Annotated in this window: 49 protein-coding genes and 1 tRNA gene (1 of these 50 running past the window's edge); 22 read left to right on the top strand and 28 right to left on the bottom strand. The window is 68.7% G+C overall.

What is annotated here, in order from left to right; all coding sequences use genetic code 11:
* On the bottom strand, positions 1–673 hold the 5' portion of the coding sequence (locus tag VHD82_RS26225) for an Hsp70 family protein (RefSeq protein WP_325709404.1). Its footprint begins 461 nt before the window's first position; the window shows 673 of its 1134 coding nt (coding positions 1–673); its start codon is at positions 671–673; its stop codon lies off the left edge, out of view.
* A 213-nt stretch (positions 674–886) separates the two neighbouring features.
* Between VHD82_RS26225 and VHD82_RS26220 the strand changes: the two genes are divergently transcribed.
* The 3 genes from VHD82_RS26220 (at position 887) to VHD82_RS26210 (ending at position 5430) form a co-directional block, all read left to right on the top strand.
* The gene (locus VHD82_RS26220) at positions 887–2236 is read left to right on the top strand and encodes an IniB N-terminal domain-containing protein (RefSeq protein WP_325709401.1); all 1350 of its coding nucleotides are present in this window, start codon (positions 887–889) and stop codon (positions 2234–2236) included.
* 144 nt (positions 2237–2380) lie between these two features.
* Positions 2381–4177, top strand: a complete 1797-nt coding sequence (locus VHD82_RS26215; protein WP_325709397.1) for a dynamin family protein — start codon at positions 2381–2383, stop codon at positions 4175–4177.
* Entirely contained in the window at positions 4174–5430 is a 1257-nt protein-coding gene (locus VHD82_RS26210; RefSeq protein WP_325709393.1) for a hypothetical protein, read from the top strand. Before VHD82_RS26215 ends, VHD82_RS26210 begins: the two co-directional genes overlap by 4 nt.
* Positions 5431–5838: 408 nt before the next feature.
* Here VHD82_RS26210 and VHD82_RS26205 read toward each other — a convergent pair whose 3' ends face one another.
* Together VHD82_RS26205 and VHD82_RS26200 are read right to left on the bottom strand one after the other, a co-directional pair.
* A complete protein-coding gene (locus tag VHD82_RS26205; protein ID WP_325709390.1) occupies positions 5839–7116 on the bottom strand; it encodes an aKG-HExxH-type peptide beta-hydroxylase in 1278 nt (425 codons plus the stop codon).
* 71 nt (positions 7117–7187) lie between these two features.
* On the bottom strand, positions 7188–7346 hold the full coding sequence (locus VHD82_RS26200; protein ID WP_325709387.1) for a hypothetical protein: 159 nt from the start codon (positions 7344–7346) through the stop codon (positions 7188–7190).
* A 197-nt stretch (positions 7347–7543) separates the two neighbouring features.
* Between VHD82_RS26200 and VHD82_RS26195 the strand changes: the two genes are divergently transcribed.
* The 3 genes from VHD82_RS26195 (at position 7544) to VHD82_RS26185 (ending at position 10696) form a co-directional block, all read left to right on the top strand.
* Positions 7544–8323 (top strand): FadR/GntR family transcriptional regulator, encoded by a 780-nt coding sequence (locus VHD82_RS26195; protein WP_325709384.1) that lies wholly within the window; start codon positions 7544–7546, stop codon positions 8321–8323.
* Between the two features lie 178 nt (positions 8324–8501).
* Positions 8502–9587, top strand: a complete 1086-nt coding sequence (locus tag VHD82_RS26190) for a hypothetical protein (RefSeq protein WP_325709381.1) — start codon at positions 8502–8504, stop codon at positions 9585–9587.
* A 35-nt stretch (positions 9588–9622) separates the two neighbouring features.
* Positions 9623–10696, top strand: a complete 1074-nt coding sequence (locus VHD82_RS26185; RefSeq protein ID WP_325709378.1) for a hypothetical protein — start codon at positions 9623–9625, stop codon at positions 10694–10696.
* Positions 10697–10790: 94 nt separating this feature from the next.
* On the opposite strand, the gene VHD82_RS26180 is transcribed toward VHD82_RS26185, so the two are convergent.
* Entirely contained in the window at positions 10791–11057 is a 267-nt protein-coding gene (locus VHD82_RS26180) for a hypothetical protein (protein WP_325709374.1), read from the bottom strand.
* Positions 11058–11421: 364 nt separating this feature from the next.
* Between VHD82_RS26180 and VHD82_RS26175 the strand changes: the two genes are divergently transcribed.
* A complete protein-coding gene (locus VHD82_RS26175) occupies positions 11422–11898 on the top strand; it encodes a hypothetical protein (RefSeq protein WP_325709371.1) in 477 nt (158 codons plus the stop codon).
* 61 nt (positions 11899–11959) lie between these two features.
* Here the strand turns inward: VHD82_RS26175 and VHD82_RS26170 are convergent, their stop codons facing one another.
* From VHD82_RS26170 to VHD82_RS26160, 3 genes are all read right to left on the bottom strand, one after another.
* On the bottom strand, positions 11960–15256 hold the full coding sequence (locus VHD82_RS26170; protein WP_325709368.1) for a tetratricopeptide repeat protein: 3297 nt from the start codon (positions 15254–15256) through the stop codon (positions 11960–11962).
* A 173-nt stretch (positions 15257–15429) separates the two neighbouring features.
* Positions 15430–18213 carry an AfsR/SARP family transcriptional regulator gene (locus tag VHD82_RS26165; protein WP_325709365.1) on the bottom strand — a complete coding sequence of 928 codons (2784 nt, stop codon included), beginning with the start codon at positions 18211–18213 and terminating at the stop codon, positions 15430–15432.
* Positions 18214–18347: 134 nt separating this feature from the next.
* On the bottom strand, positions 18348–19220 hold the full coding sequence (locus tag VHD82_RS26160; protein WP_325709362.1) for a hypothetical protein: 873 nt from the start codon (positions 19218–19220) through the stop codon (positions 18348–18350).
* 36 nt (positions 19221–19256) lie between these two features.
* Between VHD82_RS26160 and VHD82_RS26155 the strand changes: the two genes are divergently transcribed.
* Positions 19257–20936: a right-handed parallel beta-helix repeat-containing protein gene (locus VHD82_RS26155; protein ID WP_325709359.1), complete on the top strand. Its 1680-nt coding sequence runs from the start codon at positions 19257–19259 to the stop codon at positions 20934–20936.
* A gap of 235 nt (positions 20937–21171) precedes the next feature.
* Here the strand turns inward: VHD82_RS26155 and eccB are convergent, their stop codons facing one another.
* Together eccB and eccD are read right to left on the bottom strand one after the other, a co-directional pair.
* The gene (gene eccB, locus VHD82_RS26150; RefSeq protein WP_325709356.1) at positions 21172–22569 is read right to left on the bottom strand and encodes a type VII secretion protein EccB; all 1398 of its coding nucleotides are present in this window, start codon (positions 22567–22569) and stop codon (positions 21172–21174) included.
* A gap of 10 nt (positions 22570–22579) precedes the next feature.
* Complete coding sequence (gene eccD, locus VHD82_RS26145) at positions 22580–23980, bottom strand: type VII secretion integral membrane protein EccD (RefSeq protein WP_325709354.1); 1401 nt, start codon at positions 23978–23980, stop codon at positions 22580–22582.
* A 122-nt stretch (positions 23981–24102) separates the two neighbouring features.
* On the opposite strand from eccD, the gene eccCa reads away from it, so the two are divergent.
* A complete protein-coding gene (gene eccCa, locus VHD82_RS26140) occupies positions 24103–28074 on the top strand; it encodes a type VII secretion protein EccCa (RefSeq protein WP_325709352.1) in 3972 nt (1323 codons plus the stop codon).
* Between the two features lie 84 nt (positions 28075–28158).
* On the top strand, positions 28159–28317 hold the full coding sequence (locus VHD82_RS26135; protein ID WP_325709350.1) for a hypothetical protein: 159 nt from the start codon (positions 28159–28161) through the stop codon (positions 28315–28317).
* Between the two features lie 33 nt (positions 28318–28350).
* On the opposite strand, the gene VHD82_RS26130 is transcribed toward VHD82_RS26135, so the two are convergent.
* Both VHD82_RS26130 and VHD82_RS26125 read right to left on the bottom strand, forming a co-directional pair.
* Positions 28351–29259 carry a hypothetical protein gene (locus VHD82_RS26130; RefSeq protein WP_325709347.1) on the bottom strand — a complete coding sequence of 303 codons (909 nt, stop codon included), beginning with the start codon at positions 29257–29259 and terminating at the stop codon, positions 28351–28353.
* Between the two features lie 155 nt (positions 29260–29414).
* Positions 29415–30560 (bottom strand): type VII secretion protein EccE, encoded by a 1146-nt coding sequence (locus VHD82_RS26125; RefSeq protein WP_325709344.1) that lies wholly within the window; start codon positions 30558–30560, stop codon positions 29415–29417.
* A 242-nt stretch (positions 30561–30802) separates the two neighbouring features.
* On the opposite strand from VHD82_RS26125, the gene VHD82_RS26120 reads away from it, so the two are divergent.
* The gene (locus VHD82_RS26120) at positions 30803–31750 is read left to right on the top strand and encodes a sigma-70 family RNA polymerase sigma factor (protein WP_325709341.1); all 948 of its coding nucleotides are present in this window, start codon (positions 30803–30805) and stop codon (positions 31748–31750) included.
* A gap of 17 nt (positions 31751–31767) precedes the next feature.
* Here VHD82_RS26120 and VHD82_RS26115 read toward each other — a convergent pair whose 3' ends face one another.
* Complete coding sequence (locus VHD82_RS26115) at positions 31768–32658, bottom strand: hypothetical protein (protein WP_325709338.1); 891 nt, start codon at positions 32656–32658, stop codon at positions 31768–31770.
* A 242-nt stretch (positions 32659–32900) separates the two neighbouring features.
* On the opposite strand from VHD82_RS26115, the gene VHD82_RS26110 reads away from it, so the two are divergent.
* Positions 32901–33167 carry a hypothetical protein gene (locus VHD82_RS26110; RefSeq protein ID WP_325709335.1) on the top strand — a complete coding sequence of 89 codons (267 nt, stop codon included), beginning with the start codon at positions 32901–32903 and terminating at the stop codon, positions 33165–33167.
* On the opposite strand, the gene VHD82_RS26105 is transcribed toward VHD82_RS26110, so the two are convergent.
* Positions 33157–33855 carry a GntR family transcriptional regulator gene (locus tag VHD82_RS26105; RefSeq protein WP_325709332.1) on the bottom strand — a complete coding sequence of 233 codons (699 nt, stop codon included), beginning with the start codon at positions 33853–33855 and terminating at the stop codon, positions 33157–33159. The genes VHD82_RS26110 and VHD82_RS26105 overlap by 11 nt on opposite strands.
* A gap of 125 nt (positions 33856–33980) precedes the next feature.
* Here VHD82_RS26105 and VHD82_RS26100 point away from each other — a divergent pair, with 125 nt between their 5' ends.
* Both VHD82_RS26100 and VHD82_RS26095 read left to right on the top strand, forming a co-directional pair.
* The gene (locus VHD82_RS26100) at positions 33981–34586 is read left to right on the top strand and encodes an allophanate hydrolase subunit 1 (protein WP_325709329.1); all 606 of its coding nucleotides are present in this window, start codon (positions 33981–33983) and stop codon (positions 34584–34586) included.
* Positions 34586–35458, top strand: coding sequence for a biotin-dependent carboxyltransferase family protein (locus VHD82_RS26095; protein WP_325709326.1), 873 nt, complete (start codon positions 34586–34588; stop codon positions 35456–35458). Before VHD82_RS26100 ends, VHD82_RS26095 begins: the two co-directional genes overlap by 1 nt.
* Before the next feature lie 4 nt (positions 35459–35462).
* Here the strand turns inward: VHD82_RS26095 and VHD82_RS26090 are convergent, their stop codons facing one another.
* The 3 genes from VHD82_RS26090 to VHD82_RS26080 form a co-directional block, all read right to left on the bottom strand.
* Positions 35463–36125 carry a hypothetical protein gene (locus tag VHD82_RS26090; RefSeq protein WP_325709323.1) on the bottom strand — a complete coding sequence of 221 codons (663 nt, stop codon included), beginning with the start codon at positions 36123–36125 and terminating at the stop codon, positions 35463–35465.
* On the bottom strand, positions 36122–36622 hold the full coding sequence (locus tag VHD82_RS26085) for a hypothetical protein (protein WP_325709320.1): 501 nt from the start codon (positions 36620–36622) through the stop codon (positions 36122–36124). Before VHD82_RS26085 ends, VHD82_RS26090 begins: the two co-directional genes overlap by 4 nt.
* A 68-nt stretch (positions 36623–36690) precedes the next feature.
* Entirely contained in the window at positions 36691–37614 is a 924-nt protein-coding gene (locus tag VHD82_RS26080) for a helix-turn-helix transcriptional regulator (RefSeq protein ID WP_325709317.1), read from the bottom strand.
* A gap of 45 nt (positions 37615–37659) precedes the next feature.
* Between VHD82_RS26080 and VHD82_RS26075 the strand changes: the two genes are divergently transcribed.
* The gene (locus VHD82_RS26075; protein ID WP_325709314.1) at positions 37660–38601 is read left to right on the top strand and encodes an NAD-dependent epimerase/dehydratase family protein; all 942 of its coding nucleotides are present in this window, start codon (positions 37660–37662) and stop codon (positions 38599–38601) included.
* A gap of 215 nt (positions 38602–38816) precedes the next feature.
* On the opposite strand, the gene VHD82_RS26070 is transcribed toward VHD82_RS26075, so the two are convergent.
* Positions 38817–38901 (bottom strand) — tRNA-Ser (locus VHD82_RS26070).
* Between the two features lie 20 nt (positions 38902–38921).
* Positions 38922–39380 carry a MarR family transcriptional regulator gene (locus VHD82_RS26065; protein WP_325709311.1) on the bottom strand — a complete coding sequence of 153 codons (459 nt, stop codon included), beginning with the start codon at positions 39378–39380 and terminating at the stop codon, positions 38922–38924.
* 476 nt (positions 39381–39856) lie between these two features.
* Between VHD82_RS26065 and ypfJ the strand changes: the two genes are divergently transcribed.
* Entirely contained in the window at positions 39857–40780 is a 924-nt protein-coding gene (gene ypfJ / locus VHD82_RS26060) for a KPN_02809 family neutral zinc metallopeptidase (protein WP_325709308.1), read from the top strand.
* On the opposite strand, the gene VHD82_RS26055 is transcribed toward ypfJ, so the two are convergent.
* Positions 40777–42252, bottom strand: a complete 1476-nt coding sequence (locus tag VHD82_RS26055) for a M28 family metallopeptidase (RefSeq protein WP_325709305.1) — start codon at positions 42250–42252, stop codon at positions 40777–40779. The two genes, ypfJ and VHD82_RS26055, sit on opposite strands and share 4 nt — an antisense overlap.
* A 75-nt stretch (positions 42253–42327) precedes the next feature.
* Between VHD82_RS26055 and VHD82_RS26050 the strand changes: the two genes are divergently transcribed.
* Positions 42328–43305 (top strand): NAD(P)H-quinone oxidoreductase, encoded by a 978-nt coding sequence (locus VHD82_RS26050; protein WP_325709302.1) that lies wholly within the window; start codon positions 42328–42330, stop codon positions 43303–43305.
* On the opposite strand, the gene VHD82_RS26045 is transcribed toward VHD82_RS26050, so the two are convergent.
* Complete coding sequence (locus VHD82_RS26045; RefSeq protein WP_325709299.1) at positions 43302–44501, bottom strand: cysteine desulfurase-like protein; 1200 nt, start codon at positions 44499–44501, stop codon at positions 43302–43304. The genes VHD82_RS26050 and VHD82_RS26045 overlap by 4 nt on opposite strands.
* A gap of 132 nt (positions 44502–44633) precedes the next feature.
* Between VHD82_RS26045 and VHD82_RS26040 the strand changes: the two genes are divergently transcribed.
* Positions 44634–45191, top strand: coding sequence for a bacterial proteasome activator family protein (locus VHD82_RS26040; RefSeq protein ID WP_325709296.1), 558 nt, complete (start codon positions 44634–44636; stop codon positions 45189–45191).
* Here VHD82_RS26040 and VHD82_RS26035 read toward each other — a convergent pair whose 3' ends face one another.
* The 6 genes from VHD82_RS26035 to VHD82_RS26010 form a co-directional block, all read right to left on the bottom strand.
* Positions 45192–46829, bottom strand: coding sequence for a hypothetical protein (locus VHD82_RS26035; protein WP_325709293.1), 1638 nt, complete (start codon positions 46827–46829; stop codon positions 45192–45194).
* Positions 46813–47244 carry a hypothetical protein gene (locus tag VHD82_RS26030; protein ID WP_325709290.1) on the bottom strand — a complete coding sequence of 144 codons (432 nt, stop codon included), beginning with the start codon at positions 47242–47244 and terminating at the stop codon, positions 46813–46815. The genes VHD82_RS26035 and VHD82_RS26030 overlap by 17 nt, the downstream gene beginning before the upstream one ends.
* Before the next feature lie 5 nt (positions 47245–47249).
* The gene (locus VHD82_RS26025; protein WP_325709431.1) at positions 47250–47924 is read right to left on the bottom strand and encodes a hypothetical protein; all 675 of its coding nucleotides are present in this window, start codon (positions 47922–47924) and stop codon (positions 47250–47252) included.
* 69 nt (positions 47925–47993) lie between these two features.
* The gene (locus VHD82_RS26020) at positions 47994–48863 is read right to left on the bottom strand and encodes an N-acetylneuraminate synthase family protein (protein ID WP_325709287.1); all 870 of its coding nucleotides are present in this window, start codon (positions 48861–48863) and stop codon (positions 47994–47996) included.
* The gene (locus tag VHD82_RS26015; protein WP_325709284.1) at positions 48860–50053 is read right to left on the bottom strand and encodes an acylneuraminate cytidylyltransferase; all 1194 of its coding nucleotides are present in this window, start codon (positions 50051–50053) and stop codon (positions 48860–48862) included. Before VHD82_RS26015 ends, VHD82_RS26020 begins: the two co-directional genes overlap by 4 nt.
* Before the next feature lie 36 nt (positions 50054–50089).
* Positions 50090–51952, bottom strand: a complete 1863-nt coding sequence (locus tag VHD82_RS26010; RefSeq protein WP_325709281.1) for a glycosyltransferase — start codon at positions 51950–51952, stop codon at positions 50090–50092.
* Between the two features lie 250 nt (positions 51953–52202).
* Here VHD82_RS26010 and VHD82_RS26005 point away from each other — a divergent pair, with 250 nt between their 5' ends.
* Genes VHD82_RS26005 through VHD82_RS25995 form a run of 3 tightly spaced genes read left to right on the top strand, consistent with a single transcriptional unit; the run spans position 52203 to position 54904 of the window.
* Entirely contained in the window at positions 52203–53165 is a 963-nt protein-coding gene (locus VHD82_RS26005) for an ABC transporter permease (protein WP_325709278.1), read from the top strand.
* A gap of 9 nt (positions 53166–53174) precedes the next feature.
* The gene (locus VHD82_RS26000; protein ID WP_325709275.1) at positions 53175–53990 is read left to right on the top strand and encodes an ABC transporter ATP-binding protein; all 816 of its coding nucleotides are present in this window, start codon (positions 53175–53177) and stop codon (positions 53988–53990) included.
* A 2-nt stretch (positions 53991–53992) separates the two neighbouring features.
* Positions 53993–54904, top strand: coding sequence for a glycosyltransferase family 2 protein (locus VHD82_RS25995; RefSeq protein WP_325709272.1), 912 nt, complete (start codon positions 53993–53995; stop codon positions 54902–54904).
* On the opposite strand, the gene VHD82_RS25990 is transcribed toward VHD82_RS25995, so the two are convergent.
* Positions 54901–55680 carry an ESX secretion-associated protein EspG gene (locus VHD82_RS25990; RefSeq protein ID WP_325709269.1) on the bottom strand — a complete coding sequence of 260 codons (780 nt, stop codon included), beginning with the start codon at positions 55678–55680 and terminating at the stop codon, positions 54901–54903. The two genes, VHD82_RS25995 and VHD82_RS25990, sit on opposite strands and share 4 nt — an antisense overlap.
* Positions 55681–55844: 164 nt before the next feature.
* On the opposite strand from VHD82_RS25990, the gene VHD82_RS25985 reads away from it, so the two are divergent.
* On the top strand, positions 55845–56087 hold the full coding sequence (locus tag VHD82_RS25985; protein ID WP_325709266.1) for a hypothetical protein: 243 nt from the start codon (positions 55845–55847) through the stop codon (positions 56085–56087).
* A gap of 26 nt (positions 56088–56113) precedes the next feature.
* On the opposite strand, the gene VHD82_RS25980 is transcribed toward VHD82_RS25985, so the two are convergent.
* Positions 56114–57622 carry a PPE domain-containing protein gene (locus VHD82_RS25980; protein WP_325709263.1) on the bottom strand — a complete coding sequence of 503 codons (1509 nt, stop codon included), beginning with the start codon at positions 57620–57622 and terminating at the stop codon, positions 56114–56116.
* Between the last annotated feature and the right edge of the window lie 49 nt (positions 57623–57671).

Raw genomic sequence — 57671 nt, 5'->3', positions numbered from 1 at the left:
GGCACACTGCGCGCAGTTGCGCGGGCTCCCCGGTGAACCGTTCGCGGAGATGTTCGGTGAGCACGTCGTCGATCGCGGGCGCGTGCTGTTCGTCGTGCGCGATGGTCTCGAAGGTCGTCGCACCACGACGCAACAGCGCGCTGTCCACGCATTCCCCGCCGAAGCGGGAAACGCCCAGCACAGTGCCCGGTTCGACGCGCTCGCGCATCAAATGGCTCTCGGCCGCCGCGACCGGCCCCGGCAGCAGCACCGCGCCGGGGAATCCCGCCGCTTTGAGCGCTTCGTGCAACAGGCCGCGCCGGTACGGGCCCCAGCCGGGCGGGTGCGTCACCGCGACGCGGTTGGCCTCACTGCCCTCGATGTCCGCGACCTGATCAGCCACCCAGCCGACGACGACAGCGGTCAGTGATTCCGGCCGATACAGCTCGTCACCGAGCAGGAAGGGCACGTCATCGCCGACGCGCCGGACGAAACCTCGAGCGAGGCGTTCCGGCTCGGCGACCGCGGCCCGGCGTGCTTCCGTGCCGACCAGGACCGTGGCGTCGGCCGCGACATGCAGGACAGATTCGGCCCGCAGCACCACTTCCGGGTCGGCCCAGGACTCCCCGGTACGACGGCACACCGCGGCCTTGACACGGGTGCCGCCGATGTCGACGCCGAGGACGTAACGCATTCGTGCCGCCTCCTAGGGGTTCGTCCTTTCGTACCAAAGCCCGCCGTTGGGGCCCAATCCCCTAACCCCCTAACGCCGTCCCCTCGATCCCCGGGGTTCGGACCCGGACCGATCCCCGATGGCAGAACCAGCGGCGAACTCTAACTTTGGTCGAGGCGCTCGGCTGTGAAGCTGGACGCTGCCATCCCATCCCCCGAGATTGCGGAGATTCCGTTGTCCCTCCCCGCCCAGAACCTGCACGACTTCGTGCTGAACCTGCTGACCGATGACGCTGCGCGGTCGGCGTTCGCGACGAACCCGACCGACGCGCTTGCCGGTGCCGGACTGAGCGACGTTACGCCGCAGGACATCCAGGAAGTCGCCCCGCTCGTCGCCGACTACGCGCCGGCCCCGGTCGCGGACGCGCTCGAGTCCGTCGTCGCCACGCTGCCGACGAACGGCACCGGCATCGAGGGCGCCATCGCCCAGCTGCAGGCCGTCGCCGACGCCGCGCACGCGCTTCCTGTTTCGCCCTCGTCGCTCCCGGTCTCCGTGCCGTCGCTGCCGGTCTCCGTGCCGTCGCTGCCGGTCTCTGCGCCGACCCTGACCGAGCCCGCCCGCGCCGACCTGCCCCTGGGCACGGACGCGCTGCCGGTGAACGCCTCGGACCTCCCGCTGAGCACCGACGCACTCCCCGTCTCGGCCGGTGACCTGCCGCTGGACACCCCGGGCCTCGACTCGGTCCCGTCGCTGGAGAACGCCGACTTCGGCGCCTTCCAGACATCCACCGCCGGTTCGGCCGACGGGTTCGCCGGCTCCATCGCCTACGCCCGTGACGAGGTCGCCGGTGCTGGCACCGCGGCCGTCAGCCCCGACGGTGCGACGCTCGCCAGCGCCTCCGACTCCGACCTGGGCACCTTCGCCGGCAGCGGCACCGCCTCGGCCGACGGCTTCGCCGGTGGCCTGCAGACCGCCTCGGCGCTGGGCACCTACGGCGTGAACACGACCGGCGTCCCGGCCCCCGTGCCGAGCCTCGACGCGGCCAACGACCTCGGCAACAGCCTCGACGCGGACGCGCTGGCCAAGAGCGACCCGGCCGCCGGCACCCTCGCCGGCTACGTATCGAACGGCGGCGAGCTGCTGGCCGGTCAGGTCGCGGGTGGTTCGGCCACCCTCGGCAACTACCTGGCCGGTGTGAACGGCGAGGCGGTCGGCAACGCCGTGGCCAGCGGGGGTCAGACCGCCGCCGACCACATTTCCCAGGGCACCGAGACGGTTTCCGCGCACATCGCCGACGCCCCAAGCGTCCCGGCGCTGCCCGCCGCCCCCACCCTGCCGGCCGAGGTGCCGTCGCACCTGCCGGTGCACGTCACCAGCGAACTGCCGCAGACCCTGCCGCACCTGCCGGTGGCGAACCCGCTGCCGCAGGCCGGCGACCTGGAGCACGCCATCACCCAGAACCCGGTGACCGACGCGGTCTCGCACAGCCCGCTTTCCGACGCCGCCGGTTCGCTCGACCACTCCGCGCTGCCGCAGACCGACGGTCTCGACAGCCTGCACCACGACCTGCCCCTCGGCCACTGACCGCGCCCAGTGAGCCGGGCGGCGTTCCCGGTGCCTCCCCAGGAAGCGAGAACGCCGTCTGAGGTCGTATAGCGGCGGGGGTCTGTCTCACGGACAGGCCCCCGCCGTTTCCTATCCGTGACCGAACAAGGCACACTGCTTCGGGTGATGGCACCGCCCTGGCTCGAAGTGCTGGACGACACCGTCCGGGCCTGCACCACCCACCGGCGCCCCGACCTGGTGGAACGGCTGCGGGAACGCAGAACCCGCCTGCTGGACCCGAAACTGCGCGTGGTCGTGGTCGGCGAGTCCGGCCAGGGCAAGAGCCAGTTGATCAACGCGTTGCTGAACGCCCCGGTCTGCGCGGTCGGCGACGACGGCACCACCGCCGTCCCCGCGGTCATCCAGCACGCCGAATCCCCCACGGCCGCGATGATCACCCGCGGGCAGACGGCGATCGAATCTCCTTCCCACGCCCCGGTGCCGGTCGAATCCGTGACCGCGGAAGCCAATCGCGAAGCTCGCTCCGGCGCGGCGATCGTGCGCGCCGAAATCGGCCTGCCACGCGCCCTGCTCGCCAACGGACTCGCGCTGGTGGACACTCCCGCGCCCGCCGCGATCGAGGCGGTGGATTCGATGGGGGCCGACGCGGTCGTAATGGCCAGCGACGCCACGAGCGAGCTCTCCCCGACCGAACTCCGGCTGCTCGAACAGATCGCGCGGCTGTGCCCGACGATCATCCTGGCGCTGACCAAGATCGACCTCGTGCCCGGCTGGCGCACGGTGGCCGAGCGCAACCGCGCCAAACTGCACGAATGCGGTTTCCTGGCAACGGTCATCCCGGTTTCGGCGACGCTGCGGCTGGCGGCGGCGCGCACCGGCGACAAATCGCTCAACGCGGAGTCCGGCTTCGGTGACCTGGTCCGTTTTCTCCACCACGATCTGCTCGGGCAGGCCGAACAGCTTGCCCGGCGCTCGGTCGCGGCCACCGCGACGCAGACTGTCGACGACCTGCTCGGTCCGTTGCAGCAGGAATTCGCGAGCACGCAAGAGCCCGACAATGGCGACGCGGTCACGCGCTGGCACGCCGAGGGTCAGCGTTTGGAAAGGTTGCAGCGCGACGCCGGGCGGTGGCAGACGCTCCTGTCCGACGAGGTTTCCGATCTGCTGTCCGATGTCGAATTCGATCTGCGCGATCGCACCCGGCGGATCCTGGTCGAGGTCGACGACTACTTCGACGTGGCCGATCCCCAGCGCACCTGGGACGAGTTCGAGGCCTGGCTGCGCGAAAACCTGACGGCCGTCGCGAAGACGAACTCCGAATGGCTGCTCGACCGGTACGAGTGGATCGCGCGCAAGATCGCGCGGCAGGTCGCGCCACACCGGTCCGATGCACTGCCGGATTCGCTGCCGCGCGAGGCGCCCGCCGAGGCCATCGGTGACATGCGGATGCCGAAGGTAGAGCGGTTCGGGGTCGGGCAGAAGCTGTTCGTCGGGCTGCGCGGGTCCTACAGCGGGGTGCTGATGTTCGGTCTGGCGACGTCGATCGCGGGGATGTACCTGATCAACCCCATCTCGCTCGGCGCGGGCGCGGCGTTCGGCGCGAAGAGCGTGCTGGAGGAACGCGGCAACCGGCTCAAGCGCAGGCAGGCGGCGGCGAAGACGGCCGCGCACCGCTATGTCGACGACTTCTTCCTCACCTATGGCAAGCACAGCAAGGACATCGCGCGGCAGATCCACCGCACGCTGCGGGACAGGCTGACCGCGGTCGCCGAGGAGCTACGCGGGGAGATCACCGCGTCGGCCAAGTCGATCAAGCGCGTGATCGACGAGGACACCGTGCGCCGCACCGCGCGGGCGAACCAGATCCGCCGCGATGTGGACGAGCTTTCGCTGTTGCGGCGCCGTGCGCAGGCGCTCGCGCCACGGCCCGAGCCGGCGCTCCGGAGGCTGCCGGCGTGAGTCTGGCGGCACGGACGCGCTCGCTGATCGAGCGGGCGCTGGAGGCGTACCGGGACAGCCCGCGGGCGGTGAACTGGCTGCGGCGGCATCTCGACCGGTTCGATGACCCGTTGCGGCTGGCCGTGGTCGGTCCCCGGAAGTCCGGCAAGTCGACGATGGTCAACGCGATCGGCGGCGAGGAATTCGCCCATGAGGGTGAGGGGCTGGCGTGGTTCCGGGCCGCGCCGAGTCGTTCGCAGGGTGAACTGACCCTGCTCGACACCCCGGCGATCGACGCGAGTTCGGCACCGAACACCGTGGAAGGCATCTGCATGGAGGCCGACGCCGTGCTGTTCCTGGTGCGGCATCCGCGCAACGCGGACCTCGGTTTCCTGCACACACTGCAGGACCATCCGATCGCACGGGCGGCGGCGATCAACTCGATCGTCGTGCTGTCGCGCGCCGACGAGCTCGGCGGCGGCCGGTTGGACGCACTGATTTCGGCGCGGCAGGTCGCGCGGCGCTACCGGCGCGAGCCCGAAGTGAGCGAGCTGGGCCAGGACGTCGTGCCCGTCGCCGGGTTGCTGGCCGCGGCCGGCCGGACGATGCGGGAGGACGAATTCGGCGCGCTGGCCGCGCTCGCCGCCCTCTCGCGCACGGAGCTGGAGCCACATCTGCTCTCAGCCGACCGTTTCCTCGCCACCGACACCGGCGTGCGGGCCGCGCTGCTGGAGCGGTTCGGGCTGTTCGGCGTGCGGCTCGCGGTGACGTTGATCCGGCGCGGGGCACACACCCTGCCCGCGCTGGCGGCGCAGCTGGTGCCCAGGAGCGGGCTGGCCGAGCTGCGGGACTCGATCGAGCAGAATTTCGTCGCGCGGCAAGGGATTTTGAAGGCTCGTTCGGCGCTGCTGGGCCTGGAGGTGGTGCTGCGGATGGAGCCGCACCCACACGCGGCAGGGCTCGCCGGTGAGCTCGAACGAACGCTGGCGACCGCGCACGATTTCCGGGAACTGCGGACGCTGGCGTCACTGCGGGCGGGACGGACTTCGCTGCCACCGGAACTGCATGCCGAGGCGATCCGGCTGGTGGGAGGGCAGGGCACCGGGCTCGCGGACCGCGTCGGCGCGGATGACGCGAGCCTGCAGCGCGCAATTTTCGATGCGCTGCGGCGATGGCGGAGTTACGCGGAGGATCCGGCGTGCGGCGTCGGAGAGCGCCGGGTGGCTGCCGTGGTGCTGCGCAGCTGCGAGGAAATGGCGGGCGGCGGGTTTTGAGCACGCGGCAACGCGGGTGTCCACGTTGCCGCCCACTCGCCGGAGATCAGTCCGTGGTCACCGGGGGTTTGAAGTAGACAGTCCCACCGCCGGCCGGCATCCGCCGGAAAAAGTCCACATGAGTAACCGGCCGACCATAATTCTGTCGGCCCGGCACTACATTTTCCGGAATTATGCCGACCGGGGTCCGCTGTGTTAGCGATTCACCGGCATGGGTGCCAGTTGTCCGGTGAAGGCCCCGCTGAGCTGCCATCGATGTCCTCTCAGGAATCACAAAGGGACGGCCCCGTCCGGAGTGAGTCCCGATGGCGGAGCCGTCAAAGATCGCCGAAGATCTTGGCTATCTTTGGGCTTCGGTCCTCCGGTGTCAAATCGAACCCCTACAGGTAACTCGCGGGCTACCCGCTGTCATCCGGGCGAAACAACGCGATGTACCAACGCCGACTCGACCAGGCTGGAAAGAATTCCCACCTCCTCCGGCCGCAGTTCGGACATCGCCAGCGGCCGGCCTGCCAACTGGTCCACAAGTTCGACCGCGGAGCCGTCGAGCCAGTGCAGGAGTGGCGGTTTGCCCGGTTTGGCAAGCAGCAGCCGTCCGGTTGTCTCAGTCCTGACTGTCTTCACAACCGGGTTCAATTGATAAAGACCATCCGGCATCGGGACCGCCGCCGAAGACGGTGCTTCGTCGGCGACCTCCTCGCCGAGCAGAGTTCGCAACAGCCAGCTGGCATCCGGGCCCAGCGCATCCTCCACGCCGAGCAGCCACCGGCCGATCTCCGACTGGCGGGCGCGCGCCGAGGGCAGAAGTGTGTGTGGCCCCAGGGAATCGTCGTCTTGCGCGCGTGTCATGTCTTCGGCGAACTGCCCCAGTAATGCATAAGCGTGGAAAGCCGCTATTGCCTGTTCGACCGGCCAGGCGGCGCCGGACCACGGCGGCCGGAAGATGCGGTCACGAGCGAGGTCGGCGCCGAGGAAATCGTGGGTGATCGCGAGGTCGAAGAATTTCTGGTGTGCCCCTTCATGCACCAGGGCTTCCGCGACGTCGTACGCACAGCTTGGCTGGTCGATGAGGATCAGCCCCGGCACCAGCCGCGAGGACGCCGATACCAGCCCGCCCGAGGTGCCCGGGTCGAGCACCGCGAGCAAAGCAGTGTGCGGCAACAGATCCGCCGCCAACCGCGGACTGACCGTGCACAGCGTGCGCAGCCCGGCTTCGACCAGTCCGAGGGCCTCCTGAAACGGCGGCCCGGCGGCCTCGGTGAGGAGCCTCGGTGGCTCGCCTGGAGCGCCGCCTTGCGCGTGCACAACGCTCAACACCGCGGCGAGCCGTACATTTGCATCGACGCCGGATGTGACACCGAGCCGTGCGCCGTCAACGTTCAGTTCGGTGACGATCCCCGCCAGCTCGTCCTGTTCCTCCGGATCGAAGGCCGTTCGACCGGCGAGCGCCTCGCCGATGCGGAACCGGAACAGCGGATTGTCGAGCTGCTGTTCGCTGAGTTCGGCCTGTCCGGACCCGCACATCTCAGCAGCGAAGCGGTACAGCACCCGGCGTTCGGCGACGACCGTGCCGACCGACCCGAACGCGGTATGCACGGCCGTGGCGTCCGGCCAGCCAGATTCGAGGTTCATCCACAGCTTCCGTGAGCAAGACACCCCCAGGGACTTGGTCAATTTAGCGGGCATCACCACCTTTGCCGAGGCGGGATCAGTTGTCCGACAACAGACTGACCACGCTTCTCAACCAGATCTTGAACTCAGGTAGCCGCACCGAGCAAAGAGACGATTTCGACCAGGCCCAGCACGGCGAGGGTAGCCCCGGCGGTCAAGGTCATCACAAGCATCGTTCGCCAGCCGATCATGGCGACCGCAAGCGCTACCAAAAAGATGACTATCAGCAGGTTCTGCGAACTCATCACGACGCCCCTTTCCGGAGGAAGCCGAGGCCGACGACGGATCCCGACATGCTCGCCCTCGGTGGAAATAGCATCCATCGGTTGTCCGTTGTCTGTCAAGTTACAACAAGTAGACAGACAACTTGCGTCTGCTGTCCGTCCTCTGTTAGCCTCACTGGGATGCTCGGGGCCCCCGATGAGCTTTTGAGAAGGCGATCATGGATGAGGAGAGCTGGTCGCTCTCGCCGGACACGCGCAAGCCACTGCCGGAGCTGATCGAGGACAAGCTCCGGCAACTGATCGAGAGCGGCCGGTTCAAGGCCGGCGATCGTCTTCCCACCGAACCCGAACTCGCTCAGCGGATGGCAGTCGCGCGCAGCTCGCTGCGTACGGCATTGCAACGTCTGCAGTTGCAGGGAATCGTCGAAGTGATGCGTGGCCGCGGCTGGTACGTGCGGTCGACGGACGTCGTCAACCGTGACGACGCACTGGTGCTGGACAACCGGGTCAGCGACTCCGATCTGATGGAAGTCCGAATCGCGCTGGAGGCAACCGCGGCGAGCCTGGCCGCGCTACGGGCGACCGACGGTGAAATCGACGAGATCGCGAAACGCGCCAAGGATCACCAGACAACGGCGCTGGAGGACAAGGACGAGCTGCTTCGCACCGACGAGGAGTTTCACGCTGCCCTGATCCGGGCCGGCCACAACGAACTACTCGAACAGCTCTACTGGTCACTGGTCCCGAAGCTGCGGGACTACCGCCGGAACAGCTACGGGAGTTCGGAAGTGCACAACCGATCGGCCACCGAGCACGACCAGGTCACCTGGTTCATCCGGCGCCGGGACGAAGGTGGCGCGCGCGTTTCGATGACCACACACCTGCTCGGCCTGTACAACGACGTGGCCGCCCACCGTGGCACGGCTCCGCACGAGCGGGCGACCCTCACGACGTACACCTACGACGCCGAAGACGAACCTCGCTGGCACAAGCGTTGAATTAAGCCGAACGGGCCTATCGATTCCCCCCTTTCTCCGCAGATCATGGTTTTGACGAGGCGGAGAGGCAGTGGACGCTGGGGAAACCAGGAGGCACGTCGGTGACGTGCGGCCTCCTGAACACAGCCGCCTGATTCGTCGCCTCTGTATCGGACTCCTCGCCTTCAGTTGTGCGGAATTGGCCGGCACCGTCGTCTGGACCCCGCAGCCGGGCTGGCCTGCCGCGTTGCACCGGCTCATGGAGCTGACCTTTCCGGTGCTGATGCTCGCGGCATTCGGACTTGGCGGGTACGAACTCCTGGTACGTCGATGGCTCGCGGCGGAGCTGACTCGGATCGCGGGCCCCAGAATCGTCGAAGCCCTGCTTCCCCAACAGGTCATGGAGACATTCCTCGAGTCGATCTACGGGGCGAACGAAGCCAATCGTGATGTCATCACGGGCGTGCTCGGCGGTGAGGGCCGGCGCCCGCTCGGTGGCGACCTGACGATCAGCACGCACACCGGAGTGCACATCGATCTCCGGGCGATCGACCACGACTTCTACCATTTCACGCTGGCTGTGACCTACAGCTTCAAAAAGAACGTCCAGGTCGATCGATTCATCATCTTCGCGACCTGCGACGCGCTCCTGCGGGACTCGATCAGCTCGGGATGCCAGCTGCCACTGTTCGAACTCTGGTTCGTGCCCGACAGCGCACTGTTCCAGGAGTCGGTCGAGGGGATGCTGCCCACCGTGAGGCTGGGCATCGAATACGTGGACGACAACGGCGACCACCACATCGCCGAGTCCAGCAAACTCCGGCTGACCGAGGTGAAGCTGCGCAACTGGGCCGACTACCTGTCGTTCTTCCGCGAAGACATGGGCGCCCTGCCGCGGCAGAGCACTCGTGATCATCTCTCCGATCTGCGCATCTTCGAATGTGACCTCAGTGCGATCGCGGATGACGGGCATTCGGTGAGCGCGATCGAACGGCTGTCGGTGCGGGCCAGCGCGCTGCAGCGCATCGATGACGGAATCTGTTACTGGCAGGCCCCGTACCCCTGCTACGTCGACCGGATAACTTTCGCGGTGAAGGAGCTGGACATCGACGGGGCCGACTCGTTCCAGTTCAACATCGCTCCGTTCACCTTCCGGTCCAACACTGCCACCACCCGTTGGCTCAGGCCCGAGGAGCTGCCGGACCTCAATGTGCAGTCCTGGCTGCTTCCGGGCCATGGCGTCGCGCTGTTGTGGCGGCCCCACCAACGGGAAATCGAAGCCTGATGCGGCGGGCCGCATTGGTCGCGGGAACCCTGTCCGTGCTGGCACTGGCGGGCGTCATCGGCTGGCAAGCCGATGACGATTCGGCCTGGCAGCGCGTGGCCTACAAATTGCTGTCCGAGCTGTGGATCCCGTTCGGCCTGGTTGCCCTCCTGCTGTTCTGCTACACGAACTATCTGCGCCCGCGCCTGGCCCGCGAGCTGACGAATATTTCCGGGCCGGCCATTGTCGGATCGATGCAGCCACAACAGCTGATGGAGTTGTTCCTCGGGTCCGTCTACGGAACGAACGAGGCCAACCGCGATGTCGTGACAGCGATGCTCGGCCGGGATCTGACCATCAGCACCGACACCAGTGTCGGGCTGCGGCTCAGCGCCGTCGACAGCGGCCTGTACCGACTGGGTGCGACGGCCACATACCGGTTTCACCACAACGTGCGGGCTGATCGGTTCGTTTACTTCGCGACCTGCGACCCCAGACTGCGGGACTCGATCGTACAGGCATGCGAGTTTCCGCTGTTCGACTTGTGGTTCACTTTGGACAGATCACTGTTCACGCAGTCGACCGACAACTTCATGGCGACGACCGAGATCAGCATCGACTATCTCGGTAGCGACGACCGGCAACATTCGGCTTCGTTTCGCGATCTGCGGACAACCGAGGTCAAGTACCAGGACTGGCCGCGTTATCTGCCATTGTTCCGCGGACCCATCGGATCGTTGCAACAGCAGCACGCGCGCGACTACCTGAGTAGTCTGCGCATCTTCGACTGTTCCTTCACCTTACCGAACGGTGACTCACCGGCAGTCCGTTCCGTCGAGCGACTGAGCGTGCGCCAGTCCGGCCTCGAGCAGATCGACGACGGGTTCTGCTACTGGCAAGCTCCTTATCCGTGCTACATCGATCACATCGAAGTCGACACCCGGGACTTCGATGTCGACGGCACGAGAATCTGGGAGTTCAATGCCATGCCGTTCAGTTTCCGCGCCAGCAACGCGGCCACGTCATGGCTCCCGCCGGAGCAGCTGAGTTCCATAGATCTCCACTCCTGGCTGCTACCGGGCCACGGCGTCGCGCTGTTGTGGCGCGACGTCCGTGGCAGAGAGCTCTGATCAGCACGTCCACTGTGGACTGACTACGCGAAGGTGACGTTCATTTTCGACTCCTTCCCGGTGCTTTCGGCTACTCGAAAGAGAACTGAGTGGTCTACCGGCCGCGGACGAGGCCGGCTTCGACGCGGCCGAGTGGGGTGAGCTCGGCGGGGACCTTGGCTCCGCGCGGGCCCGACTGTCCACTGCGGACGAAGCCACCGTGCACGAGCGCACGGGCGGCGAACGGGTCGCACCAGGAAAGGCCGTCGACGAAGATTTCGGGCTCGTGGCCGCAGGTCAGCTCGACCCGGCCGGCCGCGACGGCCTTCAGGAAGACGCGGTCACGGTAGGAAAGCGTGCGAGGCAGATCGGTGACGGTCACTGTCGGATCCTTTCGGGTTGCCCGGACCGAACAGATCCGACCGTAGCATTTGTTGAACAATCCGGCAATGCATTGCCTTATTGTTGAACGAACTGTAGGTTGGAGGGTGGCCGGGTCGGGCGACCGGAGCCGGTCGAGTGCTGGTGGTGGGGGAGCAACCGGGCGTTCCCCCACCACCCAATTCCATGGGGTGGCAGTGGAACCTCGATGGACTGGCGGCGCGGACCGGCGAGGACTCTCGTTTTCCTTGCGCTGCAACGGTGGCGCTGCGGCAGCAACGGACGCGCGCGGAACGGAACCGAAGCCGCCCGGCCGTCGTCGGATTCGCGCGCACGGCTAGGCCGTGCGCCGACAACGGAACGTCATGGAACGGATCCCGGCATTGCTGACCTTCGCCGATCTGCCCGTCATCGATCACGCACTGCGCGCACGCCTCCACGACCTCGCGGGGCGGAAGTTCAACCCCGCCAAGGTGATGCCCAAGGTCTGCGCAGGCATCACCACGGACCCGCGGGTGCTGGGCGCGGCGCTGACCTGGCTGCTGCACGAGCTGGCCGGTCGACCCGAGGACCTCGACCGGATCCGCCGGGAAGCGCTTTCCGAGTACCACGACGCCGTGCGTCACCGCGCGGCGGACACGATGGCCTACACCCGCGAATTCGTCGCGGAGGCCGCACGGATGTACTCCACCACCGCGGCGGACATGCTGGTGCTCACCGTCGCCGCGGCGCGGCTGGCGTTGGGGTACAGCCTGGAGCTGGTCCGCCGCGACCGGCACGGCAAAGTGCTGCGGATGCGGCTACGCCCGACCGTTTCCGCTTGGGCGTTCCAGCGCAGCTGAGTCCAAAGAGGACTCGCGAAGAGCGGCACGATGGCGCCACACCTGCGCCGCTCTTCGCGAGTCAGGCGACCGAATCCGCGCCGGTCGCGTCCCAGCGGTGGATACCGCCGGTGAACTCGCGAATCCGGCCGGCTTCCGGAGTCTCGAGTTCTTCGAAAAGGGCCTGTGCGCGCAGCCAGTGGTCCTGCGCGAGTTCGGCGCGGGCCGCGCACCGGTGCAGTTCGGCGAGCTCGTTGAGCGCGCGTGCCTGCTGGTAACGCTCACCGCGGTTGATGGCCAGCCGCAGCCCCTGGTCGAGCAGTTCGTACGCCGCGGACAGGCCACCGATGTCCCGGTTCGCGACGCCGAGGTCGATCAGCAGCTCGCTTTCCGTGGCCGGTCCGCTCACCGTGCGCGCGATCCGCAGCGCCTCCGTCAGATGCGCCAGCGCGTCGTCGTAGCGACCGAGGATGCGGTACACGTTGCCCAGCCGGTGCCGGGCATACGCGATCTTCGGGGCCAAATCATTCTGTGAAGCAAGGGAAAGGCTCTGCTTCAGATGGTCGATCGCCTCGGGGTAACGGCCGAGCCTGCCGTACAGCTCGCCGAGATCGGCCAGCACACCGGCTTCGCCGTCCGGGTTGTGCGCCTGCCGCGAGAGCACCAGCCCGCGCTCGTAGCTGTCCATCGCCTCGTCGAAGAAGCCGAGCGTGGCCAGCACGTTGCCGACGTAGTCGTACATCTGGCCTTCGAGGTACGCGCGCCGCCCGCCGCACACCGCGGTGCCCTGGCGGAAGTGGTGCAGCGCCTCGGAAAACTGTCCGAGCCGGTAGCAGACCACGCCGAGCAGGCCGAGCGTGATGGCCTCCAGCGTACGGTCGCCGACCTGCCGGTGGAAGTCCAGCGCCCGGTAGAGGTGATCGCGCGCGTCGGCGGCGCGGCCCTGGTTCAGGTACGCCGAGGCGAGATCGTTGCGGGTGTGCGCCTCCCCCGCCTTGTCGCCGGCGGCGATGGCCGCCGACAGCGCGGCTTCGTGCGTGCGCACCCAGTCGTGGTCGTTGCTGTAGCCGTACAGGTTCAGGTACGCGCGCAGCGACCTGGTCAGCTGCCAGGCGTGCGTGGGCCAGCCCTGCTCCGCGGCGAGACTCACCGCGGCGATCAGGCAGGCACGCTCCGCATCCAGCCAGCGCCGGGCCTCGTCGCGGTTGTTCAGCTCCGGCCGGTGCCGCGGCTCGCTGCCCGCGAGCTCCTTCGTCCACGGGTGCGGCTGCAGCTGGGACGTCGCGTACGCCGTGGTGTGCAAGTAAAAGTCGAGCACCCTGGTGATCGCGGCGCGGCGCTGCTCCGCCGGCTCCTCGTCGCGGACGACCGAGCGGGCGTACTCGCGCAACAGGTTGTGCAGCCGGAAGCGGTTCCGGGTGACGACCGTGGCGAGGTTCTCGTCGACCAGCCTGTCCAGCAGACGCCGTGCCTGCAACGGAGTCAGCTCCGCGAGCGCCGCCGCCGAATCGGCCGTGAAGTCGTCGCCCGGGTGCAGGCCCAGCAGCCGGAACATCCGGCGCTCGTCCGCGGTGAGCGCCTGGTACGACAGGTCGAACACCGCGCGCAGCCGACGGCTGCCGGCGGCGAGTTCACTCAGCCTGTCCCCCGCTTCGGCGAGCCGCGCGGCGAGATCCTCCACTGTCCAAGCCGGACGCGACTGCAGCCGGCGCGCGGCCAGTGCGACCGCGAGCGGCAACCGGCCGCACAGTTCGACCACGCGACGCGCGGCATCGGGCTCAGCCTCGACGCGCTTCGAACCGACGACCCGCACCAGCAGATCCCGGCCCTCGGCGGGGGTGAACACGTCCAGCGGCAGGGTGCGCGCCCCGTCCAGCGCCAGCGCGCGACGGCTGGTGATCAGCACCAGGTTCGTCGAGTCCGCCGGCAGCAACGGCAGCACCTGGTCCTCCGACGCCGCATTGTCCAGCACTACCAACGCGTTCTTGCCATACAGCCTGTCCCGGTAGAGGGTGGCGCGCTCGTCCAGGCTCGGCGGGATCTGGTCGCCGGGCACCCCGAGCAGGCGCAGGAACGAAGCGAGCGCGGCCGACGGGTCCGCCGGCGGCTGGTCCGCGTGCCCCCACAAATCCACGTACAGCTGGCAATCCCGGTAGCGACCTTCGGCGAGCAACTGGTGCGCCGCGTGGATCGCGAGCCGCGTCTTGCCGACGCCGCCCATGCCTTCGATCAGCGAGATGTTCACCGCCGTACCGCGGTTCGTGCCGGAAACCCCTTCCAGCACATGGCGCAGCTCGGCTTCGCGACCGCTGAAGTCCGCGATGTCCGGCGGGAGCTGACGGTGCGCGCTCACCGGCGCGAACTCCGGCCGGTTCACCTCCTGCCGCAGCACCCGCTGATACGCCGCCACCAGCTCCGGGCCCGGGTCCGCACCCAGCTCGCCGACCAGCCGGCGGCGCAAGGTGTCGAACACGTCGAGCGCGGCTGCCTGCTGGCCACTGCCGGCGAGTGCGATCATCAGGCCCGCGTGCACCGCTTCGTGCAACGGGTCGGCCTCCGCCACGCGCTGCAACAACGGCAGAACCTCTTGGTAGCGGCCAAGATCCGACGCCGCGGCCGCGTACTCCACGACGACCGCGCGGTACTCACGGCCGAGCGCGACCACCGTCGGGTGCGACTGCAGCGCGGCCAGCCCCTCGAGCGGATCCCCGCGCCAGAGCCCGACCGCTTCGGCGAACAACCCGCACGCCTCGGTCAGCTCGGCTTCGTCCCGCACCTGGCGCGCCCGCGACACCAGCCGCCGGAACACGAGCAGATCGTGCTGCCCTTCGGCGACCGTGAGCTGGTAGCCACCCCTCGAAGCCACCAGCGGCTGGGCGCCCTCGCCATCACCGACTGCGCCGGGCTGGAGCCGGCGGCGCAGCCGGGAAACCCTGGACTGCAACAGGTCCACGGTGCCGTAAGCCGGGCTCGCGCCCCACACCGCTTCCACCAGCGCGTCCCGGACCACCGGCACGTTGGGCGACAGCGCGAGCAGGCCGAGCAGCACGCGCTGGGTCTCCGAACCGGGGTCGACCACCGCGCCGTCGACCGAAACCCGCAGCGGGCCGAGCACCTCGACGCGCAGGCCACCGGCGCCCGCGTGATCGCCGCCCGCTTCGCGGATCAGCTCGCCGAGCTCCACCCGCGACAGGCCGAGCACGTCACCGAGCTTGCGCAGGGTGGACGCGCGCGGCCGCACGACACGGCCCTGCTCGACGTCGCGCAGGCCCGCCACGCTCAGCCCGGCGAGCTCCGCGACCTCGCGCTGGGTCAGCCCGGCACGCCGGCGAAAGTTCTGGACGAGGCCGCCCAAGCGGCCACGTGAACCGTCCGCCACAACCAATCACCTTCTCAGTGACACCGAAATTCGAGCTGGTGGTCCTCAAGGCAACCGATGTTGTCAGCACGAACTTCGAAAACACTTCGAAAGCGCTTCGGGCGTTTCCAGGCGCGACCCGGCGGTGTCGAAAGTCCACACGCGACGCTTACGGTCGAACGCGGAACGTAGGCTCAGGCTATCGGCCGGGACGGCTCTTCCACAGCCGCCAACCGGGCCCGGATCTCCGGCGCACCGGGCGCGCGAAGCTCGTCCAGGATCCGCAGGGCTTCGCGCCAGTCACGCCGCGCCGCGTCGGTGGCGCCCAGCGCGAGGTGGCTTTCCCCGAGCCGCCCCAGCGTGCGCGCTTCGTGGAATCTGCTGCGCACCTGACGTGATCGCTTGATCGATTCCTGATAGCACTCGACGGCGTGGTCGTAGCGCTGGAGGTTGTGGTGCGCGAGGCCGAGCGTGTCCCAGGTGCTGGCCTGGCCGACGACGTTGCCCAGCTCCTCCTGGATGGCCAGCGCGCGCTCGCAGTAGATGATCGCCTGCTCGTGCTGCCCCAGCCGCGCGTAGCTCCAGCCCGCGTTGTTCAGCGCGCCCGCCTCGCCGATGCGGTGCCCGGCGCTGCGGAACAGTTCGAGCGCCCGCAACGCGTGGTGCAGGCTCTGCGCCGGACGGTCCTGCCGGTCGTGGATCCAGCCCATCGCCTGGTGTACATCGGCCTGGTAGACCGGATCGCCGAGCCGGACGAACAGATCGAGCGCGAGGGTCAGCTGGGCCAGTGATTCGTCGGTGCGGTCCATCGCGAGATAGAACACCGCGAGCCCGCGATGGCTGTGCGCTTCACCTGTCGGGTCGCCGGCGCGCATCGCCGCGTGCAGCGCCGACTGGTACGTGCTCAGCTCGCCGAGCCAGTGCCCGACCTGGTGGTGGAACGTGTTGGTGAGCGCGCAGGCCAGCTGCCAGGCATGCGCGTCGAAGCCCTGCTCCACCGCCAGCTGCACGACGGCGAGCAGCACCGGGTACTCGGCCCCGAACCAGACCGCGGCCTGCTCGTCCGTCATCGGCTCGGAGATCACGCCCGGCTGCGCGGGTTCGAGCACGATCGGCTCGCGTTGCGGGCTGAACACCCTGGCCGCGGTGTGCGCAGTGTGCAGGTAATGGCTCAGCATCCGGCGGGTCGCCGCGTGCCGCTCGGACTCGGAGTCGTACGCGCGCGTCAGCTCGATCGCGTAACTGCGGAGCAGATCGTGGAAGGTGTACCGGCCCGGACTGCGCTCCACCGCCAGATGCGCCCTTGTCAGCTCGGCCAGCAGCACACGTACTTCGCGCGTGGGCACGCCGAGCAGGCTCGCCGCCGCCGGAGTGCTGACGTGCGGGCCGGGATGCAGGCCGAGCAGCCGGAACAGCCGCGCCGCCTCCGGGCTGACCGCCTGGTACGACCACGAGAACACCGCGCGCACGTCCGTTGTGGGATCCCCGCCGTCGAAGGCGTCGAGGCCGCCGCGCGCGGCCCGCAGCTCATCTGCCAAGGCTGCCAAGGAAAATCCCGGGTTCGTGGCCGCGCGGGCCGCGACGATCGCCAGCGCCAACGGCAGCCGCGCGCACAGCTCGCTGATCTCCTCGACCGCCTTCGGCTCGGCCTCGACGCGGCACCGGCCGAGCCTGCGGGCAAGCAGCTCCCGCACCTCCGCGGTGGGCAGCAGATCGAGGTTCACCGCATACGCGCCGTCGGCCGCGACGAGGCTGGAAAGTTGGTTGCGGCTGGTCACGACTGTCAGACAGCCGGGTGCGCCGGGCAGCAGCGGGCGCACCTGCTCGGCGTCGCTGGCATTGTCCAGCACGATCAGCATCCGCTTGTCCGCCAGGAGACTCCGGTACAGGGCGAACTGCGCCTCCGGGCTGGCCGTGCTGACCTGGGTGGACACGTCGAGCGCGTCGAGGAACCCGCGCACCGCTTCGTCCGGGGTGACCGCGGCGCCACCGGAATCGAAGGCGCGCAGGTTCACATACAGCTGACCGTCCGGGAACCTGTCGCGCACCTGGTGCGCCCAGTGCACCGCGAACGTCGTCTTGCCGACACCAGCGCCGCCCCACACGGTGACCGTGGTGGGCGCGGGGCTGCCGTCCGGGGGCAGCAATTCGTTCAGCAGCGCGAGATCCTTGTCCCGCCCCGCGAACTGGGGCATGTCCGCGGGCAGCTGGCGCGGCACCGTGGTGGCGGCCGGCGCCGCGGGCTGGCTCTGTTCCTCCGCACGCAGCAGCTGCAGTTGGGTGTCCTGTAACAGCCGCCCCGGCTCCACGCCCAGCTCCGACACCAGCCGCGCCCGCGCGACGCCGTACACGTCGAGGGCTTCGGAAGTGCGGCCAGACCTGTGCAGCGCCAGCATCAGCTGCGCCTGCAGGCGTTCGCGGAACGGGTTCTCCTCCGCTGCCTGCAACAACTCCCGCACCGCGGCCGCGTGCTGACCGGACGTGAGCTGCGCGTCGAAATAGTCCTCCAGCGCCGCCAGCCGCCGCTCCTCCAGACCGGGCACCTCACGCGCGGCGAGCGCCTCGGTGACCCCGCCGAGCGCGGGCCCGCGCCACAACGCCAGCGCCGCACGCAACCTGTCCGCCGCCGCGTCGACGAGGCCCGCGGTGCGATCGGACCGTGCAGACGCGACCGCTTCATCGAAAGCGTGCACATCCAGCTCGCCGGGACCGACTTCGATGTAGTAGCCGGGCGACCGGCGGACGATCACGTTGCGCCCGATGAGCTTCCGCAACTCGGACACGTACACCTGCACCTGTCCGCGCACGCTCGCCGGCGGATCGCCGCCCCACACCAGGGAGATCAGCTGCTGGTCGGGCACCACCCGGTTGGCGTTGAGCAACAGCGCCGCGAGTACGGCACGTTGCTTCGGACCGCCGAGACGCACCGGCCCGCCCGGCCCGGACAGCTCGACCGGCCCCAGCAGGTGATAGTGCACTCCGCGAGCCCTTCCGGTCGCCAATGGGCCTGGGTCAAGCATTTCCGACTGTGCCAGGCAAAGGCAACGATCGCAAACCATTTGGGGTGGAGAATTTACTCAGCCGTAAAGCCCTGGCCTGCGCACACGGGGTGTCAGCCCTGCCCGGAAACGACGTCGGCGACGTCCGACATCAGTTCCGCCACCACGTCGCCCGACAGGATCAGCTCGGTCTGTGTGCCGGGATTGACCGCGAGCACGAACTCCTCGCCCGGCCAGTTCGCCAGCAGCAGCACGAACGGGATCCGGATGGCGTGCTGATCGACATGGCGCAGTGTATCCATCGAGCTCATCGCCATGATCACGGGGAGACCGGGCGGGCCGAGCACGTACCAGGGGAAACCTTCCTCGAGCGGATCGGCGTCCGGCCGGGTGGCGAGCACGGCCACCTCCGCCTCCATCAGCGCGCCGAGGAAGGCCTGGATATCCCCGGCCGCGGACGCCGCCGACAGTTCGGCCTCCAGCTCGTTGCCGGGCGTCCAGTTCGCCACGGCCGAGCCGAGCACGGCGCCGCAGATTTCCCGCACCTTTTCGTGCAGGATGTCCATTTGCAGCTCGCCCATCTCCTCGTGGGTGACCAGCGGCTGCCTGCCCTCGGCCACCTCCACGATCTGCGCCAGCGGCAGCGTGGCGCCGATCTGCATACCCGGGTCGAGGAAGAGCAGCTTGTCTTCGCCCGGAAAACGCTCGCGCAGCGCGGAAAGGCTCATCGCCACCTGACCGCGGGCGAACCGGCCGAGCCCGGCGGCCAGTGCCTCGGGCGAGGTGTACGCGAGTACGAACCAGTCCTCCGCGGCCGGGATCTGCTCGGCCAGCGTGCGCCAGTCTTCGCTGTCCCGCGGCGGAAGTTCGGGAACGTACAACGGAGCCTTGGTGACCAGCCGCGCGTACTCCTGCCCGTTTTCCTGTTCGGTCGCGGCCAGCAGGGCGCGCTCGACGTCGTTGGCCGGTTGCCATCCGGGATGCATGTCCGAACCCTAGCCCGATGGGGCTTAGATGGAGGTATGGCACGCACTCTTCTGGTGGCGCCCGGGCAACGCGGCGCGCTTCCGTCCATCCGGGACGCGTTGGAACTCGCGGACGAAGGTGCGGTGATCTCGCTGGCTCCCGGCGAGTACGAGGAACCGCTGGTCATCCAGCGCCGGAAACTCATCATCAGCGCGCGGGAACCCGGCACGGTCACGATCGGTTCGCCGTTCCCCGAGCAGCCGACGGTCTCGCTCGTCAACGCGCAGGTGGACCTGATCGGGCTGACGGTGCGCTCGTCCGAGAACTCCGCCGTGCGGATCAACGGCGGCAAGGTGAAGATCAGCGACTGTGCGGCGGAAGCCGGGTTCGCCGCGGCGGTCAGCGTGTCCGGCGGCGCGAACGTCGAACTGCACAACATCAAGATCAACGGTGCGCAGTACGGCCTGGTGATCGAGGATTCCGACGGCCTCGTCGACCGGTGCGAGGTCACCGACATCGCCGACGACGGGATCATCCTGCGGCTCGGCGCGCAGGTGACGGTGCGCAACACCACGGTCGCGCGCTGCGGATTCCGCGGGGTTTACATGTACCAGGCGGGAAACTCCGGCGTCGAACGCTGTGACATCTCGCAGACCGGGGACGCCGGGATCGCGGTGGCGGACCAGACCTCGCCGAAGATCACGGCCTGCTGGGTGCACGACACGCAGGGCAACGGCATCACCTTCGGCCGCGGCTGCGGCGGTCTCGTCGACGAGTGCCGCGTGGAGAACACCGCGAGCCCGGGCATCTTCCTCGCCGAGGGCGCCAACCCGGAGATCCGGGAACCCGCCGACAGCAAGGGAAAACCGTTGGTCGGGGCCGTCGAGAGCACGCGCAACCACCAGGATGTCGAGACCATGGACCGGCTGCTCGGCGAGCTGGACGGGATGATCGGGCTGGCCGGGGTCAAGGACGAGGTGCGGGCCCTGATCGACGAGATCCAGGTCAACGAGTGGCGCCGCGGCGAGGGCCTTTCCGTTGGCGCGGCGAGCAATCACCTGGTTTTCGCGGGCGCGCCCGGCACCGGTAAGACCACCGTCGCCCGCATCTACGGGCAGTTGCTGCAGGCGCTGGGCATTTTGCCGAACGGACGGTTCAAGGAGGTCTCGCGGCGCGACCTGGTGGGCCAGTACATCGGTCACACCGCGGAAAAAGCGGCGTCGGTCTTCGACGAGGCGCGTGGTGGTGTGCTGTTCATCGACGAGGCGTACACGCTGTCCCGCTCCACCGGCGGCGGCAGTTCCGACTTCGGCCAGGAAGCCATCGACACCCTGGTGAAGCTGATGGAAGACCACCGGGACGAGGTCGCGGTGATCGTCGCCGGGTACACCAAGGAAATGCTGGACTTCATGGACGCCAACCCCGGCCTGGCGTCCCGGTTCGCCAAGACGCTGGAGTTCGAGAACTACTCGCCCGAGGAGCTGGTGCAGATCAGCACCCGGATGGCACAGGGCGACGACTATCTGCTCGGTGAAAACCTGGAGCTGGCCCTGCTGGAGTGGTTCAGCCAGGTGGAGCGCGACCAGAACTTCGGCAACGCCCGCGAGGCGCGCAAACTCCTGGAGCGGATGCGGAAGTCCCAGTCCTCACGCCTGCGCCTGCTGGGCCACCGCCCGACGCGGGACGATCTGCGCACGCTCTCGCTGGACGACCTACTGGCCGCGATCAGCGACTGACACTCCGCACCAGGCCAGGGCCTTCCCCGCAACGGGCAAGCGAACGCGACACACGCCCCGGCCAAGCCCCTCCCCGCACCGATCCCAAGCCGCACCTGCGGTTCCGGGTTCGAGTCAAGGCATCTTTCCCGCCTTGACGCGGGCCCGGAACCGCCAACACTCAAAGATCGGGGCGGGGAGGGGCCACACAGCGCGGTCACGCGCGGCCGTTGCCGTCGCGGCTCGGCCAAAAACCTCAAGACTGCGGCGTAGCAGGCATCATCGCCGGAGCGAAATCCAGTGTCGGGCCCTGCGGGATCCGCTGAACCAGTGCCGCGGGCATGTCCACGGCACTGGTCTCCGAATATCCGAGCGCCTCCAGCGCCTTCGCCGACGGCACCGGGAAACGCAGCCCGAGGTCGGTCACCACGCTGTACGCCCCGGCTGTCGCGGTGTCCGACGGCAGTGCCCGCACCACCGCGGCCTCGCCCGGCGGCACCAGCACCCGGTCGGCGAGTTTCGTGCCCGCCCCGTTTTGTTGCGTGGTCTGGATTCCGGTGCCCAGTTTGCTCGCGTCCCCGCCCACGGAGATCGTCGGCGCGCTGTGTGCGTCCCCGGTTCGGGCGCACAACGTGGTGGTGTTCGAACTGGTCAGCGTCGGCGGCCGCGCGGGCGGCGCGGCTTCGCCGGAAGCCGGGGCCAGCGCCGAACTGACCGGCGCGGCGTTCACCGCCGAGGCCGAGATCTGCTTGGGCTGCACCGAATACTGCCCCTGCAGGATGCGCACCTGCAGCTCGCTGAGCGGCGCGAGCCCGTCGGTGCGCACGAGGTAGTACTGCAGGCCCTGGTTGATCGGGTAGTCCACGATGTCGCCGACCGAAAGCCCGCTCAACAGCGCCGAAGACTGGCCGCGGCCGGGCACGTCGATGGCGCCGATGTCCTGTCCCGCCGGGAGTCCGTTCAGCCAGGCCGAACCGACGGTCACCGGGTCGACCCCGGCGCCGAACAGCGAGCGGGTCACGTTCGGGTCGGTGATCCGGTAGCGGTGGTCGTTCCACAGCAGGTAGCTCGTGCCGTCGGTGTCGTCGCGCGCGAGCAGCGCCTGCTGGCCCAGCGGGACTTCCCCGGTCAGGTCCTGTCCCACCAGCAGGGTCGTGGTTGTGATCGGGATGCCCGCCGAGCTTTGCGTGAGCACCGAGCACATCGTCCACGGGATGCTGGTGAGCCGGTCGGTCTCCGGCAGTGACTGCGGGGCGCCGGGGATGCCGACGGTCGCCTTACGCGGCAGGCCGGCGAGGTCCTCGCCGGAAACCCGGTAGGTGGTGACCGTCGAAGCACCGCTGAGCAGCCGCGCGCTCGCGTAGTTCAGCGTCGGTTGCAGGCTTCCCGCGCGGTAGACATACGTGGCGCCTGTCTCGCGCTCGATGATCACGGCTCCGTCGGACTCCCAGGACGTGCCGCCGACTCCGGTGAACACGCCGTACACGCCGAACCCCGCGGCCACCAGCACCGCGATCATCACGCCCGCGAACACCGCGCCGACACCGCGGCGCAGCGGGGTGAGCTCCGGGTCCGTCTCGTGCACGATCAGCGCGGACGTCACGCGCTGCATCATGAACTGGTAGGCCTGCAGTTGATCCCGACGGGTTGGCACGAGCTCCCCTTCAGCCGACCGAGGCCATGAGGCCCTGCACGTATGCGAAGAACCCGGTGATGTAGCCGGCGAACGGGATCAGCGCGAGGATCGCGAGCACGTCGACCACGTCGGCGATCCGGCCGAACCACGGCGTGGGGTTCCGGCGGCTGTAGACCATTCCGGCCAGCGCGATCAGCACCCCGACCGCGGCCACCACCGCGAGGATCAGCGACGGCGCGGTGTTCGCGCTCGCCTCGGCCATGAAGTGTTCGACCAGGGTCGCGGCCACGACGATTCCGGCTGCCAGCAACGGGATCCGCTGCCGCGCGACCGGGAACAGCCGCGCCCGCAACAGCAGCGAGAGCGCCACCAGCGTCAGCATGATCAGCTCGGCCACCTCGCCCGGCACGGCCACGAACACCGAAGCGACGACCGAGGTCACCGCGACCCCGAGCAGCAGGCCGGACAGGATCTCGTCGGCGCGCGCGGTGGCGGCGAAGACGACGGGGGCCGCGGGCGACGGGTCGTCGCCGAGCAGATCGGCGGCGCGCTGCGGAAGCTGCGGCAGCGGCAGCCTGCCGAGCCGGATCGCCAGCAGCGGATACCCGGGCAGCAGGCCGATGCCGACCACCAGCACGACCGCGGCCGCGCTGCCGGCGTCCAGCGAGTTGCCGATGAGCGCGCCGATCACGCCCAGCAGTCCGGTGATCACCGCTGCGATGAACACGCGGCCCAGCACTGTCACGCCGAGGTAGCCGGAGATACCGAAGACCAGCAGCGCCACCGAACCCAGCAGCAGCTGCGGACCGCCGAAGGCCCCGTAGCCGCCTTCAGCCGGCGCGGTGAGCACCAGCCCGCCGACGAACGCGTGCGGCAGCGCGGATCCGGCGAACACCGAACCCGCCTGCGCGTCCGGCACCGCGCGGGCGATCACGATGCCGGTCACGGTCAGCACGACCGCGACCCCGAGCAGCACCAGACCGGGAACCAGCCACGGCGCCCGGAAGAACAACGCGAGCAGCGCACTGCCGCTGAGCACGGTGGCGCCGACCGCGAGCCCGCAGCGCCGGGTGGCGGCCTTGCCCCAGCTGCGGCCGTACCGGCGGGCGCCGCTGGCGATGGCCTCGACCAGGTCGTCGTACTCGATCTCGGGCCATTCGACCTGCCCCGGGACGAGGTGCAGGACCTCGCCGTCGCGCACCCCTTGACCGCCGAGTGTTTGCTTGGGGTCCAGTTGCTCGCCGGTGGGCCGCCGCAGTGCCCAGCCACCGTGGCTCTCGCCGGCATCCGGTGCGTCGTCACCGGCATGGCGGAGCAGGTACGGCAGGAGTTCGGCAACAGTGACATTTTCGGGCAGCGCCACGTCGATCCCGCGCTTCGGCGTGGTGATGGTGACCTTGGCCAGCGCCATACCCATCGCGGATGTCATCGCCGCTGCTCCCCTTTCGCCAGGGCAGGATTGATCATGATCGCCCTGCACGTCAATACAAGCACCACCGCGCTAGACCCCGGCCGGACCAGCTTCGCGGGGCGTTGGGGAGGGTTGGGAACTTGGGCACGATCGTAGTCAAGCGCCCGTTGCGGCGGCCCGCGCCGGAACTGCCGACCGGCGAGCTGATGCTCGACCCGCCACCGGAGAACCCGCCGCCCAGCGGGAAGAACTGGACGCGGGTGCTGATGATCCTGCCGATGGTGGCCGGCACCGGCGGCATGGCGCTGCTCATCGGCGGCGGCCGCGCGTCCGGTCCGCTGATGTACGTCGCCGGCGGTCTCTACGGCGTCGCGGTGCTGGGCATGATCCTCTTCCAGATCCTCAGCCAGTCCGGCCAGGGCGCCAGCAAACAGGACATGATCGCCAGCAGGCGGCAGTACATGCGCCGGCTTTCGCAGCTGCGCGCGCAGGTCCGCGAGACGATCGACAGCCAGCGGCACGCGATGTTCTACCGGCATCCGGATCCGGCGCGGCTGTGGTCGACGGCGCACAGCGCGCGGCTGTGGGAGCGCCGGCCCGGCGACTGGGACTACACGGTGGTGCGGATCGGGCTGGGTCCGCAGGAGCTGGCGACCCGCCTGGTGCCGCCGGAAACCAAACCGATCGACGAGCTGGAACCGTTGTGCGCCATGGCATTGCGGAAGTTCGTCACGACCTACTCCACAGTGCCGGACCTGCCGGTCGCGGTGGCGCTGCGCGGGTTCTCCCAGATCTACCTCACCGGCGACCGCGAGCGGGCCCGTGGGCTCGCGCGCGCGATGGCCGCGCAGCTCGGCACCTTCCACGCCCCCGGTGACGTGCTCGTTTCGTTCTGCATCAAGCAGGAGGACCGGGCGACGTGGGAGTGGGCGAAGTGGCTGCCCCAGGCCCTGCACCCCACGAAGGTGGACGCGGTCGGCCCGATCCGGTTGGTGGCGACCAGTGTCACCGCGCTGGAAGCGATGCTCGACGACGTGGTCGCCAACCGGCCGCGGTTCAACCCGGGCTCGGTGCCCGCCGAGGGCTCCACGCACCTGGTGGTGTTCCTCGACGGCGGGGACACCCGCAGCTCCGAGCACCTGATGATCGAGGGCGGGGTCGAAGGGGTCACCCTGATCAACCTCGCCGACGAGCCGCCGCGCGTGCTCGACCCGGTCACGCTGGTGCTCGACATCGACGAGCACGGCGCGATGACCAGCCGCACCATGGACGGCGGTGGCAGTGTCGGAACGGCGGACACGTTCGACGAGACCGGGATGCGCGCGCTCGCCAGGGCGCTGGCGCCGATGCGACTGTCCAATGTGGCCAGTACCGAGCAGCCACTGTCGGGCTCGCTGGAACTGACCGATCTGCTCGCACTCGGTGATCCGTACGAGTTCGACCTGGCCAAGAGCTGGGCCGCCCGGTCCAACCGCGACCGGCTGCGCGTCCCGATCGGCGTCAACGCCGACGGCAGGCCGATGGAGCTGGACCTCAAGGAGTCCGCGCAGGACGGCATGGGCCCGCACGGTCTGCTCGTCGGCGCCACCGGTTCCGGTAAGTCCGAGCTGCTGCGCACCCTCGTGCTCGCGCTCGCCGTCACGCACGACTCGGAGATCCTCAACTTCGTGCTGGTGGACTTCAAGGGTGGCGCTACGTTCACCAAGCTCGACCGGCTGCCGCACACCAGCGCGGTGATCACCAACCTCGCCGACGAGCTGCACCTGGTGGACCGCATGCTCGACGCGATCCAGGGTGAGCTGCTACGCCGCCAGGAACTGCTGCGCAAGGCGGGCAACTACGGTTCCCAGCGCGACTACGAAAAGGCGCGGATAGCCGGTGCCCCACTGGATCCGCTGCCCGCGCTGCTGGTGATCGTCGACGAGTTCTCCGAACTGCTCACCGCCCGGCCGGACTTCATCGACATGTTCGTCCAAATCGGACGGGTCGGCCGGTCACTCGGCGTGCACCTGCTGCTCGCTTCGCAGCGGCTGGAGGAAGGCCGGCTGCGCGGCCTGGACTCGCACTTGTCGTACCGGATCGGTCTGCGTACGTTCTCCGCGATGGAGAGCCGGGTGGTGCTGGGCACGCCGGACGCCTACCAGCTGCCGCGCGCGCCCGGTAACGGCTACCTGCGGGCGGGCACCGACGGGATGATCCGGTTCAAGGCCGCCTACGTCTCCGGGGTGCACCGGCGGGGCTCGATCCAGCACACCGACGACGAGGGCCGTCAGATCGACCCGGTGCAGGACTACTCGACCCGTTACCTGCGGCCGAGGCTCGCCGAAGCCTTGCCGCAGCAGGAAAACGAGACCCCGGACGAGCTCGCCGAGACCCTGCTCGACGTGCTGGTCGAGCGGATGGAAGGCAAAGGCGTGCCCGCGCACCGCGTGTGGCTGCCGCCGCTCGCGGAGCCGCCCACGCTGGAAGACCTGGTGTCCACGCTCGTCGTCGACCCGGAACGCGGCCTGACCAGCGAAGTCCGCGAGTACCGCGGGTCGCTGCGCGCGGCGGCCGGCATCATCGACCGTCCTGCCGAACAGCGCCGCGACGTGTGCTGGCTCGACCTCGCGGGTGCGGGCGGCAACGTGGTCGTCGTCGGCGGACCACACAGCGGCAAGAGCACCGTCCTGCGCACGCTCATCGGCAGCCTCGCGCTCACCCACACCCCGCGCGAAGTGCAGTTCTTCTGTCTGGACTTCGGCGGCGGCGGGCTCACCGCGATGCGCGACCTCGCGCACGTCGGCGGCGTGGCCACCAGGCGCGACGTGAACCAGGTCCGGCGCACGATCAGCGAGGCCTACAACCTCCTGATCGAACGCGAGCAGCGCTTCGCCGAGCACGGTGTCGACGGCATGGCCGGGTACCGGAAAATGTTGCGGGAGAACCGGTTCCCGGAGGACCGCTTCGGCGATCTGTTCGTGGTGATCGACGGCTGGGCCACCCTGCGCACCGAGTTCGAGGACCTCGAGCCGAAGGTGATCGAGCTGGTCAACCGCGGGCTCGCGTTCGGGGTGCACGTGATCGGCGCCGCGAACCGGTGGATGGACCTGCGGATGACGGTGCGGGACATGTTCGGCAGCCGGGTGGAGCTGCGGCTCGGCGACCCGGCGGACTCGGTGTTCGGCCGCCGCCAGGCCGCGACCGTGCCCGAGCAGTCGCCCGGCCGCGGCCTTTCGCCGGACGGGATGCAGTTCCTCGCCGGGGTGCCGCGGATCGACGGCAAGCAGACCGACGTGGATCTCGTCGAAGGGGTCGCCGAGTTCATCAAGGCGGTCAACGACTCCTGGTCCGGTCCGGTCTCGCCCGCCGTTCGCCTGCTGCCGCCGGAACTGCCGTATCACGCGCTGCCGCCGGTGAACCGGATGGATCCGCGCGGGCTGGCGATCGGTATCTCGGAGGAGGATCTGCAACCGGTCCACCTCGACTTCACCGCCGAGCCGCACCTGTTGCTGCTGGGCGATGTGGAGAGCGGGAAGAGCTCGTTCCTGCGCGCGACCGCGAGCAGCCTGATGGCACGCTACCGGCCCGACGAGGTGCAGCTCGCGGTGATCGACTACCGGCGCAGCCTGCTCGGCCTGGTGCCCGACGAGTACCTGATCGGTTACGCGGCGACATCCACCACGGCCAAGGAAATGGTCGACCTGACGGTCAACGCGATGACGAAACGGTTGCCGGGGCCGGACATCACCCCCGAGGAGATCCGCACCCGCAGCTGGTGGAGCGGGCCCGAGCTGTTCCTGCTGATCGACGATTTCGACCTGGTGGCACCGAACGCGCACCAGAACCCGCTGGCCCCACTGCTGGAGTTCATGACACAGGGCCGCGACATCGGGTTGCATCTGATCATCACGCGGCGCACCGGTGGCGCCGGGCGAGCCCTGTTCGACCCGGTGCTGTCGCGGATCCGGGATCTGGCCTCGCCCGGCATCCTGATGTCCGGCAACCGGGAGGAGGGCCCGCTGCTGGGCAACCTCCGGCCGCAGCAGCTGCCGCCGGGCCGCGGCTGGCTGATCACCCGGAACAAGGGAGCGCGGCTGGTGCAGTTGGCGCATCTGCCGGCGCAAGGTTGACGCACCGCGTTTGAATGACAGGGAGCGGACGGGCGCGCAGGGCCCGTCCGCTCCGTCCTTTGTGGAGGTTGGACAAGTGCTTGTGTGGTCCGGCTGGAGCGGCATCGGGGTCGCGTTCGGTGGCCCGCGGCACACCCGCTGACCGGCCAGGCCGTGCAGACGCGCAACCGGCACCGGTTCTTCTGGGTGCCGATCGCCGCTGTCGCGGGCGTGGGCGCCCTGATCGTCTCCTTCACGCACTGACCGGGTCAGAGCCCGGGGCAACCCGCCCGGGGCTCAGTACCGGCCCGGCCGCCCGATCAGCTCCAGCTCGGATTTGCCAGGACCGAGCCACACGTAGTGGTTCCCGGTTTCGGACAGCACCGCCATCATGTCGTCGCGCAGCATCGGCAGCTGCTGTGACGTGCGTGGGGTGAGCCGCATGGCGGAGGCGACGATCTGCGCCTCGCTCGGGGTCAGCCGCTGCATCATGACGATGCTCGCGTTCGGCATGGCCGCGACGTTGTCCGGCGTCAGCCGTCGCAGCACCGTCAGCCTGGTCTCCCACGCCACCGGTTCCGTCGCCGACGGCGGCTGTTCGGTGTCATGCAGAACGAGGACCGGCGCATCCGCGGAAGCCGTTGTCTCCACCGGGGATCCGGGCGGCAGCACGGCGACCCGGTCGGTCCGCCCGGTCGCCGAACGGCCGAGATCGGACCAGCCCTTCGGCTGTGCCGTCAGCACCTTCACCCGCGCGCCGTAGCCCAGCGCGCGGTACGCGAGCAGTCGCGCAGCCCACGCGCCGCCGATCAACATCACCGTTGTCGGCTCCGGCTGGAACAACGCCAGCGCCACCGGGAAGCCGGATTGGTTGCGGCCCAGGCGAAGCCCGAAGGACGCACCGGCCACCTGCAGGCGGTCCAGCTCCGTTGCGGACGCCTGGTGCCAGCCGATCCGCAGTCGCGGGATCGCCCGATGCCTGCGCTGCCGCCATTCCCGTTGGTCCGGTACCACCGGCGACGGACCGCCACCGGTCGGGCGGTGCCCCGGCGGGGCGGGCGGCGCGGCGACGGAAAGCCCGAGCGGGCGCGCAGTCTCCACCGTTGTGGCCAGCGCCTGCGCCGCGGCCTGCTGGCGTTGCTGCGCAGGCGGCGGGGCTACGGCGGTGGTCGGCGGCGCGTACCCCTGATAGGGCGCGCCCAGCACCTGGCCGCCGTGGGGAGCCGGTTGTTGTTGCGGCGGCGGGTAAACCGGCTGCTGCTGTGGTTGGTGGCGGCCGGCTTGCTGCTGTTGCTGCGGCGGCGGTGCCGCGGCAGCCTGGCCCGGCGGCATCGGACGCGCGGGGGGCTGGTTGGGCTGGTTTATCGCGCACCTCCTCCACTGGGCGCCGAAGCATACACAGCCGGCGCGTGTTGACCGTCCAAACGGGACAGTCGGGCGCCGGCACGTCCGGCGATCTGCGTGACGAGTTCACTCAGCTGCTGGTAACGCTCGGGCGGGATCGCGATCCGGACCAGACAGCGCAGGCTGGTGCCGTCGTTCGCCGGCTCCAGCAGCAGCGCGACGCTGACCAGCGCGGCAGGTACCTCCAGGAACGCGGCGAGCAGGCTGGTGCCGCGCTCGGCGTCCGGCCAGGCCTCGACCCAGAAGCAACCGTGCGCGAGCCGGGCGGAATGCCAGGCCTGCCAGTTCTCCCTGATCCGCGCGCCGGGCAGCAGATCGCAGGACCGGGAAAGCGCTTCCACCACTCCGTCGGCGTCCAGCAGCCGGGCGACGAGCCCGCGCCGCCGCAACGCACGCTCCGCGCGCCTGGTCACTTCGGCGAGCACCGCCGGTACGTCCACGTCGTCGCCGGCGCTGTCCACCATCGACTCCGCGACCTGCTGCGCGTCCAGCCGGACGGCCACCCACAGGACGTTCCCGCGCGGGTCCCGGTGCGAAACCACCTGGATCACCACCCCGGCCTGCTCGGATTCGGCGGCGATCCCGGACAGCGCGCCCAGCGGCACCGGCGGCAGCGGACCGGGGACGGCGACCTCGAGCACGGCGAACCAGCCCGCGCCGTCACTGCCCATGCCGAGTTCGGTGTCCCCCGGCCCGGCGATGTCCTCCACGACCAGATCCGGGGCCAGTTCGGACAGCGCCGTCAGCCGCGGGTCGTCCCGCGACTCCCCTGCCGACCCTTCCCTGGCGCGAAAACGTAGCCACAGCAGGAAACTCTCGGACCACCAGCGCCCGCCGCCCCGGCCGAACATCAGAATCAGCACGGCGAGGCCGAGCACCCCGCCGACGATCATCGACCAGAGTTCCTGGAACACCACGAAGAACACGACCACCAGGACGACCTCGAACGCCAGCAGCCTTGCCAGGCTGAGGGCACCGAGCTTTCCCGGCGAGCGGCGAGGCCGGAACCAGGCGGCACCGCGGGTACGGCCACGCGGCGCCTCTGGCGCCTTGAATTGCGTGGCGGCCTGCGGCAGCTGACCCGACATCATGGGGGTAACCACTCGCCCAAACTAAACGATTTACCCAGCGAATGCGCGCAGTCATCTCGCGCTCTTGGACCCCGATCGCCGGTCCTCCCGTAGTCCACCCGCACCCGTCCGCACCCCCCATCCGGACAGGTGGCCCCGACCTGGCAGTTCATCCCGTTTTCACCTCCGAAAAGGCGTCGGCCGGGTGCCAGCGTCTTCGGTCACGCTGTGGAGGCAAGCTAGCAGTAGCAGTTCCTTCGGAGGGGCAAAGAAAGGTGGCGTCACCACTCGCCGACACCGAGCCGGACGGCCCGGCGGATCTGGTCCGTGCGTATCTGAACGGAATCAGCCGCACCGAATTGCTCACTGTCGAGCAGGAGGTGGACCTCGCCCGCAAAATCGAGGCAGGTCTGTATGCGGAGCATCTGCTCGCCGTAAGCCCCGACGTCGAAGCCGGCCGTCGCGCCGACCTCAAGGCAGTCGCCGATGAGGGCCGTGTGGCCAAGAATCATTTGCTGGAAGCGAATCTGCGCCTAGTCGTGAGCATCGCCAAGCGCTACACCAACCGCGGGATGTCCCTGCTCGACCTTATCCAGGAGGGCAACCTCGGCCTGATCCACGCGGTCGAGAAGTACGACTACACCCCGGGTTTCAAGTTCTCCACGTATGCGACGTGGTGGATCCGGCAGGCCATCAGCCGCGCGCTGGCCGACCAGTCCCGCACCATCCGGATCCCGGTCCGGCTGGCCGAGCAGGTCAACAAAGTGACCCGTGCCCGGCGCGAGCTTTCGCTACGCCTCGGCCGCGAACCACGGCACGAGGAGACCGCCCGCGAACTCGGCCTGTCCACGTTCCAGGTCATCGAACTCCTTTCCTACAACCAGGAACCGGTCAGCCTCGACCAGGCCGTCGGCAGTGACGGGCGCAGCGTGCTGTCCGATTTCCTCCGCTACACCACGCCGTACGCGCGGTCGGGGGAGATCGTGGCCAGGCAGGTGCTCCGGCACGAGATCGATTCGCTGCTGGACACCACGCTCAGCGCCCGCGAACAGCAGGTGATCCGGCTGCGCTGCGGGCTCGACGACGGCAGACAGCGCACACTCGACGAAGTGGGCAGGGAGCTCGGGGTGACGAGGGAACGGATCCGGCAGATCGAACGCCGGACCCTGCTGAAGCTGCGTGATCCCTCACGGGTGGCGCGGTTGCAAGCCTACGTGTCCTGACAGTCCACAGTGGAGGCTCACCGGCCGCCTTCGGCGACCAGTGCCATGCCCTCGGCGGTGACACGCAGCAGGCTGGGCAGCAGCTCGGCCTGCTGCTCGAACTCCCGGACGTCGTTGGCCATCTTCCTGGCCATCGCCGAACCGGTTTCCGCCACCAGCGCGAAGTCCGGGCACGGGATGAGCACGACGAAGTCGGTCCAGCCCGCCGGCGAATCGGCGATCCAGGAGTGGAATCGCGGCAGCATGATGGCGGCGGCCGCATTGATCCCGTCCGACCTGCTGATCCGGCCGAACGTACCGTCCTCGGTTTCGCCGACGCCGAACTGCAGGCCGGTCGCCATCGCGCCGATCGCGTCGGCCATCCGGCCGGCGAACTCGTCCTCGCCGCCGAGCTGGTTGTTCAGCAGGTGCACCATCCCGATGGTGCCGTGCGGGGTCCGGCCGACCCGCGCGATCGTGGCGTAGACGTCGTCGCCGGCCACCGGGACCCACGGCATCATTTCCTTGATGCTGTCGCTGACCGAAAGCGAAGCACTGCGCAGGATCGGCATTTCGACCTCACCCAGTGACTCCTGTTCGTCCGCTTCCGCGGCTTCGGCCTCCAGCACCTCGCGCGCCCGCGCGAAAGCGGCGTCCCAGTCGTCCGGCCCGGGTCGGTCGAACTGGTGCACCACCTTCATCTCGCCGAAAGTGCCGCGGATGAACGCCGCGTCGAGCCTGGACGGTTCCCACAGCGCGAAGATCCCGGTGATCTCGCCGGGCCGCACCCCTTGTTCCGCACTGAGTTCCTGCCACACCCGCCGGACAGCGGTGTCCTCCCGCGCCGTCGTACCCGCACTGACGGCGTCGTCGAGGTCGTCGCCGCGGAGGAAAACGACGAAGTTGCGGGTGGGATCGGTGTTCGTCACGTAATCTCCAGTCAGCGGGAATGATCAGGGTCAACCCTACAAACGGGTGTCAATCCCGTACCTGGTGTCCATTCTGGACAGACGTCCGTATCCGAACCCGTACCGATCTCCCGTACCCGTGCCCTGACCTGCGGTTTCGACCGAAAAGCACGGTCAGCGCACGGTAGTTGATCGGTCAGTGCGGTTGGGCACACTCGGGGAGGACGAGGGAAACCATTCTGGGGGGAATGGACGGCTGAGGAATGTCCGAGACTTCCGCTTCCTGCGCCCTGTGTGGCGGTGAAGGTTCCGACGGCTGGTACCTGGAGCCGGTTTTCGACCACGAGACCGGCCTGATCACTTCGCGCGTGGTGGACTGCGACGCCTGCCGCGACTACGGCAACCCTGTCACCCCGCTGCGCACCCAGCGCCGGACCGCGACGAAGAAGCGCACGCCGGCCCGCCGCCGCGCACGACTCGTCGAAGCCTGGCTGCGCGGGAAGTCGCGCGGCACCCGGATCAGCGCTTGAGCTGGTAGGCCGTTACCAGCTGCTCTTCCGCCCCGTCGAAGTACTCTTCGAGCCGGCGCTCCGCGTCGGCGAGATCGCCAGCCGCGATCAGATCGGCGATGGACCGGTTGAGCCCGAGGTAGGGCTCGTGGAACTCACGCGGTCGCGACATCACATGGAAAGCCAGGCGAAGTTCGGCCAGCAGCTGCCGCATGATCTCGTCCACACGGGGGCTGCGGGCCAGCGCCGCCAGCGCTTCGTGGAAGCGCATGTTCGCCGTGCCGACACCCATCCAATGCTCCTGCTTCGCGGCCTCTTCGCCCGCCGTCACGGCGTCACCGACCGCACTGACCAACTCCGGCGCCGCGCCTTCGGCGTAGCGCACCGCGGAGGTCTCGAGCATGCGTCGGATGCGGTAGAGGTCCACCACATCCTCAGCCGAGAGCACGCGCACGAACACACCGCGGTGGAACTCGTGGACCAGCAGCCGCTCGTGCACGAGCAGGCGAAACGCCTCGCGGAGCGTGTTGCGGGAAACCGCGAGCGCACGCCCGACACTCTCCTCGGACAGCCGCGTCCCGGGCAGGAGCGCGCCGTCGATGATGCGCTGGCGCAACACATCCGCCACCCGCTCGGCCGTACTGGTCCGGTCGAGAAGCGTGCGGTCACCTGCCAGCAGATCCGCAAAGGGATCTTCCGCCGTGGTCATCGGACCTCCACTCGTCCCGGCGAGTTTAACAACAAAGTTGCACAAGCTCCTTGCAGTATTGTTCAACAATTCGCTACGGTTGCCCGCATCACCAAGGATCTCGCCCCGGAAGGCGGTGATCGGCGATGAGGCTGTTGCGTTGCGCCGATTCAGGACTGCTCGTCGAGCTCGACGAACTGAACGAGGTGCTGACCCTGCACGCCGCGCTGACCGCCGAGCTGCCCAAGGGCGTGACGGAACTGGTGCCGGCGTCACGTTCGCTGTTGCTGCGGCTCGATCCCGAACACGCGGACATCGAGCAGATCGAGGGCCTGATCCGGGGCCTGCCCGGCCGGGTGCCCGCGGAACAGGAGCTGGTGTCGGTGCCCGTGGTCTACGACGGCGAGGATCTGCACGACGTCGCCCGGCTCACCGGGCTCACCGAGTTCGAGATCGTCGACGCGCACACCAGTACAGAGTGGACAGTCAGTTATGCCGGTTTCGCACCGGGTTTCGGGTATCTGTCCGGAGGTTCCCCACTGTTGAACGTGCCCCGCCGGCACGTCGCCCGCACCAGGGTGCCCGCCGGTTCGGTCGGACTCAGCGGCACCTTCAGCGGGATCTACCCGCGGGACACGCCCGGCGGCTGGCAGCTGATCGGGCACACCGAGCTGGACATCTGGCGCACCGACCGCAACCCGCCCGCACTGCTGCGCCCCGGGGTCCGGGTGCGCTTCCAGGAGACCGTTTGATGCGCACCGGGCTGGAGATCGTCGACACGGGGCCACTTGCGACGGTGCAGGACCTCGGCCGGCCCGGCTACGCCGATGTCGGTGTCGGCACCTCCGGCGCGGCGGACCGCGCCTCGTTCCGGCTCGCGAACCGGTTGGCGGGCAACGAAGAAGGGCGCGCCGCGGTCGAGGTCACCTTCGGCGGGTTCGCCGCGCGCGCCTTACGCGACACGACCATCGCGATCACCGGTGCCCCCTGCCCGATCACCGTGGACCACCGCGGCGGCGCGATGAACTCGGTGCTGCGGCTGAAAACCGGTTCGGTGCTGCGGCTCGGCTCACCGCAGACCGGCCTGCGCACGTATCTCGCCGCGCACGGCGGGTTCGACGTCGAACCCGTACTGGGTTCACGATCCACCGATCTGCTGTCCGGCCTCGGCCCGGCGCCGTTGCGCCGCGGCGACATCCTCCCCATCGGGCGCACCACCGGGCTGTGGTCGCCGGCCGGGCTCGCGCCGGTCACACCGCCACCCGCGGACGAGCTGACGCTGCGGATCACGCGCGGCCCGCGTGCCGACTGGTTCACCGAGGGAGCGCTGAAAACGCTCGTGACCGAGCCGTATTCGGTCACTTCGGAGAGCAACCGGATCGGCATCCGGCTCAGCGGCCCGGTGCTGACCCGGTCCCGGCTGGACGAACTGCCCAGCGAAGGCTTGGTGCTCGGCTCGTTGCAGGTCCCACCGTCCGGCCAGCCGACGCTGTTCCTCGCCGACCATCCGGTCACCGGCGGCTATCCGGTGATCGGCGTGGTGCTCTCGGCCGACGTCGACCACGCCGCGCAGGCGCGGCCGGGCATGCGCATTCACTTCCGGTTGCAGGACTCGCACTGGTGACCCGTCACCGACGCAATGCCTTGCGCCGCGCCAAATCCTCTCCCCAGCGCCGGCCGCGTTCACCACAGTTGGCGATGATGTAGTCGCGCAGTCCCGCCGTCGCGGAGTTGTGCCGGGTGAGCGCCTCGGCGCCACGGCGGATCTCCTCCGACAGTCGGCTCAGCGCCGGGTTCAGCCCGTCGATCACCACCTGCAGCGCCTGCCGTTTCGGCCGTGAGAGCTGGTTTTTCCTGGTGCGCAACAGGTTCAGGCTGCGCGAGAGTTCCCCTCGGGTGCCGACGGCGTCGTTCTTGTGCCGGTACCACGCGTCCGCGGTGCGGAAGCTGGTGAAGTGCCTGTTGGTCAGGTAGTGGAAATCCGTCTTGCGGCGGGCCTGGATCTCTTGCAGCTCCACGGTTTCCCGTTCCAGCCCCTGCCTCGCCCGCACCACTTCGCGTGCCGCCTCGTCGGCCTTCGCCCGGAGCACCTGCGCGTCGATCCGGCTGACCCGGTCCGGCGCGAGGTTGCAGGCGAACGCGAAAATCGCGCCCGCGAGCAGGATCGAGCCACCGAGCACCAGCCACGGCCATTCGTGCACGACGAGCCACACGATCCCGTTGACCGCGTAGGCGAACGCCACGAGCGCCACGACCAGCACGATGATCCAGCCCGCGAAGCCTTCCATCACGCACCCGCCACCGCGCGCCACGCGGCGAGCGCTGCCTCCGTGTCCCCGAGGCGCAGACTGTCGCTGAGCCGCACCAGGTTGTCGCCGCGGGTGCGGGTCAGCCGCGCGATTTCGGCCGACATCGCGGGCAGCAGCGCCTGCGCCAGGTCGTAGAACTTGGCGGGCACGCGAGGCTCGCAGACCCGCTCGACCATGTTCTGGTAGCCGGTCACGAGTGCGGCGGATTCGATCCGGGTCTGTCTGCTGTGCTCCCGCTCGCCGTCGAAGAGCAAGATGACCGTCTGCCGGTGCTGGAGCAGCATCGCGTCCGCCCGCTGGTGCCTGCGTTGCAACTCGGCCGAGACGTGGTTGAGGCGTTTGATCTCCACCATGCAGGCGCCGATCCTGGTGATGATTTTTCCCGCGGCGGTAAAGGGATTGAACAAGGACGCGGCCTGGTCGACCACCGCGTCCCAGCTGCCATGGTCACCGGTGTAATGAATCAGTTCGTTGTGCACGAGGTTCAGCCTCGGTCAGCGGCGGCCGTTCGTCTTCGTACGAGGGTGGAGGCGGCCGGGGCGGGTTCTCATACCTGGTATGAGCGGTGCCGGGTGAGCCGCTGGATGGCCGCGCGCACCTCGCCGCGGTCCTTGGCGTCGAAGGCGCGTAGCACGATGTTCATGTGGGTTTTCACCGTCACCGTGGAAATCCCCATCGCCCGCGCCAGCTCGGCCGTGGTCGGCACGCTGTCGCCGGAGAGCTGGACGAGCAGTTCCGCCAGTTCGCGTTGCCTGGGGGTGAGTGTTTCGAGCCGCTCGGCGACCAGGCGCTGCTGATGGAGTTCGCGCGCCCACAGTTCGGACAGGATCCGCTCCACTTCGCGGCGAAGCTCGGGCACCGCACGCGTGGAGAACTTCGCGTGCAGCTCGCCGAGCGTCACGAGCACGTCGCCGAGCACGTCCTCGGCCGGGCGGGCGGTCCCGCCGAGCCGCCTGCTGCGTTCGGCGATCCGCTTTTCGTAGGCGATCTGCCCGCCGAGCGAGTCGGCGAGGTATTCCAGGGCTTCGACGGTGTGCCGGTCGTAGCTGCCTGGCGTGTACGTCTGGATGGAGACGAGCCCGAGGAGGTTCCGCTCCTGGCTGTCGTCGAAAATCGGGGTGACGATGGCGTCGCGGGAGATCTTTTCCGTGTCTCCGAAGGGAACGCCCGCGTGCAATGCCCGCCCACCGTCCTCGGCGAACGTGTACGAACGGCGGTGTGTGCGGACCCAGTGCGCCGTGCGGCCGGGCGCAATCGGCATCGAACCGGGCAGGTCGAAGGTGTCGCCGTCGTACTGGTGGTGGTAATGCACCGAGCCCGCGCCGACGAACTCCGCGACGTAAAAGGCGTCGACGGTCGCGAGCCGCCCCATCGCCGTGCGCACGCGGGCGAACTGCTCGAACCGGTCGCCACGGTGACGGTGGATGTCCTGTTCGGCCTCGAGGAGCTCGGTCGCGATCTGTGCGTGCACTCCGGTGATGTCGCACGCGGTCGGGCAGACGCTACGGTGCTGGTCGTGCGACTTCTGGTGCTCGGCGGAACTTCCTTCGTCGGCCGCGCGATCGTCAGCGAGGCGGCAGCGCGCGGCTGGTCGGTGACCACGTTCAACCGCGGCCGCGGCGCATGGTCACATCCCGCGGCGTCGACGCTCACCGGCGATAGGTTGCGTGCAGCGGATCTGGCCCCGCTGGCGCAACCATGGGACGCCGTGGTCGACACCTGGTCCGGTGCGCCTTCAGCAGTCCGCGACAGCGCGCGCCTGTTGTCGAAGCACGCCGAGCGGTACGTGTACGTGTCGAGCCGCGCCGTCTATGCCTCTGGGGTTCACGGAGCCGACGAAACCTGCGCCCTGATCGCGCCGGAGGGCGACGAGTACCCGCAACACAAGCGCGGCGGGGAGATCGCTGTCGAGGAGTCCTTCGGGGACCGCGCACTGCTGGCACGCGCGGGCCTGATCTTCGGCCCACACGAGGACTCCGGCCGCCTCCCCCACTGGCTACGCCGCGTCGAACGCGGCGGGGAGGTGCTGGCGCCCGGCCCTTCGTCGCTGCCCGTGCGTTATGTCGATGTGCGCGATCTTGCGGCTTGGCTGCTTCGTGCTGTCTCGACTGGGCTTGCTGGTCCTTATAACGTGGTGAATCCCTTGGGCCACACCACTTTCGGCAGCCTGCTCTCGTCCGTTGTGGAGGTCGTCGGCGGTTCTCCCGTATTGAGCTGGGTGGACCCCCTTTCTTTCCCGGAGATCCATCGCTGGACCGAACTGCCCGGCTGGCTCCCGCCGTCTTCTCCCTTGGTGACCACCGATGCTTCCCGCGCTGCTGCTGCGGGTTTGGTGTGCCGCCCTGTTGTTGAGACGGTGGCGGATACGTGGGCGTGGGTTCGGGAGTCCGGGGTGAGGTTTCCTGGGTTGGGGTTTGCGCCGACGAAGGAGGCGGCGTTGCTTCGGTCGGCCGCATGATGTCGACTACGGCCGTCTTGTCGAGTTCGCAGGTCTCGCCCGAGCGCACTCTGTGCGCTCTCCTTGCGCTGCGGCAGCAACGGACGCGCGCAGAGCGCCCCGGCCGTACTCGGCCTGGTTTGTCACGTAATCGTCAGGACGGCAGATGAGACCAGGGCGTATGCCGCAACGTCGATCGAAGATGCCCGACCCGGCAAACCCCCTGGTCACAAGCGCGGAAGCGGAGGGATTTGAACCCCCGGTCGGTTGCCCGACGCTCGCTTTCAAGGCGAGTGCATTCGGCCGCTCTGCCACGCTTCCCTACGGTGCAGGGTAGCCCGTCACTCGGGTAGCCGGTTCAGGTGTTCCTGCACCCGCTCGAACACCCCGCCCAGCACGGTCTGCTCCTCGGGGGTCAGCAGATCGATCAGGTGCGTCCGGACGCCTTCGACGTGCGTGGGCGCGCACTTGTCCAGCATGTCGTGGCCGGCGGCGGTCAGTTCGGCGACCACGCCGCGCTTGTCCTCCGGGTCCGGGACGCGCTGCACGTAGCCCGCGTCTTCCATCCGGCCGACCTGGTGCGACAGCCTGCTCTTGGTGGAGCCGAGCATGAGCGCCAGCTCCGACATCCGGGTGCGACCGCGTTCGTCCAGTACGACGAGGACCTCGTAGTCGGTCAGCGAGATCCCGTTGGCATCGCTCATCTCCCGATGCAGCCGCTGGCGCAACCCCATCGTGGCCACGATGTAGTACCGCCACGCGCGCATCTCGGAGTCGTCCAGCCAACGCACGTCACCCATGACCCGGAACCTTATCCGGGAACCGCGATTATGCCCGGAAGAGGGATAACGGAATGGTTGAGACTCGGCGTGGAAAGGCGCATCCTGGTTGACAGCGGAGGACCGGTTCCGAGAAGGCGGCACATCGCCGGGTGTGCCTCGCGGGGCCGCCACCGGGAGAGGCCAGGTGATTCAATGGCGAATGATCCCCTCGCGGTTGACTGCCGGCTGTGTACCCACGGCTGGGATGCAGCAAAAGCAACCCGGTCGCGACTGTGAGCAGCACGGGTGTCAACGCCATGCGCTCGATAAACCTCTCGCGCATCACGGCGACGTTCTAGCCTGCCTCCAGGTGCTGTCTCCGTGCAGCACCGGCAACGCGAGTCGTCGGCCCGAGAGGCAGCCAACCGCCGACACAAGATGACAACCTCGAAGAATCCTGGGTGCGGTTCCAGCGTGGACCGCACCCAGGTTCATGTCGGTATGCTCCCGCAACCATGAGGTTCGACGACGACGCAGGGCTCGACACTTCCGAGGTCTCCGATCTCCGCGGCAGTGGCGGGGGTGGTGGTATCGGCGGCCGGGTCGTGCTCGGTGGTGGCGGGCTCGGCGTGGTTGGCGTGATCATCTACTTCGTGCTCAGCCAGCTCGGTGGCCTCAGCCCCGCCGGCAGCGGCGCCACCGGGCTCAGCCAGCTCGGCTCCGGCCAGCAGGTCAGCAACGGCTCCCTGGCCTCGGAATGCCGCACCGGCGCGGACGCCAACAGCAATCACGACTGTGCCGTGGTCGCGATGATCAACTCGATCCAGGACTACTGGGACGGCCAGTTCGCCCGCTCCGGCCGCACCTACCGCAAGGCCACCACCAACTTCTTCAACGGCGGCGTGCGCACCGGCTGCGGCAGCGCCACCTCCGACACCGGCCCCTTCTACTGCCCCGCCGACTCCGAGGTCTACATCGACCTTTCCTTCTTCCAGGAACTGCAGACCCGGTTCGGCGCCGAGGGCGGGCCCTTCGCCGAGGCGTACGTACTCGCGCACGAGTACGGCCACCACGTGCAGAACCAGCTGGGCACCTCGAACCGCGTGGGCAGCGGCAGCGGGCCGACCTCGGGTTCGGTCCGTCTCGAACTGCAGGCCGACTGCTACGCGGGCGTATGGGGCAACCACGCCACTACCACCCCATCGTCCAGCGGCAAACCGCTGATTCAGGACGTGACCCAGGACGACGTCCAGCGCGCGCTGGACACCGCTTCCCGCATCGGCGACGACTACATCCAGAAGAACCTCGGCAGCGGCAAGGTGGACACCTCGCAGTTCACCCACGGCACGTCCGCGCAGCGCGAGAAGTGGTTCAACACAGGCTTCACCACGGGTGATCCTGCGAGGTGTGACACCTTCGGCACCAACAACCTCGGCTAAGCGGCGTCGGCTCGCGCCACCTTCGCGGCGGCCCGGGCCGGTTTCTTACCCGCCTTCCCGGGGGCCACACCATTGACGGGTTCCGTGCTCAGCGCGTAAGTCCCGAGCGCGAAGGCCACCGCGTCGGCGTTGCGATCCAGCGCGGTGCGGTCGACGTTGCCCAGGTCGTCGCAGGCTTGGTGGTAGCACGGGTCGTAGGGCACCCCGGCCTGTCCGCCCCACTTCGCCGCTTGCGCCTCGGTTTTCAGGTCTTCGGCGCCGGTGAACAGACCGCCCGCCGGGATGCCCACCGCGATGAACTCGCCGTAGTCGGACCGGCCGTCGAAGTCCGTCCCCTCGGTCGCGATGCCACGGGTGGACAAGTAGTCCACGAACGTCTTCTCGATCTGCGCCGAACCGTACGGGCCCGGGCCGGCACCGACGCCGTCGGAATCGTCGCCGTCGTAGGCGAAGTAGGCCGCGTTCGGTGAGCCGATCATGTCGAAGTTCAGGTACAGCGCGATGTCCAGCTGCTGCTCGAAACCGAGCGAGTCCACGTAGTACGTCGAACCGACGAGCCCGAACTCCTCCGCGCTCCAGAACGCGAACCGCACCGCGTTGTTCACCTTGGGGCTGCCGCCGAGCTGCAGCGCCGTCTCCAGCAGCGTCGCCGAACCGCTGCCGTTGTCGTTGATGCCCGGTCCGTCCGGAACGCTGTCGAGGTGCGCCCCGGCCATCACCACGTTGTCCTTACGGCCCGTTTTGGTCTCCGCGACCACGTTGTACGAGCTGCGGTTCTCCCGCAGCTGCCGTAGTTCGAGGGTCACCGGCGTGCCATCGAGCGCGGCGAGCGCCTCGCCGTCGGCGCGGCTGACGCCGCCGGTCGGGATCCGCGCGTCCGCCGGGTCGCCGAGCGTCCCGTTCAGGCTGCCTTCGTCATTGTTGTAGATGATCGCGCCGAGCGCACCGGCCTCGGCGGCGGCCTGCTGCTTGGCGGCGAACGTGCAGGAACCGCGCTGCACCAACACGATCTTGCCGGTGGCGGCACCGTAGTCGGCCGCTTCACAGCCGGGGGTGGCGTCCGGTGGAATCGCCGCGAGCGGGGCCGTGATCCCGCCCTCCGGCGTGGACGGGCTGTAGGTCATGGCGATGATCGGCACGTCCGCACCACCCGCCGTGAGGTGCTGGGCGAGCGTCTCGGTGTAGACGAACGGGAACTCCTGTCTGGTCACCGAGTAGCCGGCGGCTTCGAGTTTGCCCGCGATGTACTCGGCGGACCGGGCATGCCCGTCCGTACTCGCCGCTCGCGTGCCGTCGTGGGTGTCGGCGATGCGTTGCAGCGCGATGAGGTGCCGGTTGATGCCGGCCACCGCGACCTTCTTGACCAGCTGATCGGGTAACGACTGCTGGGCGGCAACCGCCGGGGCGGCGGTCAGGACGAGTGCCGGTATGAGCAGGATTGCCGGAACAATGCGCTTTCCCCAGAGTGACATGAATGATCACTTTCGTCCCGAACATCCGATTGCACAAGCCTGCGTTCGGACGTATCGCGCAGATAGGGTCGGCCCATGCGTGCGATCACGATCCGTGAACCAGGTGGCCCGGAAAACCTCGAATGGACCGAGGTGCCCGATCCCGTCCCCGGTATGGGCGAAGTACTCCTCGACGTCACAGCCAGCGCCGTCAACAGGGCGGATCTGCTGCAACGCCAGGGCAATTACGCCCCGCCGAAGGGTGCCAGCGACATCATGGGACTGGAGTGCTCGGGCACGATCGCCGAGCTCGGCGAAGGCGTCGAGGGCTGGCAGGTCGGCGACGAGGTGTGCGCGCTGCTCGCCGGCGGCGGCTATGCCGAAAAGGTCGTCGTGCCCGCGGTACAGCTGCTTCCCGTGCCCGGCGAGGTCAGTCTCGTCGCGTCCGCGGCGCTGCCCGAAGTCGCCTGCACGGTTTGGTCGAACGTCGTGATGGACTCCGGTCTGCGCGAGGGCGAGGTGCTGCTCGTGCACGGCGGCGCGGGCGGGATCGGCACCCACGCGATCCAGGTCGGCAAGGCACTCGGCGCGACGGTCGCGGTCACCGCGGGCTCGGCGGACCGGCTGGAACGCTGTCGCCAGCTCGGGGCCGACCTCACGATCAACTACCGCGAGCAGGATTTCGTCGAGGAGCTCAAGAAGGAAACCGGTGGCGCGGACGTCATCCTGGACAACATGGGCGCCAAGTACCTCGGCCGCAACGTGGACGCGCTGGCCACCAGCGGCAGGCTCGCGATCATCGGGATGCAGGGCGGGATCAAGGGCGAGCTGAACATCGGCATCCTGGCGGGCAAACGCGCCCGCGTCGCCGCGACCACGCTGCGCGCCCGGCCGGTGGACGACAAGGGCCGGATCGTCGCGGACGTGCGGGAGCGGCTGTGGCCGCTGGTCGAACAGGGCATCGTGCAGCCGGTGATCGGCCAGGCGATCCCGATGGCCGAAGCCGCCGACGCGCACCGCGCGCTCAAAGAAGGCGGCGTGTTCGGCAAGATCCTGCTGACGAGCGGTTCCTAGCGAAGCTCTTCCAGCACCCGGACCAGCTGGTTGATCTCGAAGACGTTCGAGTAGTGGGCGAGGCCGATGCGCACGGCGCCGCCGACCTCGCCCACGCCGAGCGCCGCGAACACGCCGCTGGTGCCGTCGTCGGCGAAGGCGCACAGGCCCTGGGAGGCGAGGAAGTCCGCGACCTCGGAGGCCTTCTTGCCCGCCACGGCAAAGGCCAGCGCGGGGATCCGGCGCATCGCGTCGCCGATGACCATGACGTGCGGCAGCGACCGCAGTTCCGTGGTCAGCTGCGCGAGCAGTCCGGCGTGGTAGGACTTCGCCGAGCCGAGCGACGTGACGAGACGCTCGCGGCGAGAGCCCGTCGCGGCGTCGTCGAGGCCGGCGAGGTAGTCGATCGACGCGACGAGCCCGGCGAGCAAGGGGTACGCGTGCGGGCCGACTTCGAGCCGGGCGGGGCCGCGGGCGCCGGGCTCCAGGGACACGGAAGGCAGGCGCTCCAACATCTCCGGGTCGCGGAAGGCGAGCGCGCCGACTGCCGGGCCGCCCCACGCTTGCGCGGAAACCACGGCCACGTCGGCACCCAGCGCGGGCAGATCGAGCGGGATGAACGGCGCCGCGTAGCTGGCGTCCACCACCACCATCGCGCCGACGCGCTTGGCGAACTCCGCGACCGTGGGCACGTCCGGGCGAGTGCCGACGGAACCGGAGGCGGCGGTGATGGCGACGGCCTTGGTACGCGGGCCGACCAGGTTTTCGTACTGCCACGCGGGCAGTTCACAGGTCTCGATGTCGATCTCGCCCCAGCGCACGATCGCGCCGATCCGCTTCGCCGCGTGCCGCCACGGCGCGAGGTTCGCGTTCTCGTCGAGCCTGGACACGACCACTTCGTCGGCGAGCTGCCAGCGCTCCGACATCGCGTCCACGAGGCGGCGCAGCAGGACCGCCGCGCTCGACCCGAGCACGACGCCGGCCGGGTCGGTGCCGACGAGGTCGGCCACCGCGCGCCTGGCCGCGGTCACGATGCTCTCCGCGCGCTGGGATGCCGGAAATGCGCCGCCGGGTCCGGATACCGGGGCACGCATCGCCGTGGATACGGCTGAGGCCACCTGTTCGGGTACCAGCATTCCGGCAGGGCCGTCGAAGTGGATCCAGCCGTCACCCAGCGCGGGGAACAACCCACGAATTCGAGCGACGTCGAACGCCATGTGAGACACCGTACGGAGGGGTAATTTCGCTGCGCGTTCGGGGTTGGCGTCTACCCCGGCGGGCACACCACCGATGAGGCTAGGCTCGCAGGTGTCAGACCCTTGTGACGCCGACCAGGCCAGGATGGAACCATGACCCAGCCGAACTACGAAAGCGACCTCTCGGACGACCAGCCACAGCACGTTGTGGTCGTCGGCCCCGACGGTTCCCCGGTGGGGACGGCACGCATCGGCTCCGGTGAGGACGAGCACCAGGAGTCGGTTGGTGACCTGGTCGAAGAGCCGGCCAAGGTGATGCGCATCGGCACGATGATCAAGCAGCTGCTGGAAGAGGTGCGCGCCGCTCCGCTGGACGACGCGAGCCGGAACCGGTTGCGCGAGATCCACCAGACCTCGGTCAAGGAGCTGGAGCAGGCGCTCGCACCGGAGCTGCAGAGCGAGCTCGAGCGCCTCGTGCAGCCCTTCACCGATGACTCCACCCCGTCGGACGCGGAGCTGCGGATCGCGCAGGCGCAGCTGGTCGGCTGGCTCGAAGGGCTGTTCCACGGCATCCAGACCGCGCTCTTCGCCCAGCAGATGGCCGCACGTGTCCAGCTGGAGCAGATGCGCCGCGGCCTTCCGCCGGGTTCGTCCGCGGGCAGCGGGCACCAGCCGACGCCGGGGATCAGCGGCACCGGCCAGTACCTGTAGTCAGCGGCGCGGGCACACTTCGACGTTGTCGGTCCGCAACGGGGCCGAACAGTCGTAGGTGTCGCGGATCGCTTGTGCCACCTCGGGGTCCAGCTTGTCGAGGTCGAGCCAGCCGGGCACCTGCACGAGGTAGCGCACGGCGGGATCGGTCAGGCAGGCCACGTTCTCCGCGTAGCTGTCCAGCCCACGAAGCGCCGGGACACCCGCGCTGCGCTGGAGAAAGGTCGGCGACGGGTACCGGCAGGGCGTGGGGTTGCCGAAGAAGTAGGGCACATCGCCGAAGGCCAGGTACAGCACCTCGGTGTCCGCGCCGATCCGGTCGCGGACAGCCGGGAGCTGGGCGGCAAGCCGGTCCCCGGTGGCGACCCGATCGGTGTTGCGGTTGTCCCTGGCGCCGAAGTCGAAGGAATCCGGGCTGCTGGGCCAAACCTGCACCGACAGCGCCGCCACCACGACCAGCAACGGCACGGCGAACAGCGGCCGCCCGCCGCGCGCGGACTCCACCGCCGCCACAGCACAGGCGAGCAGCACGATCCCGGTGAGCGCCGAGTAGGCCAGGATCTGGTGCGTGGTCCGCCATTCGTGCGGCTGCGCCGCCACCAACGGCTGCGCCACGGCGAGCACGGCGGTGACCGTGACCAGCGTCCACGGCGGACGGCCGTGCTCGGTGTACCAACGTCCGACGGCCAGCGCCCAGACTCCCGCGGCGAGCGGCAGCAACGACGTCAGGTGGTACATGAACCACTGCGCCTGCAACAAAGTCGTGGTCAGGACGCCGAGCACGCCCAGCGCGAGCAGGAGTGGCCACCAGCCGCGCCGCAGCCGTAGCAAAACCACCACGCTCACCGGCAACAGCGCGAACAACGGGTTCTGCAACGCCTCGTTGCCGACCGTGCGCATCAGGTCGAACAGGTCGAGTTTCCCGCCGCTGAGTGGAGAATTCCCGTTGAGCGCGGAGAATTCGTGAAACCAGCGCCATTCCCGGGGTTCGACGAGCACGGCGAGACCGAACAGCGCGCCACCGATCGGGAGTGCCGCCACCGTCATCCACAACGCGCGCCGCCGGTCGATCAGCAGCACGACACCGATGGCCAGCAACGCCGTCGGCGCGGTCGTGTACTTCACCAGCACCGCAAGGGAAAGCCCGAGCCCGCCCAGAACCGCCGACAGCCAAAGCCTTTTCGGCCACAACGCGCCGGCGACCGCGGCGGTGGCGAACACCCCGGCCATCCACTCCGGCTGCAGGAAATCCCAGTTCGGCGAGAGCGCCAACGCGAGCCCGACCGTGCCGGCGATGAGCGAAGCCTCCGGACGCCGGAGCGCGGCGCGAAGCCATAACGCGACCAGCGCGACGATGACCAGTGCGCACAACCGGATCAGGGTTTCCGACGGGATCAGATTCGTCGGGGCGAGAATCAGCCGGTACGCGAGCGGCCGGTGCACGAACACCCCGGCCGGACCGACATCACTGGTCCGCAAACAGCCCAGCACGAACCGGACGTCGAGATTCAGCCCGCTCCAGAACAGCGTGACGACAACAGGAACAGCGGCTAGCAGGCCACCCGCCAGCCAAGCCCCGCGACCGATCGCGGGGCGTGCGCTGGGGGCGTCGGGTCTGAGCTCAGTTACTACCGCCATTTTGCGTAAGGGCCTCTTCCACTCGGGCGAGGCGCTCTTCGTACTGCGCCACCGCGGACAACCGGGCGCGGGCGCGAGCATGCTCGTCCCGTACCTCGTCCACGTCCGGCGTCCCGTTCGCGTTGCCCGACGGCTTTTCCAGGCCCGCCAACCGCGGCTCCATGGCCGCCACGTGCGCGGCGATCCGGCGCAGTTCGTCGTCGTGCCAACGGTAATGACCGGCCAGCTCGTCGACCCGGCGATCGGTGTGCCCGCGCAGCTCGTCCCGCACCGCGTGCAACTCCCCGCGCAGGTCCGCGAGCTCTCCGCGCAGCTGGTCGAACTGAGGGCCGAACCGTTCGTCGGTCACCTGCTCGATCCGCCAGCGCAGCCGCTTCCAGAGCGGAAACGCGGCCGCCTTCCCCAGTTTCTTCACGGCATTCACCGAACCAACTCGATTCTTCCTTCGTCACTCCACGACTTCAGCAGCGCCGATTCCGCGCGCAGCTTGTGATCGCCGGTGACGTTCACACGTTCTCCCCACGCATGCGCGAAGGTGGTCTGATCGGGATCGTCGATGATCGAGTACCCGGTGAGCCGGATCTTCGCCTCGGGGAACAGCCGCACCGCGAGGTACGCGACGAGCGTGCCGGTGGTGGCCCAGCTCGCCTCGGCGGGATCGAGCCCGAGCAGCAGCCCCAGCTGTTTGACGAACGGGCGGTTCGGGATGGGCACGAAACCCAGGTCGTCCGGCCACCAGTCCGGGATCACCTCGGGCTCCCAGTGCAACCGGCCCGGCTCGGCCAGCAGGTACAGCCGCGAGGTGTAGTCGGCGAAGGTGTGCGGGCTGACCAGCACACCGCGGTGCAGCACCACGACGTCGGTCTTGCGCCCGTAAGCGGGCTCCGCGCCGGGTTCGTCGAGCGCGAACGTGGTCATCCGGAGCACCAGATCGCTACCGTCGATCAGCTCGGCGCGTTCCGCGCTGGGCGGCATCGGGGCGTTCCCGACCACCGTCACCGTATCCGCGCGTTGCCCTCGCCCGTACGCCAGGAGCAGATCCCGGAACACGTCGAGCTGCGCCCCCGCGTCCGTCTGCTCAGGCACGGCTTCCACGACGTGCAAGGCATCCACCTCTCACCGAGTTGCCCGCCGACTGTAGCCAACCAAATGCGAAGATCGTCCTCAGACCCGTCGGAGCCGACGCCGGGGAGCTTCCTCACCGGGGAAGACCCGCTTCACGCCGTCACCGAGCGCAACCTCGACGTTGCGGATGTCGCGAACCAGGCGGCGCAACCCTTCCGGCTCCAGCGAAGCGGCCTGATCCGAGCCCCACATCGTGCGGTCCAGCGTCACGTGCCGTTCCACCATGCACGCGCCCATCGCCACGGCGGCGATCGAGACCTGCAGCCCGCGCTCGTGCCCGGAATACCCGATCGGCACCCCGAAGCGATCGGCGAGCGTGTGCAGCGTGCGCAGGTTCGCCTCCTCCGGCGGGCACGGGTACGTGGACGTGGTGTGCAGCAGAACGAGATTGTCCTTGTCCAGCAAGGCCACCGCCGCGTCCACCTCCTCCATTGTGGACATACCAGTGGAGGCGATGATCGGCTTACCGGTGTCGTGCAAGGCTTTCAGCAGTTCGTGGTCGGTCAACGAGGCCGAGGCGACCTTGTGCGTCACGACGTCGAGCTTCTCCAGGAACTCGACACTCGGTACGTCCCAAGGAGAAGCGAACCAGGCGATGCCCAGTTCCTTGCAGTACCGGTCGATCTCCTCGTACTCCGCGATGCCGAACTCCACCCGGTGCCGGTAGTCGAGGTACGTCATCTCGCCCCACGGGGTGTCGCGCATCGTGTCCCGCATGTCCGGCGGGGTCGCGATCTCCGGAGTGCGTTTCTGGAACTTCACCGCGTCCACGCCGGTGCTCGCGGCGACCTGGATCAGCTGCTTGGCGATTTCGACGTCGCCGTTGTGGTTGATCCCGATCTCCGCGACCGTGTACACCGGGTGACCTTCGCCGACCTCGCGGTCACCGATCCGCACGGCAGAAGTCATTGTCCGTTCCTCCGTTCGACTGCGTGCACGACGAGATCGGCCACTTCGCGGACCGCGCCGAAGCCACCGGGCCGGTTCAGCACCAGCCGCGCCGCCTGGCGCACCTCGGGACGCGCGTCCTGCACGGCGATCGGCCAGCCGACCATCGCCATCGCGTCCAGATCCCGCAGGTCATTACCGACGTACGCGACGCGCGCCGGATCCAGCCGCTGCTCGGCCAGCCACGTCTTGAGCACCGCCGCCTTGTCCCCGACCCCATGCAGCACCTGCGCGCCGAGTTTCTTCGCGCGCGCCGCCACCACGGGATTCTGTTCCACCGACAGGATCAGCAACGGGATCCCGGCCTTGTTCAGCCGGGCCACGCCTGCCCCGTCGGACCGGCTGACCAGCACGCCCTCGGTGCCGTCCTGCAGCACCAGCGCGCGGTCGTCGGTGTGCACCCCGTCGAAATCCGTGACCACGGCGTCCACGTCGATCTCGCTGCCGCGCGGGGAATCGATCGACCCCGCCAGCGCACGAGCTATCGCCAGGTCCTCCTGGGTGTCGATCTCGATGGCGTGCGTCGCGGGCATCTCCACCAGGCCGATCCGCCCGAAGAAGCGGTGCCGCGCGGCACGGAAACCCGCCACGCGCATCCCGTACACCGCGCCCGTCTCGCGGAACTCCGGCTCGCGCTGCTGTCGCAACGGGCGGACCGCGGCGTCGTGGTTCACCGCCACCGCGGCGTTTTCGGCGTCCCGGCGCCACAGGAACTCGTGCACCCGGACAGCCGTGAACGCGCAGTCCCAGCCGTCGTCCAGGATCAGCGACACCACGCCCTCGATGGTCTCGGTGCCGATGAACGGCGAGGTGCACTGGACCATCAGCACCACGTCCGGATCTGCGCCGTGCTGCTCGGCGTAGGTGTCCAGCGCGTGCAGCAGCACGGCCTCCGAAGAGACGCGATCGCCCGAAAGCTCGTTCGGCCTCGGCAGGAAAGTGGCCCCGGCCGCCTCGGCGACCGAACCGATCTCGATGCTGTCCGTGCTGACCACGACCTGGTCCACGCCCGCGGCGTTGCGCAGCGCCCGGACCGCCCGCGTGATCAGCGGATCGTCGCCGACCTTCGCGAGGTTCTTCCCGGGCACACCCTTCGACCCGCCGCGGGCGGGCACGACGGCGAGTACCCGGGTTCCTTCGCGTTCAGCCACGCCGGAGAGCGTACGGAAGGCGGCCACCCGTCCGGGTCACTGGCCCCCGAACAGGCGCTCCCAGTTCTCCTTGCTGGTCAGTTCACGCTGGGCGTCGACATACTGGCGCACGGTGGCGTCGGCGTTCTGCCGCAGCCGCCACAGCACCTGCAGCCCCTGCTTGCCCAGCTGCAGCATCAGCCGCTTGTCCAGCCTGCGCACCCGCACGCCGGTCTGCGAAGAGTCGGTGATGACGGCCGTGCGGAACAACGACACGTGCCACCAGTGCTCGTCCCCGGCGCGGATCGCGGCGCCGCGGCCCGGCTTGTCCAGGTACTGGTAGACCAACCGCTTGAGCAGCACCATGATCGGCTTCGACGGGGTGAACCCCGGCCGCGCGATCGGGATGTAGTCGGCGTTCACGCCGGTGCGCGCGGCGGGCACGATGTGCGTCTCCGGGTACTCGGCGCGCAGCATCCGCACCGCCGGGACCACGTTCGCGCCGCCGTCGGCCAGCGTCTTCGGCCCGTCGAGGAAGTCCTCGATCGCCTTGATCATGGTGGCCGCCAGCCCGTACTGCATCGAGGCGAGTGTTTCCATGAACTCGTTGAGCAGGAACTGGAACATCGCGTTCGACTGCAGCTGGCCGTGCAGGGCGGCGGTGATCAGCCCGTTGCGGTAGTGGAAGTAGCGGGCCCAGTCGTCCCAGCCCTTCCAGTGCAGGTCCTGGTGCCAGACACCGGCGCCGGGCAGGGTCACGGTGTAGAAGCCGGCGGAGCGGGCGCGCAGGCCGTACTCCACGTCGTCCCACTGGAAGAAGATCGGCAGCGGGTAGCCCACGGCGCGCACGACCTCGGCCGGGATCAGGCAGCACCACCACGCGTTGTGCGTCGCGTCCACCCGCTTGTCCTGGTTGTGCTCCAGCATGGAGCGCTGGGACAGCGAATCGGTGCGGTCGATGCCCGCGCGCAGCTTCGGCAGGTTCGCGATGTCGGCGTCCACGAACAGCTGGCCGGGGTGCAGTTCGCAGAGGTTCTGCCCGCCGACGATCATCGGCTCGACCGTGCTGTTGGCCAACGCGCTGATCCGCAGGATCGTGTCGGACTCGAGCTTGATGTCGTCGTCCATCAGCAGGACGTGCGCGTCTTCGCCGCCCTCGCCCTCGAGCACCTCGTACATGCCGCGGGTGAAGCCGCCGGCGCCACCGAGGTTCGGCTGGCGGACGTAGTGCAGCTTGTCCCCGAGCAGCTCCTTGACGTACGCGAACTTCTCCCGTGACTCGACGGCGTCGGTGCCCTGGTCGGTGACGTGCACGGCCGCGACGTACTCCCGGACCACGTCGTCCTCGGCCAGCTCGGTGAGCGTTTCGATGCAGTAGTCGGCGCGGTTGTGGGTGCAGATCACCACGGACACCGGGCGCACGGCCTGCGGGGCCTCGACGGTCCAGCGCACGTTCTCCACGACCAGGCGCTCGCTGCCGGTCTCGATGTCCAGCCAGATGGCCCCGCCGTCGACGAACCTGTCGATCGGGGCGGTCAGCCGGACCGTCTGCGCCTTCGCGTCGTTGACCGTGACACTGGTGACCGAGCGGTCGTCACCGTTGCTGTCGGCCGCGCTGGCGGTCAGCTTGCCGGAGCCGGTGACGGTGGCCTCGACGTCGACCGTTTTCAGATCGGTCCAGCGCTGCCAGTAACTCGCCGGAAAACGGCCGAAATAGGTGTTCGTGGTGACCATGGCGTGCGGTTCGACCGTCACGCGTTCCCGTTCGAGATTCGCCGCACCGACCGAGGCGGCGGCATACATTCCGTCAGGCGCGGGAAAGGCGCGCGCGGTGAAAAACGTCCGCTGCGCAAGCAGTCGCGTCGCCGGCTCCTCGCCGGGGCGTTCCGCTCGTCGTTCCGACTCGGCCACCTGGGTCATGCCGTTAGCACCCCGCTCCATGGGAATTTGAACTTGTCGAACAGCCAACAGGGACCGGCCCACGCTCAAGGCGCTGAGCTGCGAACATTCTCGATCTGAGGCTACCCGCCCCACCGAGACGACCGCCCACACGCTACCGCGACAAGACGCTGAGAGATCACCGACCCAATGAAAGAGACGCTTCGGACAAGCAGAGGGTTGCAGCCTCCCTGACGGGGAGCGACACGCCGCAGTCGCTACCCTTGGCCTCGTGCACGCCACCAGCACGGTCGACAAGGCCAGTGATCCTGTGACAGACAGCCAGAAGCGGGTGCCGCCCTCTTCGGACAGCCGCACGTTCGGCCGTGCCTTCGGCGACATCAGGGAGGGCTTCAGCCAGCGCGAGCTGTGGAGCCACCTTGGCTGGCAGGACATCAAACAGCGCTACCGCCGGTCGGTGATCGGGCCGTTCTGGATCACCATCAGCCAGGGTGTCATTTCACTCGGACTGGGCCTGCTCTACTCGCAGTTGTGGGGCCTGCACACCTCGACGTTCCTGCCCTACATCTCCACCGGGTTCATTGTCTGGACCTTCATCAGCGGCTGCCTGTCCGAGGGCATGGAAACCTTCATCACGAACGAAGGTCTCATCAAGCAGATCCGGGCACCGTTGACGGTCTACGCGCTGCGCACGGTGTGGCGGCAAACCCTGATGTTCGCGCACAACCTCATCGTCGTCGTGATCATCGACATCATTTTCTTCTCCAGCCTCAGTCACCAATACGGGCTGACCAGCGGCACCTGTGGCCCGGACACGCCGATCTGTCACCCCGGCCTCGGCTGGTACTCGCTGACCGCGATTCCGGCATTCGTGCTGCTGGCGTTCAACTCGTGGTGGCTCACCCTGCTGCTGGGCATCATCTCGACCCGTTACCGCGACATTCCGCAGGTGATCAACTCGCTGATCCAGCTGCTGTTCTACATGACGCCGATCGTGTGGCCGATCGACCAGCTCTACGGGCACGGCGCCCGCTCGGGCATGGCTTCCTGGGTGGTGCCGATCGTGCACCTCAACCCCTTCTACCACTACGTCCAGATCCTGCGAGCTCCGCTGATCGGACAGGCGGTCAACCCGATGAGCTGGGTCGTCGTCGGAGGAATCACCGTGGTCGGCTGGGCCCTCGCCCTGATCGCCATGCGCAATTACCGGGCCCGCGTCTCCTACTGGGTGTGAGAACTAGACATGGTCAGCATTGACGTACAGAACGCGTTCGTCGATTTCCCGATTTTCGACGCGAAGACCCGTTCGCTGAAGAAGCGGGTACTCGGCAAGGTCGGCGGCAAGATCGGCACCGAAAGCAAGGTGCCGGTGATCGAGGCGCTACAGGACGTGTCGCTCACACTCGGCGACGGCGACCGGGTCGGGCTGGTCGGGCACAACGGTGCCGGCAAGTCCACCCTGTTGCGGCTGCTGTCCGGCATCTACGAGCCCACCCGCGGTTCGGCCAAGGTCGAGGGCAAGGTAGCCCCGGTCTTCGACCTCGGCATCGGGATGGACCCGGAGATCTCCGGCTACGAGAACATCATGATCCGCGGCCTGTTCCTCGGCATGACCCGCAGGCAGATGGAAAAGCGGGTCGACGACATCGCCGACTTCACCGAGCTCGGCGACTACCTGTCGATGCCGCTGCGCACGTACTCCACCGGTATGCGGGTGCGCCTCGCGCTGGGTGTGGTCACCACGATCGACCCGGAGATCCTGATCCTGGACGAGGGCATCGGCGCGGTGGACGCCGCGTTCCTGAACAAGGCCCGTGACCGCCTCGTCGATCTGGTGCGACGCTCCGGTCTGCTTGTGTTCGCTTCACACGCCGACGATCTACTGTTGGAGCTGTGCACGTCGGCCATCTGGATGGACGAGGGCCGGATGCGCATGCAGGGCTCGCTGCGTGAGGTGCTGACCGCGTACAAGGGCCGTGACCCGTACGAAAGCATCAGCGCGGAGACCGCCGAGCGGATCGGGGCCGAGCACGTGGTGACAGTCAAAGGCGGAGAGTGAGCATGAGCAGTCCCGAGCAGGCACCGCTCGGCAAGGGCGCCGTGGTGGCCGTCGTGGTCACCCGGCACCGGCGCGAGCTGCTCGCGGACTCGCTGAAGGTGATCGCCGCGCAGACCCGCCCGGTCGAGCACCTGATCGTCGTCGACAACGGCCCGGACCAGCCCGCGCGTGAGGTCGTGGAGTCCTACCCGCTGCCCCATACGTACCTGCCGTCCCACCGCAACCTCGGTGGCGCCGGCGGGTTCGCGCTGGGGATGCTGCACGCGCTTTCGCTGGGCGCGGACTGGGTGTGGCTCGCCGACGACGACGGCCGCCCAGCGGACGAGACCGTGCTCGAGGTGCTGCTCGAAGAGGCCGAGACGCGTGGCCTGGCGGAGGTTTCGCCGGTGGTCACCAACATCGAGACGCCGTCGAAGCTCGCCTTCCCGCTGCGCCGCGGGCTGACCTGGAAGCGGTCCTCGGCGGAGCTGGGCACCGACTTCCTGCCCGGGATCGCTTCGCTGTTCAACGGGGCGCTGTTCCGTGCCTCCACACTCGACGTGGTGGGTGTGCCGGATCTGCGGCTGTTCTTCCGCGGCGACGAGGTCGAGGTGCACCGCCGGCTGGTCCGGTCCGGGCTGCCGTTCGGCACCTCGCTGAAGGTTTCGTACCTGCATCCGGACGGCTCGGACGAGTTCAAACCGATGCTCGGCGGACGGTTCCACGCGCAGGACCCGGAGAACGAGGTAAAGCGGTACTACACGTACCGCAACCGCGGATACCTGTTGTCCCAGCCAGGGATGCGTAAGATCGGCGCGCTGGAGGTCCTCCGGTTCGGGCTGTACTTCGTCGGCGTGAAAAAGGATCCGAAGGCTTTCCTGCAGTGGCTGCGGCTGGTCCGCCAGGGGCAGCGGGAACGCTTTTTCCGGTTCTAGAGGTAATTCCGCAGCTGGTCGTGCAGGTGGTGGACGATGCGCGCGTTGTCCGCCGGAGCGTACGTGAGCCAGCTTTGACCGTCCTCGGCCAGGCGTGAAGTGACGAAGTAGCGTCCTTCTTCGGTATCGAACCAGGCCGTCGGCGTGAGGTGGCGGGCCTTGCGGTCCCGGTCCGCGACGAACGCCGAGAACTGACCGATGCGCAGCTTGGGTTTCTGGAAGATCCGCTCGACCATGCGCAGCTGGCTCGGCGCCGTGGATCGTGGCTTGGAAACGGCCGCGAACGGGTCGTATCCGCTGTCGTCCAGCCGGTGCCTGCCACTCGGTTTGGCGGCGGGTTTGGCCACCGTGACTGACTGGCCCGCGGCGGGCGGCGTCGGCGGCACCAGGTCGACGATTCCCGGCACGATCGCGGTCGGGCGGAATTCCTGGAAAATCACGAGATTCTCGTCCTGACGGACGACGACGGCATACTGGCCGTTGGTGGCCGCCCTGGCGAAAAGCTGCTTGCCTCGGTCCAGTTGCGCGACTGCCGTGAGCGCCACCGGCGCGGTCACGAAGGTGCGGACGGCCAGTTCGGCATCCGGGTCCAGCCGGCCGCCGCGGGCCAGGCCTTTTGCTTCCAGGTCACGGAAAACGGCGTCGCGCACCTGGGCCCGCTGCTCGAATGTGGTGCCGATGTGCGGCACCTCGAACGGCGCCGGTGCCCGCCCCAGCCTGAGCCGTTCGAGCACAATGTCCAGCGCCGCCAACGACAGCGAGAACTGGTGTGGCATTCGATCCCCCTCGGATTCCCATTGCCTGCTGCACGCTAGCCGATCCGGCCGGGCGAGAAGTCGTACTCGTCGGCTTTCCACCCGGTGATCTCTTTCGGGGCCGGGTTTTCTCCCCTCAGCGAACCGGCTTGCCGGGCAAGATCGGAAGCTGCTGTTCTGGACTCATGGCCGACACGAAACCCGCCCTCGTCCTGCATCTCGCCAGCCCCGGCGAGCCGCTGGTGTTCGCCCTGCGCCCGGAGGATGCCGACGAGGTGGCGAAGAAACTGCCCCTGTTGCTGGAACACGGTTCCGTCGAATCGTTCGAGACCAAGGAGGATTCGAAGGTCAGCGTGAATTTCGCGCACGTCGCGGTCGCCTATGTGGACGACCTGCAGCGGAAGGGCAAGGTGTTCGGTCTGCACTGAGTTTGCGGGCCCCGAGCCCCTGCGCCTTACTCGCCGATGACGGGCGGGGCCGTGCGCTCGCTGGTGCCGAACACGTCGTCCGGGTCGGGCTCGATCAGCCACGAGGGACGCTGGTGTTCCTCGTCCTCTTCGCCCTTGCCCTTGCCGCCGTGGCCCATGCCACTCGCGCCACTGCGGCCCGCCGCCCCGGCGCTGCGCCCACTGCCGCCCGCCGCGCTTTCGGCCGCGCCCGCGCCGCCGGCACGTGCGCCGCTCTGGCCGCCCGCGCTGCCGCTGCTCGCCGCGGAGCCGCTGCTCGACCCGCCGGGCCCGAAGCCGCTGCCGCCGCGGCCGACCTTGCTGGAGTACTCGTCGCCGTCCGCGCCTCCGAAGCCGCCGCCCATGGCGCCCATCGGCATGCCGCCCATCGCGCCGAGCCCGGTATTGGCGAGCCCGGACGTCGAGGACGAGTTGTAGTTGTTGTTGCTCGACGGCCGGTAGCCCTGGGCGCTCGTGTTGCCGACCGAGCCCGTCTTCGCCCCGCTGCGCGGCGGCGTGGTCGGACCGGGGAGCCCGGTCAGGTCTCCGCTAATGGAGTGGGAGCTGTTGCCCGCCGCCGAGCCCGCGAGACTGCCAGTGTGCCCCGTCGTGCCGACGTTACTGCTGGTCGGGCCCGTGTAGCCGGCGGTTCCGGTGCCGTCGATGCTGTTCCCGACCTCGTGCACCGAGCTGCTGCCCGGCCCGGTGAACGTGGGCGGCGGGGTGAACGCCGGCGCCTTCGATGCGGCCGTGTACAGGTTGCTGTCGTAGCTCGACATGACCTGCGCGGCCTGGTCGTGTGCGTCCTGGCTCTGCTGCTGCTTCTGGAAGGAGGCGTTGACGTTGTCGACGATGTCGAGCGGGTTCGAGGTGGCCCAGCTCTTCATCTCGTCGGTCCAGCTGAACGGGATCGGGTCCGGCATGGTGTTCTTCGCCGTCTCCGCCGCCGAGGACTGGTTGTACACCTGGTCCGCCGCCAGCTGCGCCGCCTGGCCGCTCTGGTCGCTCCACGTGCCCAGCCCACTGACGAAGTTGTAGGCCGACTCGGCCGCGTCGCCCTTCCACGTGGCGCCGGACTTGGTCGCGGCCTGCCCGAGCTGCTGCCCGAACGTGGCCATCGCGTTGGCCAGCTGGTTCCAGGCCGTCGATACCCCGGTCACCTGGCTGGGGTTGACGGTCTGGACCATGTCCTTGAGGGCTGCGTGGTCGAAACCCATGTAGTCGGTGCCCGACGGTGACAGGCCCGTGCGGTACTCGACGTTCTGGCCCAGCTGGCGAGTCTGCTGACTGCGCTGCTGGTCGGCCGTCATCTGGCCTTTGATCTTGGCCGCCACGTTGGTGACGGCCTGCCAGAAGCCGCTGCTGTTCTCGTCATACCCGGCCGCGATGAGCTGCTGCCGCGCCGCCTCCTCCGGGGACGAGTACCTCCCGCCGCCGGTCGGGTTGTAGCCGTTGTACTGGTTGTTGTACTGGCTCAGGTCCCCCTGCTGACCGGCCGACTGCTGCGGATTGGTCATGACTACCCCTCGTACTTCGGCAGCTTGGGCTCAACGATGTTGGCGATCT

Source organism: Amycolatopsis sp. (assembly GCF_035546795.1).
Lineage (GTDB): Bacteria > Actinomycetota > Actinomycetes > Mycobacteriales > Pseudonocardiaceae > Amycolatopsis_E.
Note: the sequence above shows the minus strand (reverse complement) of the source record. Positions and strands in the feature narration are given on the sequence as shown.

Excerpts from the sequence above, each read along its gene's own strand:
- VHD82_RS26205 (WP_325709390.1), bottom strand. The coding sequence starts at position 7,116 with ATGCCCGCTAAATTGACCAAGTCCCTGGGGGTGTCTTGCTCACGGAAG.
- VHD82_RS26200 (WP_325709387.1), bottom strand. The coding sequence starts at position 7,346 with ATGAGTTCGCAGAACCTGCTGATAGTCATCTTTTTGGTAGCGCTTGCG.
- VHD82_RS26195 (WP_325709384.1), top strand. The coding sequence starts at position 7,544 with ATGGATGAGGAGAGCTGGTCGCTCTCGCCGGACACGCGCAAGCCACTG.
- VHD82_RS26175 (WP_325709371.1), top strand. The coding sequence starts at position 11,422 with ATGGAACGGATCCCGGCATTGCTGACCTTCGCCGATCTGCCCGTCATC.
- VHD82_RS26160 (WP_325709362.1), bottom strand. The coding sequence starts at position 19,220 with ATGCATCCCGGATGGCAACCGGCCAACGACGTCGAGCGCGCCCTGCTG.
- VHD82_RS26155 (WP_325709359.1), top strand. The coding sequence starts at position 19,257 with ATGGCACGCACTCTTCTGGTGGCGCCCGGGCAACGCGGCGCGCTTCCG.
- eccD (WP_325709354.1), bottom strand. The coding sequence starts at position 23,980 with ATGACATCCGCGATGGGTATGGCGCTGGCCAAGGTCACCATCACCACG.
- VHD82_RS26110 (WP_325709335.1), top strand. The coding sequence starts at position 32,901 with ATGTCCGAGACTTCCGCTTCCTGCGCCCTGTGTGGCGGTGAAGGTTCC.
- VHD82_RS26105 (WP_325709332.1), bottom strand. The coding sequence starts at position 33,855 with ATGACCACGGCGGAAGATCCCTTTGCGGATCTGCTGGCAGGTGACCGC.
- VHD82_RS26100 (WP_325709329.1), top strand. The coding sequence starts at position 33,981 with ATGAGGCTGTTGCGTTGCGCCGATTCAGGACTGCTCGTCGAGCTCGAC.
- VHD82_RS26095 (WP_325709326.1), top strand. The coding sequence starts at position 34,586 with ATGCGCACCGGGCTGGAGATCGTCGACACGGGGCCACTTGCGACGGTG.
- VHD82_RS26065 (WP_325709311.1), bottom strand. The coding sequence starts at position 39,380 with ATGGGTGACGTGCGTTGGCTGGACGACTCCGAGATGCGCGCGTGGCGG.
- ypfJ (WP_325709308.1), top strand. The coding sequence starts at position 39,857 with ATGAGGTTCGACGACGACGCAGGGCTCGACACTTCCGAGGTCTCCGAT.
- VHD82_RS26055 (WP_325709305.1), bottom strand. The coding sequence starts at position 42,252 with ATGTCACTCTGGGGAAAGCGCATTGTTCCGGCAATCCTGCTCATACCG.
- VHD82_RS26050 (WP_325709302.1), top strand. The coding sequence starts at position 42,328 with ATGCGTGCGATCACGATCCGTGAACCAGGTGGCCCGGAAAACCTCGAA.
- VHD82_RS26045 (WP_325709299.1), bottom strand. The coding sequence starts at position 44,501 with ATGGCGTTCGACGTCGCTCGAATTCGTGGGTTGTTCCCCGCGCTGGGT.
- VHD82_RS26040 (WP_325709296.1), top strand. The coding sequence starts at position 44,634 with ATGACCCAGCCGAACTACGAAAGCGACCTCTCGGACGACCAGCCACAG.
- VHD82_RS26035 (WP_325709293.1), bottom strand. The coding sequence starts at position 46,829 with ATGGCGGTAGTAACTGAGCTCAGACCCGACGCCCCCAGCGCACGCCCC.
- VHD82_RS26020 (WP_325709287.1), bottom strand. The coding sequence starts at position 48,863 with ATGACTTCTGCCGTGCGGATCGGTGACCGCGAGGTCGGCGAAGGTCAC.
- VHD82_RS26010 (WP_325709281.1), bottom strand. The coding sequence starts at position 51,952 with ATGACCCAGGTGGCCGAGTCGGAACGACGAGCGGAACGCCCCGGCGAG.
- VHD82_RS26000 (WP_325709275.1), top strand. The coding sequence starts at position 53,175 with ATGGTCAGCATTGACGTACAGAACGCGTTCGTCGATTTCCCGATTTTC.
- VHD82_RS25995 (WP_325709272.1), top strand. The coding sequence starts at position 53,993 with ATGAGCAGTCCCGAGCAGGCACCGCTCGGCAAGGGCGCCGTGGTGGCC.
- VHD82_RS25990 (WP_325709269.1), bottom strand. The coding sequence starts at position 55,680 with ATGCCACACCAGTTCTCGCTGTCGTTGGCGGCGCTGGACATTGTGCTC.
- VHD82_RS25985 (WP_325709266.1), top strand. The coding sequence starts at position 55,845 with ATGGCCGACACGAAACCCGCCCTCGTCCTGCATCTCGCCAGCCCCGGC.
- VHD82_RS25980 (WP_325709263.1), bottom strand. The coding sequence starts at position 57,622 with ATGACCAATCCGCAGCAGTCGGCCGGTCAGCAGGGGGACCTGAGCCAG.